Genomic DNA, 56,910 nt, shown 5'->3' on the forward strand with positions numbered 1-56,910 from the left:
AAGCGGGAGAAGTTATCTACGAGAGTACGAAATGAATACCAGCAGAGTTGTCGTCGCATACTTGGGTTTATTCGTTCTTGTCTGTGCTTTTATCTGGTTCGGAGTGGCGTTATATGTGGCAAATAAAAAAATTGAAATTCTTTTGCGCCTTTTTCCGAACAGCCTTGGAGTCAAAACGCTGTCTGCGCTGAGATACGGAGGGGTTTGGGGGAAAATCATGTTGATCGGCGGAATAACCAGCTACGTCACATTTCCTTTTCTTTATTTGAAAAATGGGCAATTAAGCCGAAAAGATCTTCAAGCTATTCCCACCCCACTGAAGCGCAGACTGATAACTATGCAATGGGTTCTCGTATCACTTGTGTCCTTGATGTTTGCACTTTATGTAATTGATGAATCCGGTCTGTTGTATTAGCTGCCTGCTGACGTTCAATAATCCAGTCTGGAGCAAAGTTGGACATGATGTTAGCGCACCTTTTCTACGGCCCGCCCCACGGGAAACGTTTTTCACCAGACACAGGTGAGGATCATCGGAATGTCAAGAGCGCCGCTTAATCGTATTCGACGGCAATTCCCCAAACTGCTTGCGATAACTCTCGGCAAAACGCCCCAAATGCACAAAGCCATAATCCATCGCCACTTCAGTGACGTTGCGCACATTGCAAGTCGGGTCACTCAGGCAGGCGTTGATGCGTTCCAGGCGTTTCTGCCGGATGTAGTTTTTCGGCGTGGTGCCGGCGTTGCGCTCGAACAGGCTGTAGAGCGAACGCAGGCTCATTTGCGCCTGGCGCGCCAGCTCTTCGCTGCCAATGTCCTGCTTGAGATGACGGGCGATGTAATCGGCGATGACTTCGAACGTGGCCGTCTGTGAACCAAGGCTGATACGGCTGACATTGGTCTGCATCAGGCTGAGCATCTTGCTGACGATGATCTGCGCGTAGTGCTCCTGCACCTTGGGCATCGGATCGCGGGCCTCGGCTTCCTGACAGATCATCGCCAGCAGGCCGACAAACCCTTCCAGCGCGTTGAGCTGGTAACGGTTCTCCAGGAACCGTACGCCCTGCCCCGGATAGCGCCAGCGCTGCTCGTTGCAGACCGATTCAAGCAACGACGTCGGGACTTTGAGGATGAATTTTTCGCAATCGTCGGAGTACGTCAGGTCCACCGGATCGTCGGGATTGATCAGCAGCAATTCACCGGGGGCGAAGTAATGTTCCTGTCCGTGGCCGCGCCACAGGCAGTTGCCACGCAGCAGCACTTGCAGGTGATAGACGTTTTCCAGCGCGCCGGAGGTGACGCGAACTGCAGCGCCATAACTGATGCGGCACAGGTCGAGGCTGGCGAATTTTCGGTGATTGAGACTGGCCAGCGGACGCCCGGCCCGAGGCATCACGATGCAATGATTACCGACATGCTGATTGACGTAGCCGGACACCGCATACGGGTCGGCATGGTCGAATACGGCGCTGCGCTGACTCAACAGTTGCGCTTGCATGATCGGGGCACTCTCGTTGTTGTAATGGGCTACGTCCAACTGCCCCTGTAGGAGCGAGCCTGCTCCTACAGGGGGTTGCGGTGGTCAGTCTTCCAGGGCGCGAACCCGTTCGTGACGCTGCTGCTCTTCTGGCTGGGCTGTCGACTGCAAGGTGAAATCGAAGTCGATCTCGGCAAAACGTCCAGTCACGCCATAAGCCTTCGCACGCGCCTGATCTTCGCTGAAAGTGATCCGGGCGATCAACTCGTCACGGGTGGCGTAGGCAAAGTCGTCGTGCAGGTACTGATCGCCGTCGAGGTTGATCTGGGTGGTCAGGTGACGATGATCCGCTGCCGAGATGAAGAAGTGGATGTGCGCCGGACGCTGGCCATGACGGCCCAGTTGATCGAGCAGTTGCTGGGTCGGACCGTCCGGTGGGCAACCGTAGCCCGACGGCACGATGCTGCGGAAGCGGTAGCGGCCTTCGGCGTCGGTAACGATGCGGCGACGCAGGTTGAACTCCGATTGCGTGGTATCGAAGTACGAGTAAGTGCCACCGGTGTTGGCGTGCCAGACGTCCACCACCGCACCGGCCAGCGGTTCACCGGCGGTGTTGAACACGCGGCCCTGCATGAACAGGGTCACACCCGGATCAACGCCATCATCCAGACGCGCTTCTCCCTGGGACAATGGCGCACCCGCCACGTACAGCGGGCCTTCGATGGTCCGCGGCGTGCCGCCGGATTTGCCGGCCTGCTCGTCTTCCGCGTCCATCAGCAGGTCCAGGTAATGTTCCAGGCCGAGCCCGGCCACCACGAGGCCGGCTTCCTGACGCGCACCCAGCACGTTGAGGTAGTTGACGGCTTTCCAGAACTCTTCAGGGGTCACGGCGAGGTCTTCGATGATGTTCACCGAGTCGCGCAGGATGCGATAGATCAGCGCCTTGACCCGCGGGTTGCCGCCGTCGTTCAGCAGGCCGCTGGCCTCTTCGAGAAATTTCTGGGCACTGGCAGTGTGGGAAATCTTGACGTTCATTTTGCTGGGTTCCTCATCTTGTAATTATTGGCGTAGCGCGCTGGGCAGGCTGGGCTCAGCGGTCATCGTCACGAATGGAAGAAGGATGCCGGCACATCGCGTCGATATCGATGGCCATGTACGGAAACAACGGCAATTGCATCAGCAGGTCATGCAGTTCCTGGACGCTGTCGACGTCGAACACGCTGTAATTGGCGTAGTGCCCGGCGATGCGCCACAGATGGCGCCATTTGCCTTGCTCTTGCAGGCGCTGGGCCAGGGCTTTTTCGTCGGCCTTGAGCTTGCTGGCCGTTTCCGGGTTCATGTCGACCGGCAGGTTCACGGTCATTTTTACGTGGAACAGCATATCGCTCTCCTCAGGCTAAATGGACGGCAGTAGAAGTCTTGTCGCGACGGAAGAACGCCAGGCGCTCTTCGTCGAGGCTCAGGCCCAGGCCGGGGGTTTTCGGCACGTGCAGTTCGAAATCGCGATACTCCAGCGGTTCGCTGAGAATGTCTTCGGTGAGCAGCAACGGGCCGAACAGCTCGGTGTCCCATGCCAGTTTGTTCAAGGTGATGAACGCCTGGGCCGCCGCCATGGTGCCAATGCCACCTTCGAGCATGGTGCCACCGTACAAACCAATCCCGGCCGCTTCGGCGATCGAGGCCGTTCGCAATACGGCGCGCGGGCCGCCGTTCTTGGCGATCTTCAGGGCAAACACTGAAGCCGCGCCTTCGCGGGCCAAGTTGAACGCGTCTTCCACGCACTCGATGGATTCATCGGCCATGATCGGCGCCGGACTCGTCATGTTCAGGCGCACCATGCCCATGCGGTTGTTGCGCGAAATCGGCTGTTCGATCAGGTCGATACCGTTGCTGCCGAGGATCCGGCAGGCACGCAATGCAACCGCTTCGTCCCAGGCCTGATTGACATCGACCCGCACACTGGCACGATCGCCCAGGGCTTTCTTGATCGCAATGACGTGGGCCAGGTCGCGGTTGACTTCGCCGGCGCCGATTTTCAGTTTGAAGATGCGGTGACGGCGCAGGTCGAGCATTTTTTCCGCTTCGGCGATGTCCTTTTCGGTGTCGCCGCTGGCCAGGGTCCAGGCCACCGACAGCGCGTCGCGAACCCGGCCGCCGAGCAGTTCGCTGACCGGCAGGCCGAGGCGCTTGCCCTGGGCGTCGAGCAAGGCGGTTTCGATACCTGATTTGGCGAAGGTGTTGCCGCGGAGGCTGCGCTCCAGGCGCAACATCGCCGCGTTCACATTGGCGCTGTCCTGGCCGAGCAGCAGCGGCGCGAAGTGACGGTCGATGTTGGTCTTGATGCTGTCCGGGCTTTCGCCGCCGTAGGCCAGGCCACCGATGGTGGTGGATTCGCCGATACCTTCGATGCCGTCGGCGCAGCGCACACGAATGATCACCAGGGTCTGGTTCTGCATGGTGTGCATCGCCAGCTTGTGCGGGCGGATGGTCGGCAAATCGACGATGATCGTCTCGATCGATTCAATGGCTGTTGCAAGCATGTCGATACCCGTCAGGTTCTTAAAGTTCTGCAACCGATTCTGGTACGGCTTTTTTAAGGAAGCCAATATAGAATTGGTCTGACTTGATACCTTAAAGGTATGCAATTGTTTTGTTCGCGGAGGCTCCATGGAATTACGTCACCTGCGGTATTTTCAGGTGCTGGCTCAAACCCTCAACTTCACCCGCGCCGCGGAGCTGCTGCACATCGCCCAGCCGCCGCTGAGCCGGCAGATTCAGCAGTTGGAGGACGAACTCGGGGTGTTGCTGCTGGAGCGCGGTCGGCCGCTGAAGCTGACGGATGCCGGACGGTTTTTCCATGAGCACTCCACTGCGCTGCTCGAGCAATTGAGCAAGGTCTGCGACAACACGCGGCGGATCGGACTGGGTGAAAAGACCTGGCTAGGGATCGGTTTTGCGCCCTCGACCCTGTATGGCGTGCTGCCCGAACTGATTCGGCGTTTGCGCAGTGGCGAGCCGCTGGAGCTGGAACTGGGGCTTTCGGAATTGACCACGCTGCAACAAGTCCAGGCGCTCAAGGCCGGGCGGATCGATATCGGCTTCGGCCGGATTCGCATCGACGACCCGGCGATCATCCAGACCGTGTTGACCGAGGACCGCTTGGTCGCCGCCCTGCCCGCTGGCCATCCTCTGTTAGGCGCGCCGATCAGCCTGCGCGATCTGGCCAAAGAACCCTTCGTGCTCTACCCCGGCAACCCGCGGCCCAGTTATGCCGATCATGTGATTGCCTTGTTCGAGTCCTCTGGTGTGAGCATCCATGTAGCGCAATGGACCAACGAACTGCAAACCGCCATCGGCCTGGTGGGCGCGGGTATTGGCGTAACCCTGGTGCCGGCCTCGGTGCAGCTGCTGCACCGCGATGACATTGGTTTCACCCCGCTGCTGGAGGACAACGCGACCTCGCCGATCATTCTCAGCCGTCGCGTGGGCGATGTGTCGCCCGGGTTGAATCATTGTTTGCGGATGATCGATGAGTTGTTGCCGCGGGACTAACCGGCAAACGCCCGGCGCCCGGCGCGCATTTCCGTGCGCAGCTCGCCGATCAGGTTGGAGATGGCGCGCACGCTGGTCAGTTGTGCCGGGGAAACGCCGGTGAGCAACAGGTCGATCCGGCCGGTGGCACGCTCGAAGACCTTGATCCGCAGCGACCCGTCGGGGTTCACCGTGCAGGCGCAGGACAAAGGTTGAAAACCGGACTCCACAATGCGGCAAAGTTCTGGAACTGAAACCATGAAGGACGCCTCCGTCGCGGCTGATCGGATTCAACGGTTCAGAATAGCTGCGCTTTTTCGGTTCTGTGCCACCGACCACCGATAAAAAGCGTGATCCAGCGCTCATTTTTGATGGGCTTTAATGCGCGTCGCCATCCCAGATCCAGTTCCAGATCCCCGGCAGCTTCACCGGTTGTGAGCTGTCTCGCACCGTACGAGCCAACGCCGCCCGTTGCAACGCGGCCTGATCGTCATAAAACGGCTTCTGCGCGGTTGTCAAACCTGTCGCCTGCGCACTGTCCAGGAGAATTTGCAGGTACTCCCGGGCGTGCCGGGCGGTGTAGCGGTTGAGGTCGTGGAAAGTCACCACCACCGGGATCACCCCGTCCACAGTCGGCAATTCGCCCAACGCAATGCGCTCTCGCACTTCCGACAACTGCCGCAGCATATTTGCCCGACGCCGCGGGCTGCCGTTGAAGCCCCAGATCTTGCCGTCGTTGGCGCTCAGGTCGGTCAGCAACACGTGCAGGCCGTGCTGTTGGTAGGCGGCGAACACCCGTTTGTCGTAATTCCAGAATGGCGGCCGCACCAGGGTCGGCGGCGTGCCGGTGATCGCGGCGATGTCCGCAATGCCCTTGTTCAGCGATTGCTCCAGCGCCTCCGGGCTCAGGGAGCGATGATTGGTGTGCCAGTGCGTGGCCGTGTGGAAACCCAGGACCTGCCCGTCGGCGTGCTCGCGGCGCATGACCTCACGGCCGATGTCGCTGTCCCCCGCCCGTGGCGCGCCGGTCTGCACGAAGAACACCGCTTTGAGGTTCGGTTGCACCGGGTTGCTCGCCAGGCTATCGAGCACGGTCATCGTTGGATTCCAGAAACTCGAGGCGCTGGGGCCGTCATCGAACGTCAGCAGAAAACGGATCGGTGCCTGCGCGCGCAGCCGCTGTTCAGTCTGCTGCGTCAGGTCGATGGGAGCGGCGATGCAACCCGCCAGCCCGACGGCAATAGCAAGTGTGCAGAAAACCTTGAACAGCTGTTTCATGGTGTGCCCCGGGCCAGACCGTTAAGCCCGCACAAAGGTGCGGGCGCGGGTTGGATCAGGGTACACAGTTTTGGTTCCGGTGCTGCGCCGGTTACTCGGCAAAAGCCTGCTGGAACGAGTTATCGATGATCGGCGCAGTCGCCAGCTCTGTCGGCAGCGCCTTGACCTTGAACAGAAAGTCCGCGGTGCTCTGCAGATCCTTGGCCGCCTGCGCGTCCACCGGGCCGACGGTCATGTGCGCCTGACGCAGCCAGTGGCGCGAGACGTTCTGGTCCAGGTTGGCCTTCTTCGCCCACAGATCGGCGTATTCGTCGGTGTTATTGTCGACCCAGGCGCGGGCCTTTTTCAGGCGCACCAGGAAGTCGGCAATGGCTTCACGCTTGCTGTCGATCGAAGGTGTCGACGCGGCGATGGCGCTGAGACCGGGCATCAGGTTTTTCGCGGTAAGGATCGGCCGCGCGCCGGAAAACAGGATCTGCTGGGAAATGTACGGTTCCCAGACCGGGAAGGCATCGATGCTGCCCTGTGGCAGCGCGGCGGCGGCATCGATCGGCATCAGTTTGATGAAGTCGACGTAATTCTCCGGCAGGTCGGCTTTTTCCAGGGCGCGCAAGGTCAGTTGCTGACTCCAGGCACCGGGCCAGTAGGCGACTTTCTTGCCCTTGAGGTCGGCGATGGTTTTGACCGGCGAGTCCTTGGGCACCAGCAAGGCGATGGTGTCCGGGTTCTGCCGGGAGACCCCGATCAGCTTCACCGGCGCCTGCTTGGCGGCGAGAAACAGAAAGCCCGAATCGCCAAGAAAGCCCAGGTCCAGCGCGCCGGTATTCAGCGCTTCAGCCAGCGGCGCAGCGGCCTGGAAGTGCTTCCAGTCTACGGTATAGGGTGCCCCTTGCAGCACACCCGAGGCCTCCACCGAGGCACGCACGTTGTAGTAATTCTGGTCGCCGACATGCAGGACTACAGGTTCGGCGGCGTAGGCCAATGGCGCGGCAAACAGTGCGCTGGTCAATAGACTGCGGACAAATCGGGACAGGTTCATCGGGGCTCCTCGAGAGTGAATGGCATAGACCATAACGCTCTTACAGGACGCTTTTTAAATTCTATTTATGCATAAGCTCATGACGGTCAGCCCGCACTGTTCGCTCAGCAACAGTGGTCGGTCAGAGTGTCTGCCAGGCAACACTTCCGGCGCATCCAGACCCGCGCGAACGCCTGATAAACCCACGAAATCGCTGATATGGCACAGAGCCTGCAATATTCCTTTTATGCAGGAACATTCCATAAAAAATGATTTTTAAGACATAAGTCTATCAACGCCTTGCCGGAGCCGATCCCATGAAGTCCACCGTCCGTTTTCCCGCCGTCAGGTATCTGCTGAGCGCCTGCGCCCTGGCCTTGAGCCTGCAACCCTTGGCGCAGGCCGCTGAAACGCCGCCGGCTGAAGTGCACCTCGACTACGCCTATTACTCGCCGGTCAGCCTGGTGCTCAAGCACTTCGGTTTTCTGGAGAAGGCCCTGCCCCAGACCAAAGTCAGCTGGGTGTTGAGCCAGGGCAGCAACCGCTCGCTGGAATACCTCAACAGCGGCGGCGTCGACTTCGCATCCTCTGCCAGCCTCGCCGCCGTGCTCAGCCGCGCCAATGGCAGCCCGATCAAATCGGTCTACGTCTACAGCCGCGCCGAATGGACCGCGCTGGTGGTGCGCAAGGACTCGCCCTACCAGACCGTCGCTGACCTGAAAGGCAAAAAGATCGCCGCCACCAAAGGCACCGACCCGTACCTGTTTACCTTGCGCAGCCTGCAGAAAGCCGGCCTGAGCAAGGACGACGTGGAACTGGTGCATCTGCAACATCCCGATGGCCGCACGGCGCTGGAAAAAGGTGACGTCGACGCCTGGGCCGGTCTCGATCCGCACATGGCCGCGAGCCAGGTTCAGGCCGGCTCGCGCCTGCTGTATCGCAACACCGATTTCAACAGCTATGGCGTGGTCAGCGTCACCGACACCTATGCCAAAGAGCATCCGCAAGCCATCGAGACCGTGCTGAAGGCCTACGAACAGGCCCGCGAGTGGGCGGTGAAAAACCCCGATGAACTGGCGCAACTGCTTGCCACCGAATCCGGCCTGCCGCTGGAAGTGGCCAAGCTGCAACTGTCGCGCACAGACCTGAGCAGCCCGCAATTGACGGCCAAGGATGTGATTGCGTCGAAGGCGGCCGCGCCGATCCTGGTCTCGGAGGAGTTGGTCAAACGGGGCGTGAACGTCGATCAAGTGATCGATCAGTTGATCGACACCGGCTTCAAGGAAACCGTGGCCCGTCAATAAAAGCGAACCTTGAGACCCTCATGACCAGCAAAAGCAAACACCTGCCCCTCGAACTGCCGGCGCCCCGGCGCGCCACGTTTTCGCTCAGCGACGCCTGGCGTCTGCGCCTCAAGGGCCTGGCCCTGCCGGTGCTGATCCTGCTGGTGCTGGAATTCGTCGTACGGGTCGGTTGGCTGCCGTCCTACCAGATGCCGGCTCCCAGTGAAATTGCCCTGACCCTGCGCGACCTCGCCGAAGGCGCGCTGTGGAAGCACATCAGCGCCAGTCTGTTGCGGGTGCTGCTCGGTTTCGCCATCGGCGCCAGCCTAGCCCTGGTATTTGCCGCCTGGGTCGGTTTGAGCCGCGAAGCCGAAGCCTGGCTGGAACCGACGTTTGCCGGCCTACGTTCGATCCCGAGCCTGGCCTGGGTGCCGCTGTTGCTGCTGTGGCTGGGCATCGACGAAACCTCGAAAATCGTCCTGATCGCCATCGGCGCCTTCTTTCCGGTGTACCTCAATGGCGTCTCGGCGATCCGCGACATCGACCGCAAACTGGTGGAAGTCGGGCAGATGTATGGCTTCAGTCGCTTGCGCCTGGTGCGGCGGATTTTGCTGCCAGCCGCCCTGCCCGGCCTGTTCACCGGACTGCGCAGCGGCATGAGCCTGGCGTGGATGTTTCTGGTGGCAGCGGAGCTGATCGCAGCAACCAAGGGCCTGGGTTACCTGCTCAGTGACGGGCGCGAAACATCGCGTCCAGACATCGTGCTCGCGGCGATTATCGTGCTGGCGCTGCTGGGCAAACTCAGCGACGGCATCCTGGCCGGCCTGGAGAAACGCTTCCTGGCCTGGCGCGACACCTTCAACGGCCAACGGGCGGAGGATTGAGCCATGACCGGACACCTGCTGGATATTCACGTCGAGCGCAAAACCTTCGCCACCACTACCGTGCTGCAGAATATCCACCTGCAATTGCAGCCAAGGGAAACCGTCAGCCTGCTGGGGCCAAGCGGTTGCGGCAAGAGCACGTTATTGCGGATCGTCGCCGGACTGGAGAAGGATTTTCAGGGTGAGCTCGACAGCCGCGCCGGGGAAATCGCCTTCGTGTTCCAGGAACCGCGGCTGATGCCGTGGCTGACCGTGGAGCAAAACATCGGCTTCAGTGCCGACAGTCGTTACGACAAGGCCTGGGTAACGCAACTGATCGATGAAGTCGGCCTGAGTGGTTTCGCCGATGCCTTGCCCAAAGCGCTGTCCGGCGGTATGGCGCAACGGGTCGCGATTGCGCGTGGTCTTTATTCGCGGCCCGCTGTGCTGCTACTCGACGAACCCTTCAGCGCCGTGGACGCCTTCACCCGGATGAAACTGCAGGACTTGCTGCTACAACTGGCGGAACGTCACGCCATTGCTCTGTTGCTGGTGACCCACGACGTCGATGAAGCGCTGTACCTCAGTGACCGGGTATTGGTCATGGACAATCGCCCCAGCAGCATTCGTCAGGAACTGGCCGTGCAACTGGCGCATCCCCGCGACCGTCGCGACCCGCTGCTGGCGCAATTGAAAGCGTTGTCGTTGACCGAGTTGCAGCGGGCGCATGTGATCTGACCGCCCGCCTGTATTGCTGCAAACTTCACGACTAGCAGAACTGGCTTGCCGGCGATGGCGTCCGCAAAGACGCCACCCTTATCAATTCCAACAAAAATACCGTCGTATTTCACACCTGCCGCTCTAGCTTAATAACTGCAACGTTACAGGCACTGTTTCACCCAAGAAACACTTGGCGAAACATGGCGTTTTGATGCGTCAACCGCTTGTCTGACAATTTGATCGTCATACATACATTTAGAATAACTACAGCTAGCATGCGCGCCGCATTTCCATGGCGCCGCCCAGTTGACCAAAGAGTCAATAACTAAGGAAATCCCTACTACTACAAGCCTTGCAGAGAACTCAATGCGCGACGATTTTGCAATTGATCAAGTCGTTGGTCTGGAGTGTGTTTATCTTTCGACGACAGAACACTATCGGCTGGACTGTTTTATCGAACAATACATAAAAACGCGGAATCTTCGATCAATTCCGGGAATCGACGGCATCCTGCGTGCAGCCCTCAAACACTATCCGGGCAAACATCCGGTGATGGTCAACGAGTTGAATGCCTGGATCGACAAGACGCTCGGCTATCGGGCGTCGCACCCCGATGTATTACAGCTGGACGACGCTTGAAACGCAAAGCCCCGCTATATGCCTCACCCTGTAAGAGCGAGCTTGCTCGCGATGAACGTTAACGGTAACGCGGGTTTCCTGAAGAAACGCGGCGTTCTGGCGTCCATCGCGAGCAAGCTCGCTCCTACAGGGGGATGCGTGTAGCGGGGCTTTGTTGTGTTCAGGGTTTCAACGGAAATTCCTGGTCACGATCTGACAGTTCCTTGCCGTCGTCGGGGCGCTTCCAGGTCGGCGACGAACGCTTCTGCCGCTCGATCTCTTCTTCCGTCGGTTCATCCTCGTCGTCATCCAGATCCGGACGCTGTGGGTCAGTTGCCATGCTCACCTCTCTTCCTAAGGGATCAGTCATCAGCTTTAAGCGTAGAACAGTTTCGACCGCCCGGCTCAGAGCCACCAACGCAGTAAAAAGAAAAACCCCATGCTCAACAACATACTGAGCAATGTGTTGCGGGTGTACAGCACCAGGCCCACCGCCACCAGCGAACTGATCAGGTACGGATTGTCCCAGTGCAGGTTCAGCTGTTTGTCCGGCATGAACACGATCGGTCCGCAAATCGCCGTGAGCATGCCCGGCACGGCGAAACCGAGAAACTGCCGGGCATTGCTGCTCAGCCGCAGCGGCAGGCGCGGTTCGAGAAACACATAGCGGTTGAGGAACACCAGGATCCCCATACCGATAATCACTGCCCAGACCATCATATGCGTCCACCGTAGAATTTGTTGCAGACGAAACCCGCGCTCATGCCCGCCAACCCTGACAGCACCAGCGCCGAGCCCCATTGCCAGTAACTGAACAACACCGAACAGAACAGCGACACCGCCACGCACACCACCGTCGGCACGTTGCGCACCACCGGGGTGATCAGGGCGATGAACGTCGCTGCGATGGAGAAGTCCAGCCCCAGGTGCTCCAACCCCGGAATGCTGGTGCCCAGCACGATACCGGCCAGGGTGAAGAGGTTCCAGGCGATGTAGAACGTCAGGCCCACACCCAGCGCGTACCAGCGGTTGAACTGCTGCTTGTCATGCTGGCTGGTCAGGGCAAACAACTCGTCGGTGAGCAAAAATCCCAACCCCACGCGCCAGCGACCCGGCAGCGGCGAAATCACTGAACGCATGCTCATCCCGTACAGCAGGTGCTGGGACGTCAGCAGCAAGGTGGTCAGCAGAATGGAAAAGATCCCGGCCCCGCCCTTGAGCATGCCGATCGCCACCAGTTGCGCCGCACCGGCAAACACGATGCTCGACAAGCCCTGGCCTTGCAGCGGCGTGAGATTGGCTTCGATGGCCATGGAACCGGCGAGCAACCCCCACGGCGCGGTCGCCAGGGACAACGGCATGATCGCCGCGGCACCGCGAAGAAACGCGCTGCGCGGCAAAAGTGAATTGGACATAACGCTCTACAACCTGGGAAAGACCTCCGACTGTGCCAGCAGTAGCCGCCGATGGCTTGAACAATCTTGCGCACTGTAGCGAAGGCGTTCCTTTCATCGGCTTCCCGCTTGATTCGCCGCCGTGGTAGCAACATGATGGCGCTGCATTTTTCCCAGCGAGATCCAGTCCGTCATGAGCGCAACCGACACCGACAGCGACGTCTACAAAACCCTGCTTGAATCGACCAAGGCCATACCGTGGCGGATCGACTGGAAGAGCATGACTTTCAGCTACATCGGTCCGCAGATCGAAGGCCTGCTGGGCTGGAAGCAGGACAGCTGGGTATCGGTCAATGACTGGGTCGAGCGCATGCACCCGGACGATCGCGACTACGTCGTTGAATTCTGCGTTTCGCAATCCCGCGCCGGGGTGGATCACGAGGCGGACTACCGCGCGCTGACCCACACCGGCGACTACGTGTGGATTCGCGACGTGGTGCATGTGGTGCGCAGGGACGGTGAAGTGGAGGCGCTGGTGGGCTTCATGTTCGACATCAGCGAGCGCAAGAAAACCGAAGAACACCTGATTCGCCTGCAGAAGCAACTTGAGGAATATTCCTTCCAGGACGGCCTGACCGGCATCGCCAACCGACGCATGTTCGACACGGTTCTGGAACGCGAATGGGGCAATGCCCAGCGCACCGGGCTGCCGCTGTCGCTGATCATCATGGATATCGATTATTTCAAGCAGTACAACGACCATTACGGGCATATCAAGGGCGACGAATGCTTGCGCCAGGTGGCCCAAACCCTGTCGCAGGCCGCTAACCGGCCACGGGATTTCATTGCGCGGATCGGCGGCGAAGAGTTCATCTGGCTGTTACCGGAAAGCGACGCCGAATCGGCGCGACGGGTGGCGAACAAATGCCTGCACCTGATTCGCCAACAGCACATCGACCATGGGTTTTCCGCGGTTTCGCCGCTGTTGAGCCTGAGCCTGGGCGTCGGCACCACCACGGCAGCGTTGCAGGCAACCGCGATGGAGTTCGTCGAGCAGGTCGACAAGTTGCTGTACAAGGCCAAGCGCAACGGCAGGATGCGCGCCGAGTTCGCGGATTTTCGTGGTTAATCGCTTGCCCGCGTAACATGGAGCGAGTCGCATCACAGTCATGGAGTCGACATGCTTTACCGAATCGCCGCCGACGGGTTGGTGCTGTTCCACCTGTTGTTCATTCTGTTCGTGCTGTTCGGCGGGCTGCTGGTGCTCAAATGGCGCTGGCTGATCTGGTTCCACTTGCCGGCCGCGGCATGGGGGGTTGCGGTGGAGGTGTTCCACCTGACCTGCCCGTTGACCCAATGGGAAAACCTCATGCGCCAGGCCGCCGGGCAAACCGGGTATGGCGGCGGGTTCATTGAGCATTACGTCTGGCCAGTGATTTACCCGGCAGGGCTGACGCCCGCGATTCAGCTGGGATTGGGCAGCGTGGTGCTGGCAATCAACGCTATGGTCTATGTTCGATTGATGAAAAACCTGTAGGAGCCTGCTTGCTGGCGATTTGTCCTTGAGTCCGGTGCTCGCGGTGCCGACCATGCGCGCGAAAATCCTCGCCCAGTGCGACGGCCTGGGCGTGGGCTGGCTGCCCCGGCACCGGGTCGGCTCTTTGCTGAAAAACGCCACGTTGGTGGAAAACCCATGGCCTACCCACGGGAGCCGAACATTCTCTACGCCGGTTGGCGCGGCGATCACGACGGCCGCGCCCTGGGCTGGTGGCTGGAAAAACTCAAGCAATCGTACCTGGCGACCAAACTGGTCCAGGGCAGCGACCGGTTCGCCTGAACCGCCACGCTCAGTTGGCAATCACGCTCATGTTCCGCCCACTGGCCTTGGCCACATACAGCGCCTTGTCCGCCGCGCCGATCAAGTCGTCGGCCTGGGCTTGCGAGGCCGGATCGTACGCCGCGACGCCCAGGCTGACCGTCACCACGCCGTCGGCGCCTTCGGCGTGATGAATACCCGCCTGCTGCACCGCACGACGGATTTTTTCCGCCACCAGGAACGCCCCGACGTAATCCGTCCCGGGCAATACCACCGCAAATTCCTCACCACCGTAGCGCGCCGCCAGGTCTCCGGGGCGCTTGATGTTTTCCGTGATGATCGCGCTGATCTTGCGCAAACACTCGTCCCCCGCCACGTGGCCGTATTGATCGTTGAACAGTTTGAAGTGATCGACATCGAGCATCAGCAACGCGAGGCCGCTCTGGCTGCGGCGGGCGCGGCCCATTTCCGAGTGGATGAACAGATCGAACTGGCGCCGATTGGACAGCCCCGTGAGCGCGTCTTCCAAGGCCAGCAATTTCAGGCTGTGATTGACCTCGATGAGTTCGTCCCGGGCATCCAGCAGTTCACGCTGAATGCGGTTCTGTTGCTTCATCAGACCGATGAGGCGATAGCCCAGCACACCCAGAAACCCCAGCAACAATGCAACGATCCCGGCACTGAGCAGGGATTGATCGCGCCAGCCTTTGAGAACTTCATGCTTGTCGAGCGCGGCGAAGATAATCAATGGATAACCGTCGACCCGACGAAATCCCACCACCCGCTCGACACCATCCATGACCGACTTGACCGTTGCCGTTCCAGAACTGCCCGTGGGCAGCAACTGTGTGAACAACGGGCCACCGGCGACGCTGGTGCCGATCTCCGTTTCATTGAACGGCCGCCGCACGACGATGGTGGCGTTGTCGGCGATCAGGTTGATCACCCCGTTGCGGCCCATGTCGATGCTGTCGTACAGGGACAGGAAATGATTGAGATAGATCGTCGCCAGCGCCACGCCGGCAAAACTGCCGTCGGCATGATTGATCCGGCGGGACACGGTCATGATCCATTCGCCGCTGGAACGGCTTTTGATCGACGGACCAATGTGCGGCCCACGGTCGGGGTGATCGCGATGAAAGATAAAATATTCACGGTCGTCGTTATTGGCGTCCGGCACGGCGGCACCGTTCGAATTGGCAACCCAGCGTCCCGTTTGGTCGTAAACGAACAGGCCGTGTAACTGGCTCAGCTCATTGCGCTGAGCCCTGAGCAGGCGTTCCAGGTGAGGCAACTGCGCGGGCTCGAATCCATCGTTTTCGAGGCGCTCCACCAGCGTAAACAGCAGCGTGTCGGCCTGCTTGATTGTCGCCTGCGCTTGCGAAGACAAGGTCTGCGCAAGGTTGGACATTGCCACTTCCTTGTCATGCAGATGGTACTGGCGCGAGCTCCACGCTTCCCAGATCACGATGGCGATCATCGACAAACATACCGCGACGAGCAGCACCACCACCGAACGCACCTTGAGACCTGACCCGACGGGCGCGCCGGTCAATGGCGAGCCTCGGCGAAAATGTTCGATTCGGTCTTTGACGTACGGATGTCCCATGACGCTCCCTGAATCTGGATGAGTGGCGATTGATCCTGCTCGCCTTTTTATGATCATTGCACCGCCGGTTACGCTGGCGTCTGCTTGACCGCTTCAAGCCACGCCGGGTTGAGTCGCGTCTGTTCAGTCTCGAGGCCCAGCGCTTCCATCCGCGCCTTGTGCAGATCCATCTCCCGTATCAATTGGCTGTGATCGCTGGAGTTGCCGTCCAGCTGGTGCATCTGGTGCAACCCCAGATGATAGAAGCGCAGCAGCTTCATGGCGTCGGGATCGTCCTTTTCCACCGCCGCCGTCACCTGGTGCATGACGTTGGTGACGCTCATCAGGCTGCGCTTGAGCTGCCAGCCGTAGACCGCGGACGCCATCCAGGCCTGGGTCCAGAATGTGCCGCGCATCAGCGCTGCCATCAACAGCACCGCGACGAATACGCCGCCGACGTTGAAGCGTAGATTGTCGCCCCCCGGCTCGCCGAACATCGCCACCGCCGCCGTCGATAACACCATCGCCAGGGCCAGGAAAATCAGGGCGATGATGATCGTGCTGCGACGGGTCTGGCTTCGATAGCGTTCAGGGTTCTGCGGCTGGATTTCGAACATCGCGACGGGTTTCCTCGGGGGCTGGGGCAAAAAGGCTGCGGGGCATTATCGCCTCTGCGGCGGATTTAGCTATGCTGGGGCTCCTTTTCATCTTTTCATCGTCAAAGGGGAACATGGCGATACAGCGCAGTTCGTGCCATCTTCTTTTGTGGATACATACTATTCGGATGTCATGCGTCCTCGGCGGGTGACATCGTTTTAAGGATCATTGAATGTCTCAACGACAAGTAATCAACGCCTCGGTCAGCCCGAAAGGCAGCCTGGAAACCCTCTCTCAACGTGAAGTGCAGCAACTGAGCGAAGCCGGATCCGGCAGCACCTACACCCTCTTCCGCCAGTGCGCCTTGGCCATCCTCAACACCGGCGCCCATGTCGATAACGCCAAGACCATCCTCGAAGCCTACAAGGACTTCGAAATCCGCATCCATCAACAGGACCGTGGTGTGCGCCTGGAACTGCTGAACGCCCCGGCCGACGCCTTCGTCGACGGCGAAATGATCGCCAGCACCCGGGAAATGCTGTTCAGCGCCCTGCGTGACATCGTCTACACCGAAAACGAACTCGACGCCCAGCGCATCGACCTCAGCACTTCGCAGGGCATCAGCGACTACGTGTTCCACCTGCTGCGCAACGCCCGCACCCTGCGTCCCGGCGTCGAACCGAAGATCGTGGTGTGCTGGGGTGGCCACTCGATCAACACCGAAGAATACAAATACACCAAGAAAGTCGGCCACGAACTGGGCCTGCGCAGCCTCGACATCTGCACCGGTTGCGGTCCCGGCGTAATGAAAGGCCCGATGAAAGGCGCAACCATCGCGCATGCCAAGCAACGCATTCACGGCGGCCGCTACCTCGGCCTGACCGAACCCGGCATCATCGCCGCCGAAGCGCCGAACCCGATCGTCAACGAACTGGTGATCCTGCCGGACATCGAAAAACGTCTGGAAGCGTTTGTGCGCGTGGGCCACGGCATCATCATTTTCCCCGGCGGCGCGGGCACGGCCGAAGAGTTCCTGTACCTGCTCGGCATCCTGATGCACCCGGACAACGAAGGCCTGCCCTTCCCGGTCATCCTCACCGGGCCGAAGCATGCCGCGCCGTATCTGGAGCAACTGGATGCGTTTGTCGGCGCCACCCTCGGTGACGCGGCGAAGCAGCACTACGAGATCATCATCGATGACCCGGCGCAGGTCGCGCGGCAGATGACCGTTGGTCTCAAAGCGGTGAAACAGTTCCGCCGCGAACGCAACGACGCCTTCCATTTCAACTGGCTGTTGAAGATCGACGAAGGCTTCCAGCGTCCGTTCGACCCGACCCACGAGAACATGGCCAACCTGAAGCTGAGCCGCAGCCTGCCTCCCCACGAACTGGCGGCCAACCTGCGTCGCGCGTTCTCCGGCATTGTCGCCGGCAACGTCAAGGACAAGGGAATCCGCCTGATCGAAGAACACGGGCCGTATCAGATCCGCGGCGATGCAGCGGTGATGCAGCCGCTGGATCAGCTGCTCAAGGCCTTCGTCGCCCAGCACCGGATGAAACTGCCGGGCGGCGCGGCGTATGTGCCGTGTTATCGGGTGGTTGCGTAACAAAGAGCCGCCGCCCCTGTGGGAGCGAGCCTGCTCGCGATGAGGCCGGCACATCCAACACTGTGGTTGCCTGCCAGTCCGCCATCGCTGGCAGGCCAGCTCCCACAGTTGATCGAGGGTGTCCACCACCTCTGTGTTCACCGAAAAACCACTGTGGGAGCGGGCTTGCTCGCGAAGAGGCCGGTCCATTCAACATCGTCGTTGCCTGCCAGGCCGCCTTCGCGAGCAAGCCCGCTCCCACAGGTTAAGGGGGCGCAAGGTGTCTCGGGGGGCGCTCGATACCGTGACGAAAAAAACTGTCTTGTATGCCCCTGTATCAAACCCGAAGGCAGATTACAGTGGAATATAAAGGCCGGCAGGCAGCGGGAAGCGGCTTTCTGGAATGCGCAACGTGCGGACAACAAGAGGGTTGAGCGATGGAACATGTGAACCACATCCTGATCGTTGACGACGATCGCGAGATCCGCGAGCTGGTCGGCAACTACCTGAAGAAGAATGGCCTGCGCACCACGGTGGTGGCCGATGGCCGGCAGATGCGCAGCTTTCTCGAAGCCAACCAGGTGGACCTGATAGTGCTGGACATCATGATGCCCGGCGATGACGGCCTGCTGCTGTGTCGAGAATTGCGCTCGGGCAAGCATAAAGCCACGCCGATCCTGATGCTCACCGCGCGCAATGATGAAACCGACCGCATCCTCGGCCTGGAAATGGGCGCCGACGATTACCTGACCAAACCCTTCGCCGCCCGCGAACTGCTGGCGCGGATCAACGCGGTGTTGCGCCGCACCCGGATGCTGCCGCCCAACCTGTTGATCACCGAAAGTGGCCGTCTGCTCGGTTTCGGCCGCTGGCGCCTGGACACGACCGCCCGTCACCTGCTGGACAAAGATGGCACCATGGTCGCCCTCAGCGGTGCTGAATACCGCCTGTTGCGGGTGTTCCTCGATCATCCGCAGCGGGTGCTCAGCCGTGACCAGTTGCTGAACCTCACCCAGGGCCGCGACGCCGACCTGTTCGACCGCTCCATCGATTTACTGGTCAGTCGCCTGCGTCAGCGCCTGATGGATGACTCCCGGGAATCGACCTACATCAAGACCGTGCGCAGCGAAGGCTACGTGTTTTCCTATCCCGTGGAATTGCTTGGCGCCGAGTCATGAATATCTGTCCCCCATCGTTTTTGTATGCCTTTGTATAAAGACCCAAGGCTGATACACAGACGCCGATTTCGCGGCGTTCAAGCACACACAAGCGATACACCCGAGCGTTTAACTGTGTTCACCGGATAGCAGCCGCTACCGCCCCCCACTAAACGTACGGAGAATCAACCATGTTCAATTTCTCGAAAGTCTCGTCCCTGGCACTCGGTCTGGCACTGGTCGGCGGTCTCGGTCTGTCGAACCTGGCTTCGGCCAACACCGCGTCCCACACTCAGGAGAAGCAGCTGTTCGTGGAAAATGGTTCGGATCATCCGCAACAGAATCGCGTCGCTGAAGGTGGCGCGGACCGTCTGCAGGAACTGCGCGAACGTGTAGCGTTGGTCGCCCCGGGCGACGCGGTGCGCGGCGGGGTGATTGTCGCGGACAACCGCGCAGAGTTCGGTTCGAAATATCAGCGGTACTGATCGCAGCGCAGACCACCTGCCGTCCTGATAAAGGATCAACACCCTCGATATCGACTATGCCTCAGGGTGTTTTTTCATCGTGAAGCCCCGGCACTACAGTGGACCCATCTTCTCCCCACTCTTCTGGAGCTACATCATGAAAAGCATTATTGGTCTGGGTTTTGCCCTTTCGGTTCTTGGCGCTACGTCGGCTATCGCTGCACCTCATGCCAGTCCACAAATGGTCGCGGCGGCGGCAAAAGTCAGCCAGCCGGCTACCCTGAATGTGAACACGGTGGGTGTTGATCACAAAGATGTTCAGGCGAGCAAGCTGTACGTAGCTGACAACCGCCCTGAGTTTGGTTCGAAATATCAGCGTTATTGATTGGCCGGTTTGTGCGGCTGCTTAAACGGGAACCCCGGAAAGATTTGATCTCTCCGGGGTTTCTTTGTTTTTGGATGAGCGCTCGAACTCAATCCCGGAACTGCGCCGGCTGCTGATTCAGCGACCCGGCCTAGTCGCGTGCTTGATGTTATAGGACCGCCATCAAGAAACCGATCGCGCAGGCTAGACCCTCCATTAGCGAATGCGCTCTATCCAGATGCTTTCACGACATGACCCGCCATCGGGGGCCGACTGCAGTGCGCTAAAAAATAAACCATATGATTCACTTGACTGAATAATGATTCAAGTGAATCATTCGCTCAACGCTTCATCCCCAAATCGCTGCCGCACAGGCACCCGAGGACAAGAACAATGAGCGATTTCAAGCTGACCTATTCCACGATGTTCAACCCGCCTCTGCAGGTGCATGAGCAGTTCGAGCGCGCATTGGCCGCGCTCAAGCACGACCTCGGCCGTGACTATGGGTTATTCATCGACGGCAAGCAGGTGTTCAGCCCGCAGAAGATCGAAAAACGCAGCCCGATCGACCAGTACTGGTTGCTGGGACGCTTTCATATGGCCCGGAAAGAAGATGTCGACGCCGCCATGAACGCCGCCCGCAAAGCGTTTCCGGCCTGGCGTGCCACCCCCTGGCAAGTCCGTATCGACCTGCTGCGCAAAGTGGCGCGACTGATTGAAGACCGGGTGTACCGGATCGCCGCCGCTGTCAGCCTCGAAACCGGTAAGAACCGCATGGAAGCCTTGGGCGAAGTCCAGGAAACCGCGGTGTTTTTCGACCATTACTGTGACTTGATGGAGCAGAATCAGGGCTTCGATCACACCCTGCCAAACGACCCGCTGGAGGACTTCACCAGCACCAATCGCAGTGTGCTCAAGCCCCACGGCGTGTGGGCCGTGATTGCGCCTTACAACTTCCCGTTCGCCCTCGCCGGCGGCCCCGCCAGCGCCGCTTTGGTAACCGGCAACACCGTCGTGCTGAAAGGTGCCAGCGAGACCCCGTGGTCCGGTATTTTGCTTGCCGAGTGCATCCGCGATGCAGGCATTCCCGACGGTGTCTTCAACTACGTCAACGGCAGCGGCAGCGTGGCCGGCCAAGCCTTGATCGAGCATCGACATACCGCCGGCATCACCTTCACTGGCTCCTATGACGTGGGCATGCACATCGCCCGGGCTCAGCTCGACAAAGCCTATCCACTGCCTTGCATCGCCGAGATGGGCGGCAAGAATGCGGTCATTGTCAGCCGTCACGGCGACCTCGAACGCGCGGCGCTGGGCATCATTCGTTCGGCATTCGGCATGCAGGGCCAGAAGTGTTCGGCGCTGTCGCGCATCTACGTCGAAGAAGCGGTTGCGGATCGGTTGATCGCGCTGCTCACCGAGAAGATTCACGCCATCCGCATTGGCGATCCTGCGGTGCCCGAGAACTGGATGGGCCCGGTGTCGACCCGCAAGGCCTACGACGATTTCGCCGCCTACAGCGAGCAACTGCAGCAACACGGCGCGCGGGTGATCACCGGTGGCGAACAGCTCAAGAGCGAATCCTACGTCGCCGGTTTCTATTGCACGCCAACCCTGGCCGAGGCGCCGCTCGATCATCCGCTGTGGAAAGTGGAAATGTTCCTGCCGATCGTGATGATCGCTCGGGTAAAAAACCTCGAGGAAGCCCTGGGACTGGCGAACGACAGCCAATACGGATTGACTGCCGGCTTCTACGGCAACGACCCGGAAACCGACTGGTTCTTCGACAACATCGAGGCCGGCGTCACGTACGCCAATCGCCCGCAAGGCGCCACGACCGGCGCCTGGCCCGGCTATCAGCCGTTCGGTGGCTGGAAAGGCTCGGGCAACACCGGCAAGGCCATCGCTTCGTACTACTACTTGCCCCAGTACCTGCGCGAACAGTCCCAGACCCGCGTCGAGTAAACCCCTTTCAACCGTACTCACCGAGGAAAATGCACGTGCAAAACACTAACAACAAGCATCTGCTTACCGCTCTGCCCGGGCCGAAATCCCTGGCCATGATCGAGCGCGACAGCGCCGTGGTCTCTCCGTCCTACCCGCGCGACTACCCGTTCGTGATGAGTCATGGCCGAGGCGCCGAAGTCTGGGACGTGGATGGCAATCGCTTCATCGATTTCGCCGCCGGGATCGCGGTGTGCTCGACCGGTCACAGCCATCCGAAAGTGGTGACCGCGGTGAAGAACGCCGCCGACAAGTTCCTGCATATCTCTTCCGATTACTGGCATGAAGAACAGGTACGCCTGGCTGAAACCATCAATCGTTTGTCGCCGTTCGGCGAACCGGCCATGACCTTCTTCTGCAACTCCGGCACCGAAGCGGTCGAAGGCGCGATCAAGCTCGCTCGTTACGTCACCGGGCGTTCGCGCTTCATCGGTTTCATCGGCGGGTTCCATGGCCGGACCATGGGTTCGCTGTCTTTTACCGCCAGCAAGTACACGCAACAGGCCGGGTTCTTTCCAAGCATGCCGGGGGTCACGCATATCCCTTACCCGAACAATTACCGGCCGCTGCTGGCGGGTGAAGATCAGGGCGCGGCAGTCCTCGATTATCTGGAAAACGTGTTGTTCCAAAGCAACGTTCCGGCCAATGAAGTCGCGGCGATTCTGCTGGAACCGATCCAGGGCGAAGGCGGCTATCTGGTACCGCCCGATGGCTTTCTCGCAGGCCTGCGCGCGCTGTGCGATCGCCACGGCATCCTGCTGATTGCCGATGAGGTGCAATCCGGCACCGGGCGCACCGGCAAGATGTTCGCCTGCGAGCATTGGGGCCTGAAGCCCGACATCGTCACCCTCGCCAAAGGCCTCGGCTCCGGGTTGCCGATCGGCCTGGTCACGGCGAAGAAAACCATCATGCAACAGTGGAAACGCGGCGCTCACGGCAACACCTACGGCGGCAACCCGCTGTGCTGTGCCGCCGCTTCGGCGACGCTGGAACTGGTCGAAGGCGGCTACATGGAAAATGCCGCGCAGATGGGCGAGTACCTGATGGGTCGCCTCGCTGAACTGCAAGGGCGCTACCCGGACCTGATCGGTCAGGTGCGCGGCAAAGGCCTGATGATCGGCATCGAGCTGGTCACCGATCGCATCAACCGCAAACCGGCGAAGGCCATCGCTGATCGGTTGCTGCACACCGCTTACCGCAAAGGCTTGCTGCTGCTGACCTGTGGTGTCAGCACCCTGCGCCTGATGCCGCCGTTGATGATCGACAAAACCCTGTGCGACGAAGCCATCGCGCTGCTGGACGCCGCACTCGACGAAACCCTGAACGCCTGATCAACCCCGAGGAAGCAGACATGAAGAAGTTGCACGGTGTATTGGCTGTGGTATTGAGCCTGGCGGCCCTGACCGCCCAAGCCAAGGACTGGAAGGACATTCGCCTGGCGACTGAAGGCGCCTACAGTCCTTTCAATGAGATCGGCCCGGATGGCAAACCGAGGGGGTTCGATATCGATATCGCCAACGCCCTCTGCGAGCAAATGAAGGCCCGCTGCACTTGGGCCATTCAGGATTGGGACGGGATGATCCCGGCGTTGCTGGCCAATAAGTTCGACGCGATTGTCGCCTCCATGACCATCACCCCGGAACGCCAGCAAAAAATCGGTTTCACCAAGAAGTATTACACCTCCTGGGTGCAACTGATCGCCAAGGCCGGCGCCCCTTATGACGCCGCCCGACCTTCGACCCTCAAGGGCATCCGCATTGGCGTGCAACGGGAAACCACTCACGAGAAATTCGCCAATGCAGTGCTCGCTCAAGGCGGCGCCGAGATCGTCAGTTATCCGTCGCTGGAAGAGGCTTACATGGACCTGAAAAACGGCCGCCTGGACGCCACGCTGCAAGACACCATCCCCGGTGTCGAAGGCTTCCTGAAGAAACCGGATGGCCAGGGTTTCGCGCTGGCCGGGCAACAGCTCAACGACCCGCGGTACTTCGGTGACGGTCAGGGCATTGGGCTGCGCAAGGAAGACGACGATCTGCGCCTGGCCATGGATAAGGCGCTCGGCGAAATCATCGCCAACGGCAAGTACGAAACGCTGCGCAAGAAGTACTTTGACGTGCCGATTCTCTGAGGGCGGAACCAGCCCCTGTAGGAGCAAGCTTGCTCGCGAAGGGCGTGAACGATAACGCGTCATACCAGATGCCCAGCGGCGCTTATGGTTTATTCGCGAGCAGGCTCGCTCCCACAGTTATGAGTTCGCATACGCCACCCCCGTTAGCCTGAATAACAAGAACAACGCGGCTGCCCAGGCAGCCGGAGGGTTTTGCCGTGTCTCGTGATCCCCGTTTCGACATCCTTTTCGAGCCCTTGAAGATCGGCCCGGTCACCGCGAAGAATCGCTTCTTCCAGGTGCCTCATTGCAACGGCATGGGCTGGACTCAACCGCGCGGCCTCGCCGAACTGCGCCGAATCAAAGCCGAAGGCGGTTGGGGCGTGATCTGTACCGAAGAAGTGGAAATCCACCCGAGCAGCGATTGCTCGCCTTTTCACGAAGGTCGCCTGTGGAGCGATCTCGACATCCCGGCGCTGGCTCTGATGGCCGAAGCGGTGCATGAATACGGCGCGCTGGCCGGCATCGAAATCATGCACCACGGTCCGTCGTGTGCCAATTACGACAGCCGGGAGATCCCCATTGGCCCGTCCCATCGGCCGATCACCTATAACGCACCGGTCCAGGCGCGGGCCATGAGCAAAAGCGACATCCGCGAACTGCGCCAGTGGCATCGTCAGGCCGCCTTGCGCGCCAGACGCGCCGAGTTCGACATCGTCTACGTGTACGCCTCCCATGACCTCGGTTTGCCCATGCATTTTCTGCAACGGCGCAAGAGCGACCGTGGCGACGAGTACGGCGGCAGCCTGGAGAATCGCGTGCGCCTGCTGCGCGAGCTGATCGAAGACACCAAGGACGCCGTCGGGGATCGTTGCGCCGTCGCCGTGCGCCTCGGCGTCGAGGAGTTGCTCGGTCCGGACGGCATCGTCAGCGCCGACGAAGGCCGCGACATCATCGCCATGCTCGCCGAGCTGCCCGACCTGTGGGACGTCAACGTCAGCAGTTGGGCCAACGACAGCGTGACCTCGCGCTTCAAAAAAGAGGGTTATCAGGAAGAGCACACGGCGTTCGTCAAATCCCTGACCCGTAAGCCGGTGGTCGGCGTCGGGCGCTTCACGTCCCCCGACACCATGGTCAGCCAGATCCGACGTGGTGTGATGGATTTCATCGGCGCGGCACGGCCGTCGATTGCCGACCCGTTCCTGCCGAACAAGATCAACGAAGGCCGTACCGATGACATTCGCGAATGCATCGGCTGCAATATATGCGTGTCCAGCGACTATTCCAGCTCCAACCTGCGTTGCACGCAGAACCCGACCATGGGCGAGGAATGGCGCCGCGGCTGGCATCCAGAAAAGATTCCCGCCCGCGGTTCGGCCAAGACCTTACTGGTGGTCGGCGCCGGCCCGGCGGGGTTGGAAGCCGCACTGGCCGCGGCCAGACGCGGTTACGAGGTGCACCTGGCCGAAGCCGGCAGCGAATTGGGCGGTCGCGTCCTGCGCGAATCCGCCCTGCCCGGTCTGGTCGAATGGGGCCGGGTTCGCGAATGGCGCATCAGCCAGTTGTTGCCGATGAACAACGTCAACATCTACCGCGAGAGCCCGCTTGGCGCTGGGGACATCCTCGAATTCGGTGCCGGGCATGTCGCGATTGCCACCGGCTCCCACTGGCGTCGCGACGGCGTCGGACGCGCCAATGGCTGGGCGATTCCGGGGTTCGATTCGCCCCAGGTGTTCACCCCCGACGACCTGATGGCGGGACAGGTGCCCGAAAGTCCCATAGTGATTTTCGATGATGATCACTACTACATGGGCAACGTGCTGGCCGAACGCTGCGTCGCACTGGGCCTGAAAGTGACGTTGGTCACCCCTGCCCTGCAAGTCGCCAGCTGGTCGGGCAATACCCTGGAATCGACCAGCATTCTCAAGCGCCTTATGACGCTGGAGGTCGACCTGGTACGCCATCACAACATCATCCGCTTCGAAAACGGCACCGTGCACCTGCGCTGCGAAATCACCGGCCACAGTCGCGAGCTGGAATGTCGCTCGCTGATCAACGTCACCGCCCGCCTGCCCGACGATGCGCTGCATCAAGCGTTGCTGGGACATGGCGAAGCGCTGAGCGAAGCCGGCATCAGCACGGTCAGCCTGGTCGGCGACAGTCTGGCCCCCGGCACGATCGCCGCCGCGGTGTATCAGGGCCACAAGTTCGCCCGCTACCTCGACAGCAACCTGGCACCGCACGACTACACGCGGGAATTGCCGTTGATTGCCATGTCGGCGCCCCTCTTCGAACAGTGAGAACACGATCATGCTTTATGGATATGCGGACAGCATCCTGGTGGGTGCGCTGGTCACGGTCAAAGTCGGCGTGTGCTCATTCGCCGTCGCCCTGGCGTTCGGCTTGCTGGTGGCCAACGGCAAGCTGTCGCGGCATCGCTGGCTGGCCTGGCTTTCAACCGGGTTCACTTCGGTCATGCGCAGCGCGCCGGACTTTGTCTGGCTGCTGTTTCTCTATTACGGCGGGCAGACCGCGTTGAATTTGCTCGGCCAGCGCATGGGGTTTCAGGCCATCGATATCGATGCCTTTGCCGCCAGCGTGATCATCCTCGGGGTGATCTATTCGGCGTACCTGGCCGAGACCTTTCGAGGCGCCTTCCTCGCGGTCGACAAAGGCCAGGCGGAATCGGCGCAGGCCTTCGGCTTCAACAAGCTGCAAGTGCAGATGCACATTGTCGTGCCGCAGATGATGCGCTTTGCCCTCCCCGGCATCAGCAACAACTGGCTGGTGATGCTCAAGGCCACCGCTATCACCTCGATGGTCAGTCTCAACGAGCTGATCTTCCTCTCGCGCTCGGCGGGCAAGGCCACCGGGCACGGTCTGGAGCTGCTGATCGTCGCCGCCCTCATCTACCTGCTGCTGAGCACCGTCTCGGTGGTCGCACTCAGGTTTATCGCCGCGCACTACGCCGCCGGCAGCAAGGAGATCACCTTATGAACTGGAATGTCGTGTTCGATAACCTGGCACTGTTCCTATGGGGCGACGGCACCCGCACAACGGGCCTGCTGCTGACGGTCGAGTTGTTCATCACTTCGCTCGGGCTCGGCTTGGTGATGGCGATTCCGTTGTCGTTGCTGCGGGTGTCGAGCAACCCGTTGCTGCGCACACCGGTCTGGCTGTTCACCTACCTGTTCAGGGGTACGCCGTTGCTGGTGCAGATCTACATCATCTATTTCGGTCTCGCCGAGATCGGCTGTATTCGCACCAGTTGGGCCTGGACGTACCTGCGCGAGGCCTACATCTGCGCTTGGCTGGCGATTGGCTTGAACACCGCGGCCTACACCATCGAAATCCTCGCCGGCTGCATCCAGAAAACCTTTCACGGTGAAATCGAAGCCGCCCGGGCCATGGGCATGAGCCGCTGGACGCAGATGCGCCACATCATCCTGCCGGGTGCGATGCGGCGGGCGATTCCGGCCTACAGCAACGAAGTGGTGCTGACCCTGCATTGCACCGCGCTGGCGTCGAGCATTACTTTGCTCGATCTCGCCGGTGTCGGCCGCTCGATCAGCATGCGCTATGCCTCGCCCTACGAGGCCTACATCGCCGCGCTGCTGCTCTACGCCGTGTTTACCGCCTTGCTGTTTCTGCTGTTTCGCCTCGCCGAAGGCAAATGGCTGGCGTACCTGCGCCCACGCTCAACCCATCCATGACAAGACAGCCAAGCATGGCTGCAGAGGTGAACGACATGTCCAAACTCCAGGTCAACGACCTGCACAAAAGCTACGGCCAGCACGAAGTGCTCAAGGGTGTTTCGCTGACCGCCAATGCCGGTGATGTGATCACGCTGATCGGCTCCAGCGGCTCGGGCAAAAGCACGTTCCTGCGCTGCCTGAACCTGCTGGAACAACCACAATCCGGCGAGATCATCTGGGACGGTACGCCCATCGCCATGAAGCGCGCCCGGGACGGCAGCCTGCAAGCCAAGGACGCGCGACAGCTGCAACGCCTGCGTACCCAGCTGTCGATGGTGTTCCAGAGTTTCAATCTGTGGGCGCACCTCAGCGTTCTGGAAAACGTCATCGCCGCGCCCATGCGTGTGCAGAAGCTCAGTCGGGCCGAAGCCACGGAAAAAGCCCTGCACTACTTGAACAAGGTGCAGATGGACCCGGCCCGGTTTGCCAACAGTTACCCGTCGCAGCTGTCCGGCGGCCAGCAGCAACGCGTCGCCATCGCCCGGGCGCTGGCCGTCGAGCCGGAGATGATCCTGCTCGACGAGCCGACGTCCGCCCTGGACCCGGAACTGGTCGGCGAGGTGCTGACGGTGATTCAGAACCTGGCCAGCGAAGGCCGCACCATGATCATGGTCACCCATGAAATGAGCTTTGCCCGCGAGGTATCCAGCCAGGTGATTTTCCTGCACCAGGGCCGAATCGAGGAGCAAGGCGAGCCGGCGCAGTTGTTCCGTTCGCCCCGCAGCGAACGGCTCAAGGCGTTTCTGGGGACATCGCTGCGCAACCCGGAAGCCTTGGTCACGCCCGCAGATAAACCATTTGTTTCACTAACATAAAAAATTTACCAATCGAGACAGCTCGCGTTTCATCTGCCTGACGGGTGACGCCAAGGAAGTGTCCGCATGACTCATATTTTTCACCGCAACCCCGCTGTGACCCTGCCCCTCGCCGTGCGCGGCGAAGGCTGCTACCTGATCGATGCCAACGGCCGCCGCTACTTCGACGGCTCAGGTGGCGCGGCCGTGTCGTGCCTGGGCCACGCACACCCTGCCGTTATCGCGGCCATGAAGCGGCAGCTGGACACGCTGGAATATGCGCACACCAGTTTTTTCAGCAGCGAACCGGCCGAACAACTGGCCAGCCTGTTGGCCGATCACAGCCCTTCAACCCTGGGCCACGTGTATTTCCTGTCCGGCGGTTCGGAGGCGATGGAAACCGCCTTGAAAATGGCCCGCCAGTATCACGTGGAAAACGGCCAGCCCCAGCGCCATCACTTCGTATCCCGGCGTCAGAGCTATCACGGCAATACCCTCGGGGCCTTGGCGATTGGCGGCAACCTGCCGCGACGCAAGCTGTATGAACCGCTGCTGATGAAGACCACCCAGGTCTCGCCGTGCTTTGCGTTTCGCTACCGCCACGCGGCTGAAAGCGACGCCTCGTATGTCGAGCGCCTGGGGCTGGAACTGGAACAGACCTTTCTTGAATTGGGCCCCGAGACCGTTGCGGCGTTTGTCGCCGAAACGGTGGTGGGCGCGACCTCCGGTGCGGTGGCCCCGGTACCGGGTTATCTGGCACGGATGCGGGACATCTGTGATCGCCATGGCGTGTTGCTGATTCTCGATGAAGTGATGTGCGGCATCGGTCGAACCGGCAGTTATCACGCCTTCGAACAGGAAGGCGTAGTGCCTGATCTATTGATTCTGGCCAAGGGCCTGGGCGGCGGTTACCAACCTATCGGCGCGGTCATGGCCAGCGACCGGGTGGTCCATACCATCAGCGCCGGCAGTGGCAGTTTCCAGCACGGCCACACTTACGTTGGCCACCCGATCGCCTGCGCCGCCGCACTGGCGGTGCAACAGGAAATCATGGAACACGACCTTTGCTCCACGGTGCGCAGCAGCGGTGAATTGCTGGGCGGCCTGCTCAACGAGCGCTTCGGCCATCACCCCCATGTCGCTGATGTACGCGGCCGCGGCCTGTTCTGGGCCATCGAACTGGTGCAGGACCGCGACGACAACCAGCCCTTCGCGGCAGACCTGCGCCTGCACGCAAAAATCAAACAGGCCGCCCAGGCCCACGGCCTGCTGTGTTACCCCGGCGGCGGCACCATCGACGGTGTCAGCGGCGACCACGTGCTGCTCGCCCCACCCTATATCAGCAGTCCCGAACAACTGGCTTTCGCCGTCGACACGCTCGCCGTGGCGCTGGATGAAAGTCTCGCCGGTCAATGACAACAACAAAGAGGCAAAACCCGATGAATCACCGCTATCTGAATGCTGCACTCATGGCATGCGCCGCCACCTTGCTCAGTCAAGCCACGTTCGCCGCCGAGCCACAACGTGCAAGAGACCTGGGCATTCCCTTTGAAGGGACGCCGGGAAAACTCAACGCCATCACCGACGTCGCCGGTGTCGAAGTCGGCCAGGTCACCCTCAACAGTGGCGAGGGCAAACTGGTACCCGGCAAGGGCCCGATGCACACCGGTGTGACCATGGTGATACCCCGCGGCAAGGCCTCGGTGAAGGCCGTGAACGGCGGCTTCTTCAACCTCAACGGCAATGGCGAAATGACCGGGCAATCCTACTTGCAGGATTTCGGACTGGTGTACGGGCCGATAGGCCTCTCCAACACCAACGCCATCGGCCCGGTCTACGCCGGTATCACCGAATGGTCGGCCAAGACCTTCGGCAATGCCATCTGGCCCGTCGTCGCGGAAACCTGGGACGGGCGCCTCAACGACATTGAAGGCCTGCACGTTAAGCAGGAGCATGCGATCAAGGCCATCGAAACGGCGAAAGGCGGCGCGGTGCAGGAAGGCAACGTCGGCGGCGGCACCGGCATGGTGTGCTTCGGCTTCAAAGGCGGGATCGGTACGTCATCGCGGGTGGTCGAGGTCGATGGCAAGTCCTACACCGTGGGGGTGCTGGTGCAATGCAACACCGGTCAACGCGACGTGTTGCGGGTAGCAGGCGCGCCGGTCGGGCAGGAGCTGGCGCAAAAATGGCTGGGCTGCTTCCAGCCGGGTGTCGCGGCGACCGACAAGACTCCGCATTGCCAGAAGAGCGGAGATGGCGGCGCGCCGAGCAAGGACCAGGGTTCGATCATCATCGTCGTGGCCACCGATGCACCGTTGCTGGCGACCCAGTTGAACCGCATCGCCAAACGCGCATCGATGGGCCTGGCGCGGATGGGCTCGTTTGCCGGTAATGGTTCGGGGGACATCATCGTGTCGTTCTCGACCGGTGAGGCGATCAACGATGTCGAAGAAGAAAACCCGGTGACCGTGACCCAGTTCCCGAACGACAAGATCGACCCGGTGTTCAATGCCACTGTACAAGCCACGGAAGAAGCCATCACCAACGCACTGGTCGCCGCACGGGACATGACCGGCACCGACGGCTACACCTCGTATGCCCTGCCCCACGGTGAACTCATCAACATTCTGAAAAAGTACAACCGCCTACAACCAGCCCCAGAATTGTAAACCCAACCCTGTAGGAGCCGGCTCGCTGGCAACGGCGGTCAGCCGTCGATAAACGCGCTGCCTGACACACCGCCATCGCCGGCAGACCGGCTCCTGCAAGGGATCGTGTTCACAACCCGATCTGTGGAATCACTCGACGTAAACACTGAACTCCTTGAGCTGCGCTTCGCTGTTGGCAATTTGCTGAAGGCTGTCTTCGCTGCCATTGGCAACCAGCAACGCCGCCAACGTCTGGGACACCGCCAGCGCCGGTACGACGGAGGGAAACAACGACGGCGTGGCGTTGCGCACCACGATCAACACATCGGACGGGGCCGCAACCGGTGACACCGGACTGTCGGTGATGGCAATCACCTTGGCCCCGCGTTCACTGCAAAACTTCACTGCGCGCAACGCATCCTGGGCATACGGGTGATAACTGAACACCACCAGCGCATCTTCCGCGCCGATGCGTCGCAGCTCATCGGCGAACGCCCCACCGATGCCGCTCAGCAACGTGGTGTTGTTGAGAAACATCCCGCAGACATAACTGAAATAGTAGGCCGCCGGAAACAGACTGCGCAGGCCGACGACATAGATATGCCTGGCACCGGTCAACAGACCATGGGCCGCGAGGATCTGCTCATAACGTTCAGGGCTGAAGGTATCTTCCAGGTTGCTCTGCTCAGCGCTCAGCATCTCGCTTATCAGGCCGGTGTTCTGGTCACCGTTGGAACGCCGACGCAGCGCATCGGCCCGCTGGGTGAACATCGAGTCGCGCTCGGTCAGCCAGTGGCGGAAACAATCGCGCAACTCCTCGTAGCCACCAAACCCCAACTGACGGGCCAGACGCAACATCGACGCCGGCTGCAACTTGGCCATGCCCGCCACCGTGCGCATGGACTGCAAGGCCACCTCATTGGGGTGATCGAGAATGAAACGGGCGGCGCGCTGAAGCGTTGGCGTCAGCGAATGAAAGGTTTCTTCAATGAGCTTGTCGAGTTGATGCTTATCCATAGATTCCTACACCCTGGTGTGGCGCAAATCCTAACATGCCTCCCTGCAACGGTACGCCGCAAATCCTTGTAGCAGCCGGTTGGCAGCGTGAGCATTGCTAAAAGATTATGCCTATCAGCCCTCAATACTCGGCCTATTAGCTGACTTCCAGACTGGGGTCTACGCTTACCCGAGCGTCGGCGCCATAAGCCGGCCGTTACACGCTGATAAGGAGACAGGAATGAGTCCGAATCGTGACCAAGCCTGCCAAGGGCCACCGTGCTGGAACTCGATAGCCGCTGTTTATACCCCCGTGCGGTCATAACAATCTGTTGATCGAACTGCTGGCCCAGCAGCCTGTGTCATGGATTTTGCTCGTCGCTATTCAACGCCCGTCCCGGGCCGATAGCCGGATGATCACGACCAAAGGTAGCTCGCACATGGCAAATGAATCGAAATGCCCGTTCAATCACGCCGCTGGCGGTGGCACGACGAACCGCGATTGGTGGCCGAACCAACTGAATCTGAAGATCCTGCACCAGCACTCGTCCCTCTCTGACCCCATGGACGATGGCTTCAACTACGCCGAAGCCTTCAAACAACTGGACTTCGCGGCGGTCAAGCGCGATTTGACGGCGCTGATGACCGACTCGCAAGACTGGTGGCCGGCCGACTTCGGCCACTACGGGCCGTTGTTCGTGCGCATGGCCTGGCACGCGGCGGGCACCTACCGCACTGGCGACGGGCGTGGTGGCGCCGGTTCCGGGCAACAGCGATTTGCCCCGCTCAACAGTTGGCCGGACAACGTCAGCCTGGACAAGGCGCGCCGGCTGCTGTGGCCGGTCAAACAGAAATATGGACGCAATCTGTCCTGGGCCGACCTGATCGTCCTGACCGGCAACGTCGCCCTGGAATCCATGGGCTTCAAGACCTTCGGCTTTTCCGGCGGGCGTGCCGATGTCTGGGAACCGGACGAGGACGTTTACTGGGGTTCCGAGAACAAATGGCTGGGCGGCGATACCCGTTACGACAAAGGGCAAAAAGACGTGCAGACACCCGGCGATGTTCCATTGGTAGCCGAGCCGGGCCGAAATGAAGACAGCCGCACCGAACACGGGCGCAATCTTGAGAACCCGCTGGCCGCCGTGCAAATGGGCCTGATCTACGTCAACCCCGAAGGCCCGGAAGGCGAGCCGGATCCGGTCAAATCCGCCCTGGACATCCGCGAAACCTTTGGCCGCATGGCCATGAACGACGAAGAAACCGTAGCGCTGATCGCTGGCGGCCACGCCTTCGGTAAAACCCACGGCGCCGGGCCGGCCGACAATGTTGGCGCGGAACCGGAAGCGGCCGGCCTGGAACAACAGGGCCTCGGCTGGAAAAACAGTTTCGGCACCGGCAAAGGTCCGGACACCATCACCAGCGGCCTGGAAGTGACCTGGACCACCACGCCTACCCGCTGGAGCAACAACTTCCTGGAAAACCTGTTCGGCTTCGAATGGGAGCTGACGAAAAGCCCGGCTGGCGCGCATCAATGGACGCCGAAAAACGGTGCCGGTGCCGGGATCATTCCGGATGCTCATGACCCGTCCAAACGACGCAACCCGACCATGCTGACCTCCGACCTGGCGCTGCGTTTCGATCCGATCTATGAACCGATTTCCCGGCGTTTCCTGGAGAACCCGGATCAGCTGAGCGACGCTTTCGCCCGTGCCTGGTACAAACTGATTCACCGCGATATGGGCCCGCTGTCGCGCTACCTTGGTCCGGAACTGCCCAGCGAAGAATTGCTCTGGCAGGATCCGCTGCCAAAAGTCGACCATGAATTGGTCAACGACAGCGACATCGCCGCGCTCAAAAGCAAAATCCTCGCCTCGGGGCTGAGTGTCTCGCAGCTGGTTTCCACGGCGTGGGCGGGGGCTTCGACCTTCCGTGGTTCCGACAAACGCGGCGGTGCCAACGGCGGTCGTCTGCGCCTGGAACCGCAGAAATCCTGGCAGGCCAACCAGCCGGACCAACTGGGCAACGTGCTGGCGAAACTCGAGGGCATTCAGCGCGAGTTCAGCAGCGGCGGCAAGAAAATCTCCCTGGCAGACCTGATCGTGCTGGCCGGCAGTGCCGGTGTCGAGCAGGCGGCAAAAAATGCGGGGCATAGCGTGACGGTGCCGTTCACACCGGGCCGGGTAGATGCCTCGCAGGCACAAACCGATGTGGAATCCTTTGGTTTCCTCGAGCCCATCGCTGATGGTTTCCGCAACTACACCAAAGCGCGCTACACCGTGCCGGCGGAGCATCTGCTGATCGACAAGGCGCAATTGCTGACCCTCACTGCGCCAGAAATGACCGCGCTGATTGGCGGCCTGCGCGTGTTGAACACCAATGTCGGACAGACGAAGCATGGCGTGTTCACGACGCAGACGGAGGCGTTGACCAACGACTTCTTCAAAAACCTGCTGGACATGGGCGTGGAATGGAAACCCACCTCGGACACCAACGAAGAGTTCGAAGCCCGGGATCGCAAAACCGGCCAGGTGAAATGGACCGGTACGCGGGTCGACCTGGTGTTCGGCTCACATGCGCAGTTGCGCGCGCTGGCCGAGGTGTATGCGAGCAGCGATTCGAAGGAAAAGTTTGTGAAAGACTTCGTCGCGGCCTGGACCAAAGTGATGAACCTGGATCGCTTTGACCTGAAGTAACCTTGCAGCAAAAGCACAACGCCTCCCGAGTGGAGGCGTTGTGGTTTTTGCAAGCCGGTCGATCACGTCGGAGGAATCGTGGCCAAAACACCGATCAGAATGGTCAATACCAGAAATCCACCCAGAAAAAGGGACATCTTGGCCATGGAGCCTCCTACAGAATGAGTATGCGGAGCAGCGCTTGAAGCGACTGCCAACCGTAACGTCATTGTGCGGCGCAAGCCCTGTGCATGACAGACGCAGATCCGACGGAAAAATACGGATCAGATGAAAAAACAGCGCCTCAACGCGTTAACCGAAAACCATGTCCAATCAACCCCACCAACACCTCCCCCGCCTCACTCAATGCCCCCGGCGCGCGAACCAGCCGCAACTCATGCAGAGGCAACTGCGGAAACCCGTCAGTCAACGTCAGCACACGCATGCCTGAACGCACCTGCGCACGATCGACAATGCCAATGGCCAACCCCGCCTCAATGGCCGTTTCCAGCGCCGTGACCCCGGCACTCATGATCACTGCCCGCCATCGCCGCCCTTGTCGGGACAGCGCATCGACTGCCACGCTGCGGTACGGGCAGCCTTTACCATGCAGAGCCAGCGGAACCGGTTTGGCAGGGTCCGACGTGTAATCATGAGCCGCCACCCACACCGGCTGAGTAAGACCAAACGTTCTTACGCAATGTGGATCCGCCGGCGCCCCCTCAACCGGCTCCACCAACAGCGCTAAATCCAGCTGCCCCCGCTGCAGCCGGCTATGCAAACGCCCGCTGGAGCCGGTTTCCACCTCCAGCTCGATATGCGGAAAATCCGCCGCCAGGTGCGGCAACGTACACCCCAGCACCGCCCCGGCGTACTCCTCGGAAATGCCCAACCTGATCCGCCCACTGGCCACCGGCGTGGTAAATCCCGCCAGCAGACGATCATGCAGCAAGAGCAGCTCGGCACTCTGCAGCGCAAAGCGCCGGCCCAGCGGCGTCAGGTTGACCGTCTGGTTATCCCGCTCCAACAAACGCCCACCCGCCAGCGCTTCCAGGCGACGCACATGCAGGCTGACCGCCGACGGACTTTTGTTCAAAAAACTGGAGGCCGCGAGAAACTGCCCGAAGCGCACAACGGCGTGGAAAGTCCGCAACAGTTCTATATCGAGCGCCTCGGCCATGATCCATAAATCCTGCACCACTGGTGCTGATCGTATCGTTTGATTGCATCACGCTTTCCTTCATACCATCGAACCCAGCCCATTGTCAGGTGACATTCGATGAACGTCGCACACACCCGCTTCTCGCTGATCGGCAGTGGCTTGCTGTTGATGGCGATGGTTGTCAGCTGGAGCTCCGGTTTCATCGGCTACCGCTATGTGGCCGATCAGGGCAGCGTTTACCTGGCCACCCTGTGGCGTTTCATTCTCGCCGCCGCCGTGCTGCTGCCCTTCGCCTGGACAGGCATGCGCCAATTGCGCCGCCGCGATGTGCTGCATCAAGGCCTGCTCGGGTTATTCGCGATCGGTGGTTACATCGGGCCCATCGCCGCGTCCATTCAGCTGGGTATTGCGCCGGGCACGGCGTCGCTGATCGCCAATCTGTTGCCCTTGACCATCGTCGTCATGGCCGCGACCGTACCGGGACAACGCACTCGCGGCTGGCAGTGGCTGGGCCTGGTGGTGTGCCTGATCGGCATGCTCGTGGCCAGCGGTGCCAGCGTTGAATGGGCCGCCGCCGACCTCTGGGTCTATGCCCTGCCCCTGCTGGCCGTGCTTTCGTTGGCGGCCGCCACCCTCTACGAAAAAGCCGCGCCGGGCGCATCAGTCTCGGCCCTGACCGCGTTGTTCATTCAGGTCTGCGCCGTGATCCCGGTGTTTGCCGTACTCGCCGGCCTCGAAGGTGAAATGCGCCCCACCGCCAGTGCTGGTTTTGCCGGGGGCGTTGTCTGGCTGGTGCTCTTCGCGACACTCGGTGGCTACGGCTTCTATTGGCTGTGCCTGCAACGCTTCAGTATTCAGCGCATCAGTGGCGCGCTGTTTCTGACACCACCGGTGACGATGATCTGGGCCTGGCTGCAGTTTGGTGATCCGTTGACCCTCAATGCCATGGTCGGCGTCGGCCTGACCCTGCTGGGATTGCCTTTGCTGGGCATGCGCGCTCGTGAGGACGTACCCGCCAACGCGGTCATTCAGCCAGATCGTTGCCCCTGACGGCGGGACTGGCAGCACGCAGAAACCGACCGGCCGGCAATCCTTTCGAACCTTTCAAAACCGGCATCCGTCCCAGCTTTATCATCTTCGATAAATGCTCCAGGAGCGGCCGATGCTCATTCATCCAAAAGCGCATTTTCAGCCCTACACTCACGCGAGCGGCGGTTGGGGATCGGCGAAATCGGTGATGAAAATCCTTTGGCGAGAGCAGGCTTTTACCAAGGCCCCCGGCGCCCTGCTGAAGCAGAACAAACCCGACGGGTTCGCCTGTGTCAGTTGCGCCTGGGCCAAGCCCGGACACCCGCATGCGCTGGAGTTTTGCGAAAACGGCGCAAAGGCCACCGCGTGGGAACTGACGTCGAAGAAGACTGACCCGGCCTTCTTCGCCGCACACACGCTGACTGAGTTGCGGCAATGGCCAGACCATGCGCTGGAACAGCACGGCCGCCTGACCCATCCCCTGCGTTATGACCCGGCCAGTGACCACTACAGGGAAACCACCTGGGAAGAGGCTTATCAAGAGATCGGTGCGCAGCTGCGGCTGATGACGCCCGACAGCGTGGTGTTTTACGCCTCGGGACGGGCCTCGCTGGAGACCTCGTTCATGTATCAGTTGTTCGCCCGCGCCTACGGTACGAACAACCTGCCCGACAGCTCGAACATGTGCCACGAAAGCACTTCGGTCGGTTTGCAGGAAAGCATCGGCGTACCGGTCGGCACGGTGACGCTGGCGGATTTCGATCACACCGATTGCCTGTTTTTCTTCGGCCAGAACGTCGGCAGTAACAGCCCCCGCATGCTTCATCAATTGCAGGACGTGCGCAAACGCAACGTGCCGATCATCACTTTCAACCCTCTGCACGAAAGGGGGCTGGAGCGCTTCGTCAATCCGCAGTCGCCTACGGAAATGCTCACGCCCGAGTCCACCACCATCAGCACCCAATATCACCAGGTGGCCATCGGCGGGGACACGGCGGCAGCGATCGGCATCGCCAAGGCCTTGCTGGAAATGGACGATCAGGCGCGCAAGGACGGCGCCAGGCCGCTGCTCGATGATGAGTTCATCGCCCGCCACACCGAAGGTTTCGAGGCGTTCGCCACGGCCGTGCGCGGCTATCACTGGCAGCACATCGAGCGAAAATCCGCCCTGACCCGCGGCGCACTTGAAGCGGCCGCCACCGTGTATGCCCACAGCCACAAGGTGATGATGATTTATGGCATGGGCCTGACCCAGCATCGGCACGGCGTCGAGAACGTGCAAATGCTGGTGAACCTGCTGCTGATGCGCGGCAATATCGGCAAACCGGGGGCGGGTATTTGTCCGGTGCGCGGCCACTCCAACGTCCAGGGCCAGCGCACCGTGGGCATTACCGAAGACCCGAAGAAAGTCCCGGCCGAACTCATCGAGCAGCAGTTCGGCTTCAAGGTGCCGCCACAGATGGGCCTGTGTACCGTAGACGCCTGCGAAGGCATTCTCGCCGGCCGCGTTCGCGGTTTCATTGGCCTGGGCGGCAACTTTCTGCGGGCCGTTCCGGACACTTCGCGCATGGAGCCGGCCTGGACCGCGCTGCAGCTGAATGTGCAGATCGCGACCAAGCTCAATCGCACCCATTTGCTGCCGGCCCGGAACATGTGGCTGTTACCGTGCCTGGGGCGCATCGAAATCGACCGGCAGAACGGCGTCGCGCAAACCTACACCACCGAGGACAGCACCGGTTGCATCCACGGCTGGCACGGCAGCGCCGAACCGGTCGGCCCACAGGTGCGTGCCGAAGCCAGCATTGTCGCCGGCCTGGCGCTGGCCACCCTGCCCGCCAGCCATGGGATCGACTGGCAGGCCTGGTGCGATGACTACGCGAAAGTCAGGACCGCCATCGGCGCGATTTACCCGGAGATTTTCCACGACATGGAAACCCGCATGGCCGAACCCGGTGGCTTTCATCGGCCCATCGCCGCGGCGCGCCGAGAATGGTTGACCGACACCGGCAAGGCTCAATTCATCACGCCACGCTCGCTCAACGAAGACGATGACGTCAACCCCGGCGGTGCTCCGCGCGACGTACTGCAATTGATGACGCTGCGCAGCAACGATCAGTTCAACACCACGATCTACGGCTATGACGATCGCTTTCGCGGCGTCAGCGGCACGCGTGAAGTCATTTTCATGCACTGCAACGACATCGTGCGCCTGGGCTTCGAGGTCGGCGAGCGGGTGCTGCTCACCACAGCCGTCGAGCCCGAGGTCAAACGTCAGGTCGGGCCGTTCGAGATCATTGCCTACGACATCCCCGAGGGTTGTGCGGCGGCGTACTACCCGGAATGCAATCCGCTGGTGCCGCTCTGGCACCACGCCGAACGCAGCAAGGTGCCGGCAGCCAAATCCGTTCCGGTGCGGTTGAGCGCGCCTTAGCGAGTCGCTGATTCGCCGAGGATGAACACCATCATCACCAGCAACCAGCACAGGTACAGCCAGCCAAACAACCGCACCCAGCCGCGATGGCGATAGAGGCCCAGGTAAAACACCAACAGCAACAGAAACTGGCCAGCGGCGGCGAGCATGATCAGGCTGTCGTGCCGCGGCCAGAACAGCGCGACCAGCACTTCCACGGCCAGCAACACCAGCAGGCCGGCATAGACTTGCAACGCCTTCAACGGGCTCATGTCAGCGTCCCACCAGGTAGAGCGTCGGAAACAACAGCACCCAGATCCCGTCCACCAGGTGCCAGTACAACGTGACCATTTCCAGGCGCGTGCTGGCCTGATGGCCTTGCAGCCGGTCGCGGGCAAACCCCACGTAGAGCCAAAGCCCCAACCCGACGGCGATCAGCACGTGCACGCCGTGCAACGCCGTGGCGATGAAATACAGGTTCATGAACAAGCGCGCGGACGGCAGGTGCAGCGGTGAATCCACGGCGAAACCGGGCAGCAGTCCTTCGCGATATTCCAGCGTGTATTCAAGGCCTTTGCAGGCCAGAAACAGCGCAGCCAGCAGCGTCGCGCCGATCAGGCAGTGACGCAGACGCCGCCGACTCCCCAGCTCGTTGGCGGTCAGCGCCAGGGTCATCAGCAAACTGCTGGTCAACAGAAGGAAGGTGTTGACTGTCGCCAACCCGAAGTGCAAACCGGCCACGGCTTCGGCGACGCCGTCGGGGTGCTGCAACCGGTAGAACCACGCCACCATGATCAGACTACCGAACATCATCGCCTCGCCGGCGAGGAACAGCCACATGCCCAGTCGCGCCGCTTCACGCTGTTGCGCCCAGGCCACGAACGGTTCAGCCGGCCGGTCCTCAGAGCGGATCACGACGTGCCTCCGGGGAGTAATCGTAGGCCTCGAAATCCACGGTCACCGGGGCTTCGAAATTGTGCACCGGCGGCGGCGATGGCACGCGCCATTCCAGCCCGGCCGCCTCCCAGGGGTTCATCGGCGCCCGTTCGCCCCAGCGCAGGGAACCGAGCAGATAGAAAAACGGCAAGACGTAGGCCAGCGCCAGAATCGAAGCCCCGGCGGAAGACAGCACATTGAGGAATTGCAGGTCCGGGTCATAGCTGTGGTAACGCCGGGGCATGCCCAGGTAGCCGAGCAGAAACTGCGGAAAGAACGTCAGGTTGAAGCCGCAGAAAATCAGCACCGCGGTGATTTTCCCCCACAACTGCGAATACAGGCGCCCGGTGATTTTCGGCCACCAGAAATGCAGCGCGCCGAAATACCCGGCCACCGCCGCACCGACCATGATGTAGTGGAAATGCGCGACCACGAAGTAGGTGTCATGAGCATGCAGATCGGCCGCCAGCAGCGCCAGGAACAACCCGGTCACCCCGCCGATGATGAACAGCCCGATAAAGGTCAGGGCAAAGAGGAATGGCGCGTGCAGCGTCAGGTCGCTCTTGTACAGCGTCGCGCTCCAGTTGTAGGCCTTGATCGCCGAAGGGATCGACACCAGGAAGCTCAACAGCGAAAACACCAGGCTGGCGTACATCGACTGCCCGGCGACAAACATGTGATGGCCCCAGACCAGGAAACCGATCACCGCAATCGCCACGCTCGACCAGGCGACAAAGCGATAGCCGAAGATGCGCTTGTGCCCGGCCGCGGTGATCAGCTCGCTGACCACCCCCATCGCCGGCAGGATCATGATGTACACCGCCGGATGGCTATAGAACCAGAACAGGTGCTGGAACAGCAGCGGATCGCCGCCCAGGCGCGGGTCGAACACGCCGATGTTGAACAGGTGCTCGGCAGCGACCAGCAACAAGGTGATCGCCAGCACCGGCGTGGCCAGCACCAGAATGATCGAGGTCGCGTACATCGACCAGATGAACAGCGGCAGGCGCATCCAGGTCATGCCCGGCGCACGCAACGTGTGCACGGTGGCGATGATGTTGATGCCGGTGAAGATCGAGGAGAACCCGGCGATGAACACGCCGCAGATCACTGCCACCACGTGACCGTTGCTGAACATCGTCGACAGCGGCGTGTAGAAGGTCCAGCCGGTGTCGACCCCGCCAAGCAGCAGCGCCAGCAAGGTGAACAACCCGCCTCCCAGCAGCAGGTACCAGCTGAACAGGTTCAGGCGCGGGAACGCCATGTCCGGGGCGCCGATCATGATCGGCACCAGGAAATTGCCGAACACGCTGGGGATCGACGGGATCAGGAAGAACCAGACCATGATCACCCCGTGCAAGGTGAACGCACGGTTGTAGCCGTCGGCGGTCAGCAGGTCGCCGTTGGGCGTCACCAGTTCGATGCGGATCAGGCTTGCCGCCAGCCCGCCGACGAAGAAAAAGAAAGTCACGGTGATCATGTACAGCACGGCGATGCGCTTGTGGTCGCGGGTCAGGAACCACGACAGCAGGCCTTGCCGGTGCAAATAGCTGGGTGAGCTCATTTCGGATCCCCGGAGGCGGTGGCGGGCAATGAACGCAGGTAAGCCACCAGGCGTTGCACGGCTTCTTCGTCCAGCAGATTGCTGTAGGTCGGCATGATCGGCAGGTAGCCGTCCACCAACTGTTTTTGAGGCAGCAGGATGCTGTCGCGCAGGTAGGCGTCGTCGGCCACCACCTGGCTGCCATCGCTCAGGCGCACCGAGCGGTTGAACACCCCCGCCAGGGGCGGCGCGCTCGGGGAATCATGGCAACTGCCGCAGCCGTACTGGCGGTACAAGTCCTGGCCCTGGCTGATCAGGTCGGCGGCGCTGCCGTTGTCCTGCAGCCATTGCTCGTAGTCGCCAGGGTCGAGCACCACCAGCCGGGCGAGCATCGCGGCATGGTCGGTGCCACAGTATTCGGCGCAGTACACCTGATAGGTGCCGCTGTGCTCGGCCTGGAACCAGAGCATGCTGTAGCGCCCCGGCAGCACGTCCTGCTTGATGCGCAGGCTGGGGAAAAACAGGCTGTGGATCACGTCCTCGGAAATCATCGTCAGCTTCACCGGGCGCCGCGCCGGGACGTGCAAGGTGTTGATCTCGCGCTGCCCGCCCTGATGCTGGAATTTCCACATCCATTGGCGCGCGGTGACTTGCACTTCCAGGGCATCGGCCGGTGGTGTACGGGCGAAAAAGAACAGCCGCGCCGAGAACAGGAAGATCACCAGCGAGCCAATGAACGGCAGAATAATCCACGCCAGTTCGATCGGCAGGTTGCTCTGCGGCCGATGATCGCGATCGGCCTTCTTCCCGCGCCGATAACGCCAGATGAATATCCACAGCGCCACGAACACCGGCACCACGAACAACGCCATCATTCCGGTGAAACCGATCACCAGCCAATCGACCGACACCGCGTAATCCGACGCCTGCTCGGGCCACAAATGCAGGAAGCGCTCGTTCATGACAGCCTCCGGCGTTCGCGACGCAGCGCCAGCAGGATGAACAGGCCCAGCGCCAGCACGGTCGCGACGCCGGCCACTTGCAGCAACAGGATGATTCGGCTGTTGTAGGTGCCGCTCTGCGGATCGTAGTGATAACACAGCAACAGCAACTGCTCCTTGAACGCACCCAACTTGCCCTGCCCGGCTTCAGTCAACGCCAGGCGCAGATCGGCGGCCTGATAGCCAAGGCCGTAGAGCCAGCGCGACAGACGCCCGTCGCCGGTCACCACGGCGACGGCGGAGCTGTGGGCGTATTGCTGCTGGTGTTCGTCATAGCGGTAGCCAAACCCGATCGAAGCGGCCAAGGCCTGACTGGCCGCCGCATCGCCGGTGAGCAAATGCAGGCCCGGCTCGTTTGTCAGCGCCGGCCAGTGCTGGCCGAGTTTGGCCAGCTCCTCGCGAGCAGCCGTGGCGTCTTCCCGCGGATCGAAACTGAAGGCGATCACCTGAAAATCGCGGCCGATCCGGTAAGGCTGATTGGCCAGTTGGCTGAACAGCGTCGAAAGCGCCGCGCCACAGACATTCGGGCAGCGGTAATACAACGGCACCAGGAGCGTGGGCTGGCCATTCAACAGGTTGCCCAACCGAACCGGTTGGTCGTGCTGATCGATAAACCGCGTGTCCAGCGCCAGAGGCTCGCCGACCCGGGCCGGGTCGATGCCGGCGGCGCTGAACGGGTCGAACGTCTGCGCGACACTCTGCTGCATCGTCAGCAGCCACAACAGCGCCAGCACCCGCTTGCCCCGTTCAAGGTTCATGAGGCGGGTCCCCGGGCGTTGGCCAGCCCTGCTCCAGCATGATCGTTCGCGCCTGCTCCAGTGGCAGGTGCACGATGCGCCGTTCGCGGTCGACCCAGCCAAAGCTGTCGAGATGAATGCGTTCGGCGGCGAGCTGCCGTTCACCGTCCTGGCGGGGTTGGGATTGCAGGCGCGGGGCCGGTGGCAGTAGCGGTTCTCGCTCCAGAGCACTCAACGACGGTTGTTGCGACGCCGCACGCTGCTGATATCCATCAAGCAGCCAGGCCACGCCGCTCAGGCACAGCACAATGGCTGTCAGCAGCAACGCCAGCAAACCGGCGACTTTGCGACTGTCGACCCGATTGGGCTCATAACCGTGCGGCTCTTCAGGTTTCATGGCGCCTCCTTTGCCATTGCCAACGCCACCAGGTCCACAGGCCGAGGCCGTAAACGCCCTGACAGAGCAGCGCCACGACACCCGCCGCGAGGGAAAACTCAGGAAACACCGCTGGCAAACCGAGCCAGATCGACTCCAGCGTCCCCAGCAACAGAATAGCCACACAACCCCAGACCAGCACCCGAGGTCGACCACCCCACGGCGAAGCCAGTGCCAGCAGGCAAGCCAACTGCCCCGCCACCAGCACCGCGCTGACCACGCCCCACGCGCCCACTTCGCGCACGCGATACCACTGGCTTTCGTGCTCAAGGTTCACCGACCAGATGATCAGGTACTGCATGAAGTGTACGTACGCCCAGAAGGCCAGCGCGCTGACCAGCAATCCGCGCAACACCTGACACTGTGGCGCGGGCAGCGGCACGAGGTTCCAGCACAGCACGCAAAGACCGGCGAAGGCCAGGCCCTCGAGCAGGTGTCGCGCCGTCAACAGCAAACCGAAGATGCTGGAGGCAAACCCCGACTGCAACGACATCAACCAGTCGACCGCCGCGAGGCTGGCGGCCAGTGCGTAAAGGATCAGCCCCGGCCCACAGCGCCGCGGCGCCCAACGTTGCAGAATCAGGGCAATGCCGGCGTACAACACGGTGCGCAGCACAAAGAACCACGGCGACAACCACACCCCGCGAAACCCGGAACCCTCGACCGCGAACCACGGATACAGCCACGCCAGGGTGAATAACACCGGCAGCAGCATGGGCAATAACCACACCGCGGCGCTGGCCCCCAATCGACTGCCCGGTGCCAGCAGCATGTGCCAGCGGCCCTTGATCAAGGGCGTGAGCAGCGCCAACAACAAACCGCCGAAGACGATGTTGCTGCCGTTGACCGCGGCAGCCAATGCGCCGGCGCCGACCCACGCCGGTTGCCAGAACCCGAGCAGCACGAGGACGCTGGCGCTAATGGCGAAGACTGCAGTCGGGCGGTTCATGGAGCGCCCTCGTCGAACGCCTGTCGCACGGACTCAGGCAAACGGTCCAACGGCGCGTGCTGACTCAGTTGCAACACGCGCACATAGGCGACGATGGCCCAGCGCTCGGCCGGCGGAATGCGCGACGCGTAGCCGTACATCAAGCCTTTGCCCTGGGCGATCAGCTCCATCAGTTGCGCGTCGGACGCATCGAGCAAACGCGCTTCGGTCAAGGGTGGCGGTGCCGGAAAACCACGACCGACCACCAGACCATCGCCCCGTCCGCTCAGGCCATGACACGGCGTGCAGAATGTCTGATAACCCGCCTCGCCGCGATCGAGCAACGCCTCGGTCATCGGCGGACGCTGTCGCACCAGCGCTTCGCGCGCCAGCTGCCCGCGGGCGACGGTGCCATCGGGAGGCTGACGACTGCTCAAGCCGTTGGCGAACAGGGCGCCGGGGCGTTGTTCCTGAACCTTGGCCTGGCGCGACATGTCATCACAACCGCTGCACAGCACGGCGACGAGCAATGCCCAGAGCCAGGCGTTCATCGCTGCACCGCGTGCACGTTAATCGCCCGTTCGGCCAGCCAGGCGCGGGTGACTTGTTCGTCGAACAATGGGTCGCCAGCATCGATGAACAGAAAGAAGCCATCGTCGCTCGCCCGTTCAAACGCCTGCGCGCCAAACAGCGGGTGATGCAGACGCGGCAAGCGACTGCCGATCAGCAGCATCAGGACCGCTGCCACCGCCGCCCCGACAATGCCGAACAGAAACGTCACCACCATCAGCGACGGCACGGCAATCAACGGTCGCCCGCCGACGTTCAGCGGGTAACTCAGCACCGAGCCGATTTGCATCAGCAGCGCCAACGCGATGCCGAGCAGCGCCCCGACGCACGCGATGCGCGGCACTCTCGACGCCTTGGGGTTGCACAGCGGCAGCAGCGCTTCCAGGGGAAACGGAGCAAACGCATCAAGGCGCCGGTAACCCAGGGCCCAGGCCTGCAGGCTGGCCTCAACCAGTGGTTGCGGCGCATCGAACTCTGCCAGCAAGCCCAGGGAGTCAGGCATCGCCACGTTCCTTGTGCAGCGCCTGCTTGACCTCGAACGCCGAGACCATCGGCAGGTAGCGCAGAAACAGGCTGTAGGGCACCAGGAATACGCCGAAGCTGCCGATGAACAGCGTCCAGTCCCATAGCGTCGGGGTGTAACCGCCCCACGCCGAGACCAGGAAATCCCGGGTTTGCGGCACGATCAACAACATGAACCGCTCGGCCCACATGCCCACCAGCACCGTAACGGCCACCGCCGCCAACGTCGCCGGCCGCTGGCGCACCGGCCGCCACCACAAGGCCTGGAGCACGCCGACGTTGCAGATGACGGCCAGCCAGAAACTCCAGGCATGCGGTCCGGCCAGGCGCGTCATCAAGACGTCGATCTCATGGGCATCGCCGCTGTAGAACGGCATGAACAGGTCAGCCAGATAACCGTAGGCCGTCATCAAACCGGTGGCCAGCAACAGGCGCCCGAGCATGTCCAGGTGTCGCAGGGTAATCAGCGCTTCGATACGCAGCAGCCAGCGCACGCCAATGGCGAGCACCGCCACCAGGGCAAAACCGGAGAACACCGCCCCGGCCACGAAGTACGGCGGGAACAGCGTCGAGTGCCAGCCGCTTTGCGGGCCCATGGTCAGCAGAAAGGAATAGCCGCTGGACACCGCGAACACCAAGGGAATCGCCAGCATCGCCAACACTCGCGTGGTCTGTCGCCACAGCGCCCAGTGCCGCTGCGAACCGCGCCAACCCAGCGCCATCAAGCCATACAGGCGTTGCGCGAGCACGCCGTGGGCACGGTCGCGCGCGGTGGCAAAATCGGGGATCGCGCCCACCAGCAGAAACAGCACCGACACGCTGAGGTACGACAGGATCGCGAACATGTCCCACGCGGTCGGGCTCTTGAACTGCGGCCACAGGCCCATTTCATTCGGGTACGGCATGGTCCAGTAGAACAGCCATGGCCGCCCCAGGTGCAGGATCGGATACAACGCGGCGCAGATCACCGCCATCAGGGTCATCAGTTCCGCCAGGCGATTGAGGCTGTGGCGCCAAGGTCGGTCGATCAACCAGAGCAGCGCCGAGATGAAGGTTCCGGCGTGACCGATGCCCAGCCACCAGATGTAGTTGAGAATGCCGAAGCCCCAGTGCACCGGCTGATTGTTGCCCCACATGCCCACACCGTTGGCCAGCAGCACCGTGGCGGAGGCGAGGTACATCAGCAATAAAGCGAGGCCGAGGCCGAACAACCAGCGCCAGGCCATCCGGCGCGGGAACTGCTGCAAGGGACCGAACACTTGCCGTGATACCTGCGGGTCGCTCAGGTCCCGCGGCAGGAAATGCTCGGTGTCGTGCAACAGGGGTTCAGGCTTCATCGCCGCCCTCCCCATCCTCGATCCGCGCCAGATAGCTGGTGCGTGGCCGCGTGCCCAGGGCCTCGAGCAGACGGTAATGGCGTGGATCACGGCGGCCGTTGCTGACGGCGCTGGCAGGGTCGGCGATGTCGCCGAAGCGGATGGCCTGACTCGGGCAGGTCTGCTGGCAGGCGGTGACCACGGTGCTGGCGTCGAACTCCCCGCCTCGTTGCTTGCTGTCGATCCGCGCAGCGCTGATGCGTTGCGTGCAATAGGTGCACTTTTCCATCACTCCGCGCGAGCGGACGGTCACCTCGGGGTTGCGTTGCGCCTGGATCGAGGGGGCGGCGTTGGCGCTCCAGTCCAGCCAATTGAAGCGCCGCACCTTGTACGGGCAGTACGACGCACAGGTGCGGGTGCCGATGCAGCGGTTGTAGACCATCTGGTTCAAACCATCGCGGCTATGCACGGTGGCATTCACCGGGCAACCGGTTTCACAGGGCGCCTGTTCACAATGCATGCACGGCAAGGGTTGAAAGCGCGAGCGCGGCGCGTCCAGGGAACCCTGGTAATAATGGTCGATGCGCAGCCAGTGCATGCTGCGCCCGTTGGCGACCTGTTCGGCACCAACCACGGCGATGTTGTTTTCCGCCTGGCACGCCGTGACGCAGGCATTGCAGCCGGTGCACAGGTCGAGGTCGATGACCATGCCCCATTGCGGGCCACTGTCGGCGGCTGCGCTATAAAGCGACACCGGAATCTGCTCTGCCGGAATCTGCGGTCGATCCCGCGGCACCACGCGAATCGGCGGGGTTTCGTCGTCCGGCAAGACGTGATGAACCTGAGTAGACGCCAGGGTATGGCGATCTGCGTTGGAGCGCACCGAAGCACTGACCGACGAGGTCTGGAGCGACCGCACCGCGTAGCCCAAGCCGTTGCCGACCCGCCCGGCGTGACTGCGCCCATAACCGGCGTACAAGGCGATCACCTCATCGGCCTGCCCCGGTTCGATCCACGCCGCGCCGCGCAACAACTGGCCCGGCAGCGCCACGTCGACGCCGTCGCCATTGCCCACGCCGATTCGCTCCGCCAAGCGTGGCGACAGCCCGACCACGTTGCTCCAGGTCAGGCTGCTGATGGGTTTGGGCAGTTCTTGCAGCCAGCCCAGATTGGCGAAACGCCCGTCCCAGACGCAAGGGTCCGGGCGCACGACGGCTTCCAGGCCTTCGGAGTCCGGCAGGTTCAACACCACCGGCGGCGCAGCCGGGACATCGACGGCTTTGGCACTGGGTTCGATCCAGCCATCAGCCAGCGCTTGGCGCCACTGCTCTTGCTCAATGTGGGCCCATGTGCTGCGCACGTGACTCAAGGCATCGCTGTCGGCGGACGTCAGCCACAACTCGATGAGCTGATGCACGGTGCGGGTCGAGTACATCGGCTCGATCAATGGCTGGACAATGCAGGCGCTACCGTCCGCCGCCCGCGCGTCAGTCCAGCCGTCCAGCGCATGGTTAAGGGGCACATGCCAATGGCAGTGCGCGGCGCTTTCGTCGTAATAAAGCCCGGCGTGCAGGCAGAACGGCACCTTCTGCATCAAGCCTTCCAGACCCAACTCGGGTGCCGATGTGGGTATCGGATTGCAGTCGAGCAGGATCAGTTGGCTGACCTCGCCCGTGGCCAATTGCTGACTCAGCTGTTCCAGCGGCGCCCAGAATTGCCCGCGCTCGTAGCCCAGCAAGGTGGGCACCTGCCACTCCAGGGTTTGGCCGTGCGCGCGCAATCGCTGATTGAGGCGCATCACCTGGGCCTGCACATCCGCCGCCGCTTGTGGGCCAACGCAGATCAGGCTGCGGCCGGGATGGGCCTTGAGCGCTGCGGCAGCGGCCTCGACCCAGTTGAGTTGGCGCGTACTTAGGCGCGGCTGGTCGGCGACGTTTTCGCCCAATGCCCGACTCAGCGCCAGCGTCAGGTCGGGCAGTCGCGACGGCGCTATCGCCAGTCGGCGCGTCGCGGCGGCACCGGTCAGGGTTGGAATACTCTCGGCGACAAACGACAACGCCGCGCCCTGCCCTTGCACCGCTTGCCGCCGACGTTCGGCCCAACCCCGTTGCAACGGCGTTTGTCGCGGGCCGCTGCCCAGCGGATCATCCTCCAGGCAGACCAGAACCTCGGCATTCTGCAGATGGCGCCGGGCCTGCAACGGCAGGCCGAACACCCGCTCACTGGTGCGCAAGGTTTCGGTTTCGGCGAAGGGTTCGGCGTGATAAAAGTGCGCCTCGGGCCAGCGGCGGCGCAGCGCCTCGAACTGCCGCGCCAGGGTCGGCGAACTGCTGGCGCCGCAGACGATGTGCAGGCCTTTGCCATGGACGGCGTCCAGCATCAGCCGTTGCCGGGCCAGCGCGCCGCTCACTTCGTCCCAACTGGTTTCCCGGCCCTTGAAGCGCGGTGCCTGGGAGCGGTCCGGATCGTAGAGTTGCAGGATCGCCGCTTGGGTGAAGGCGTCGCACGTGCCGCCGGACATCGGGTGCTCGGGGTTGCCCTCGAGTTTGATCGGCCTGCCCGCCAGCGTCTTGCCAAGCACCGGTTGGGCGATGCCGCAAAAGGGGATGGCGGTGGCGTACCAGCTCGCAACGCCTGGGGTCAGTTGCGGCGCCTGGCGGACCGTCGGCACCGCGTGTTCAGGGGTTTTGCCGCAGGCCGCGAGACCGGCCATGGCCAGGGACGCCGCCATCAGTTGCAGAAACCGCCGGCGATCCAGCAGGGGCGCGGCGCCGGGGAATTCCGCTTCGATCAACGCCTGCGCCTCGGGCGTCGCGGCCAATGCTTCCAGCCCGCGCCAGTAAGCCGCGCCATTGAGCCCGGCGAGGTGCTCACGCAGCGCGGCGAAGTCCATGCCGGAGGCGCTCATCGATGGCAGGTCCCGCAGTCGGTCAAGCCTTGCGGATCGATGTGCCGCTCTTTCATCAGGCGTGCACCGAGCACCCGTCGATCCTCGTCGGTGTGCCATTGCTGCGCGGTGACTTGCCCGACCGGACGCAGGTGCGGTGCCGGATCGCGATGACAAGCCAGGCATTGCCCCATGTTCAGCGGTTCGGCCTTGAACAGCAGTTGCATGCGGTCCACCGCGCCGTGGCATTCGCTGCAGCCGACGCCGGCGTTCACATGCACGCCGTGATCGAAGTACACGTAATCCGGCAGCTCGACCACGCGCTGCCAATGCAATGGCTGTTGCTCGCGCAGGCTTTTGCGCAACGGCTCGAGCACGTCGGCGTTCTTCCAGATTTGCGAGTGGCAGGTCATGCAGGTTTCGGTGGGCGGCAGGCTGGCCATCGCCGAGGATTCCACCGAGCTGTGGCAGTAGCGACAATCGATCTTCAGCTCGCCGGCGTGGTGCGCATGGCTGAACGGCAGCGGCTGCTCGACCACCCAGTTACGGCCGGTTCGATAATCGGAGCGGTCCAGGGCCAACACCACGAGCAAGCCTCCCGCCAGGCCGACGAACAGCATCAGCAGCCCCAGGCGCAGCCAGGTATCGGCCGAGCGGCTGAAGATCTGCGCCATCGCCGGATTCCAGAATTCAGGTTCTTAAGGCTATGGCTACGTTTGCGCCCAGGAGTTCTGATTTTTTAGCGATTTAATCCGGGCAGGCGCTACAACTTGCAGGAGCCGGCTTGCTGGCGATGGTCGTTAACGATAAGGCGTGCTGCCTGGATCAACGCGGCGCACTTGCGTCCATCGCCAGCAAGCTGGCTCCTACAGGGTTTGGCGTTTCTTCCGGGATTGCGTGACGGGGCCTATTTTTTGCTGCGGGGCAGTACCGCCCCCAGCACTTGCTTGGCTGTTTGCACGATCACTCCGGCTTCGTCCGGGTCGCCCTTGAGCAAGGTCGTGGCGAATTTTTTTGCCTGTTCGAGCTTGATGTGCGGCGGCAGTGGCGGGACGTTGGGGTCGGTCTTGAACTCGATCAGCACCGGCACGTCCGACGCCAGGGCCTTGTCCCAGGCCGCGGCGACGTCCTCTTCGCGATCGACGAAAATCCCCTTGAGTCCGATCGACAGGGCGAACAGGTGATACGGGACGTCAGGAATGTTCTGCGAGGCTTCAAACTTGGGATCGCCCTCCATCACCCGCTGTTCCCAGGTCACCTGATTGAGGTCTTCGTTGTTGAACACCGCGCAAATCCATTTCGGGCTGTCCCACTGCCGCCAGTATTTGGCGACGGTGATCAGCTCGGCCATGTTGTTCATTTGCATCGCCCCGTCGCCCACCAAGGCAATCACGGTACGTTGCGGGTAGGCGAATTTTGCTGCAATCGCATACGGCACAGCGGCGCCCATGGAGGCCAGTCCGCCGGAGAGCGAACACTTCATGCCCCGGCGGATTTTCAGGTCGCGGGCGTACCAGTTGGCGCAGGAGCCCGAGTCGCTGGTGACGATCGCCAGCTCCGGCAACCGTGGCGACAGCTCATAAACCACCCGCTGCGGGTTGATCGGGTCGGCCTTCACCAACGCGCGCCTGGCCAGGGTTTTGTCCCAGGCGCTGTGCCAGCCTTCGACCTTCTTGCGCCATTTGCGTGAGGTCTTTGGCACCAACAACGGGGCCAGCGCCGCGAGTGTGTCAGCGGCGTCACCCACCAGGTTGACCTCCATGGGATAGCGCAGGCTGAGCATGTCCGGCTGCAGATCGATCTGCACCCCGCGCGCCTGTCCTTCCTTGGGCAGGAATTCGGAATAAGGGAAACCGGAACCGATCATCAGCAACGTGTCGCATTCCATCATCAGCTTGTAGCTCGGCTCGGTGCCCAGCAGGCCGATGCTGCCGGTGACCCACGGCAGATCGTCCGGCAATGCGGCCTTGCCCAACAGCGCCTTGGCCACGCCGGCGCCGAGCTTTTCCGCCACGGCAATCACCTCATCGGTGGCGTTCAAGGCACCGGCGCCGATCAGGATGGCGACTTTCTCACCGGCGTTCAGTACCTCGGCGGCGCGTTGCAGATCGGCGTCGTAGGGCACGACCTTCGGCTTGCTGTAACCGACCCCAGAATGCACCGTGCCGTGCGCCCTGCCCGGTTCCTCGTAGGGAGCCTCCTGCAAGTCGTTGGGCAGGATCAAAGCGGTGACCCGCCGTTCGCCGATGGCCGTGCGCACCGCCCGGTCGATCAGGTGCCGGACCTGCGCCGGCACCGAAGCCTGTTGCACGAACGCCCCGGCGACATCCTTGAACATCGACAGCAGATCCAGTTCCTGCTGATAGTGCCCGCCGAGCGCCGCGCGCGCCTGCTGACCGACAATCGCCAACACCGGCATGTGATCCATCCGCGCGTCATACAGGCCAGTGATCAGGTGCGAAGCCCCCGGGCCGGAAGTCGCGATGCACACGCCCAGCTCGCCGGTGAATTTGGCGTGGGCCGAGGCCATGAACGCAGCCATTTCCTCGTGCCGCGCCTGAATGAATTCAATCTTGCCCTGGGCGCGGCTCAGGGCGCCAAAGACACCGTTGATGCCGTCCCCCGGATAGCCAAAAATCCGCGTGACGCCCCATTGGCTGAGTCGCTCAACCAGAAAATCACCTACTGTCGTTGTCATGTCGATCCTCGCCTGTCACCGATCCGTCGAGCATTCCCGGGCGCATCCGTGTCGCACGAGAGGTGTAAGGGTCTGGACAGCCGGGGTGACGTTGAAGTTTCGATTGATTGGATTGAATGACGGGAGCGCCGTGCTTTCAGGCCCTCCCGCTTGCGCCTAGATCATCGGCGAGCTGCTGACCACGCGCAGCGCCAAGCCTTCATAGGCGTCCAGGGTAATGGTGAATTCGCCCTCGGGCGTGAGATCGCCTTCGACCCGTTCGTTGATGATGTCGACCACAGGCCCTGGCGCGATGTTGGGCAGGTGCAGGGTTTCGGTGATCGGCGTCGCGCCGAAGTTCAGCGCGGTGATTTGCGTGCCTTTGCCGGCCGGCAGTTCGTGAACCATGATCAGCAAGCCCGGATGCTCGACATCCGGCACCAGGATCTGGCGACTAGCGGCAATGTCGTAGGAGCGGCGCACCGCGAGGATTCGCTTCAGTTGCGAGGCAAACGAGTCATGGTCTTTCAGTTGGTGGGTGAGGCTGCCGTACAGGGTTTTCGGACGCGGCATCTGGCCTTCCGAGTATTCCGCCTCCGGGTTGAGGTCCACCAGATCGTAGGCGCCGCGATGAATCCAGCGTGTATCGCCATCGACCATCAAATGCGCGACTTGCTCGGCCGGCAGCGGCAGTGCGCCCACCAGGTCCCAGCCCGACAACGCTAACACGCCCGGCTGCATCGCGTTGTACATCACCAACAGCAAATGGATCTGGCGTATCTGCGCGATATCCGCCGGGCTGATCGCATCGAGGTCGCGGATCCCCAACGCGGCGGTGATGATGCTCACGGTGGTGCAGGACACGCCATTGGTGACGAACTTGAGGTTGTAAGGCGCGTGCTCGCCGGCCAGGCGTTCGTACATCTGCTCGCGAATGTGCTCGCGCAAAATGTTGCCGGGGAATGTCTGCCCTTGATAAAGGAAGGTGTCATGGGCGTGCAGGGTCCAGAAATGCACGAGTTCGAGGGTCAGCTCGTCATGGTTCTGCAATGCATGGATCAGCGAACCCGGATCGATGCCGAGGCTGTGCATCTGGCGCAGCATCAATCGGAGAAATTCGGTATCGCCCATCAACAACGCGTGCTGGTAGGCCGGCCGGGTGATGAAATCGTACGAGAGATCGGCGCCGCCGTGGGACATGGCGGCGATATCGTCAACGGTCAGGTTCAGTTCCTGAAAGCTGAAACCACCCGCCTTGCGAATCGCCCCGGCGAGCAACTGGTTACCGGTGATCGATAGCGGATGGCTTTCCGACCAGGCCGTGCCGTCGAGCTTGCGCTCGACGCCGAGAAAGCCATTGGCGTCGAGACGGAGGATTTTCGCGCCCATGACGTCGATGGCATGCAGTGCGTCGCCGATGATCATCTGCTGCGCGGCAAAAGTCGGGTCCAGCCAGTTCAGCGACGGCTGCCCTTCCTTGAAGTAATGCAGGTAGACCCAGCGCCGCGGTTTGCCGTCGACCCCGATGACGATGGGTGTCGCACTCCAGTCGGTTTCCTTGACCCCGGGTTCGAAGAAGATCACCCGCTGCAACTGACCGACGATGTAATGCTTGTCGCGCAGCGCGTCGACCTGCAGCGGGCTGAGGTTCTGCGCGTCGCGACCTTCGAGTACATCGGGCAGGAGCGGCCAGTCCTCCTCGCGGATTTCCACCATGTGGTAGAGCCCCGGATAGTCTTCATAGGCCATCTCGGCCAGGCGGAAGTCCGCGCCTTTGCCGGTGTGCGAAGGGATCACGTCGTCGATGATCACCGCGTTGTGCGCGGCGGCCATGCGCACCAAGGCCTGCAACTGGGCTTCGGTGCCCAGTTGCGGATCGATGTCGAAACTGATGCGGTCGAAATTGCCGTCGATGGTCGGCGTGTGTCGGGTGCCCGAGAGGCCGCCCGAACGTTTCAGCGGGCCGTTGTGAATGCCCTGGATACCGATTCTCGACAGGGCCTGCCACAGGGTCTCGTCGCCCAGGGCTTCCAGCACCGTGCCATTCTCGCGAGTGACAATCGACGCCGGGTACGCGGTGAACCACACCGACGCCAGGGCCGAGGCGTCACGGGGACGGGTATGCGCGTAGGGTTGCTGCCACAGGCGACCTTGCCCGGAGTAAAGCTTGGCCCGTTGCCGGGCTGCGTGCAGCATCGATTGTTCGACCAGCCAGTCCACGTGGTTTTTCTCAGCTGCCGTCATGGAAACAATCACCTCTCGTATGAAAAATGGCGTCCGCCCTTCTGCATCAAAGGCACCGCTCGTTTTCATATGAGGCCCTGACGGGGCATTCGTTGCATCGTGCTGCGTTGTCACGGGTCTACTCGGACACCGCGACCTGATTGCGCCCACGGGCCTTGGCGCGATACAGCGCTTTGTCGGCGTTGTTCATCAGGCTGTGCAGATCGTTATCCCCGGCATTCATCGACGCGACGCCGACGCTGGCCGAAATGCGGTTCACCGGCCCGGTCATCAGGCCGGCGATCGACTGGATGAGGGCTTCGGCAATGTTCTGTGCGACCTCGATCGAGGTGTCCGGCAACAGCACGGCGAACTCCTCGCCTCCCAGGCGGCCATGAACATCGTTTTCGCGGAACGAACGGCTGATGACCATCCCCATCTGCCGCAGCACCTGATCGCCGACCTGATGGCCGTAGGTGTCATTGATGTGCTTGAAGTGATCCATGTCCAGCATCACCGCGCACAGGGGCAAGCGGTTGTGCTTGCAGTGGCTGTACAGCTGTTGCGCCTGCTGGAAAAACGCCCGGCGGTTCTTCAGGCCGGTGAGCTCATCGGTCTGCGCGGCATGCGTGGACAGGCGGTGCGCATGCTCCATTTCACGCGTTAACCGAAAAGCGGTTTCCAGCGCGTCGGCCACACTGCGGGTCGCACTGAACGCGAAGGAGGCAAACACCAGCGCCGCCACCCCCATGCCCAGCTGCAGGGTCGACGGTTGAAACAGCAGCCAGATCGTACAAGGGAACAGGACGAGGGAAATGGAAGCCATCGTCATGTAGCGATAAGCCGAATAGCAAGACACCGCACTGACCGACATGCCGACGCAAAAGAGCATGACCAGGGCCTGGGCCAGCAGGTCATGGGCGGGAACGACCACGAGCGCACCGACGCCCCAGATCCCGGCGGACAGTACGAGCGTGACCCAATACGTGCGCTCCCAGCGTTGCGGGGTGCGTTCGCTGTCCGGGCTACGGAAATAGGCGATAAACATCGAGATGCGCAACAACGACGACGCTGCCAGCGCGGCTATCCACCAGGTGATCACCGTGTGATCGAAACGCTCCCAGCACAGCCAGCACAACATCAACACCGCAAGAAAGCTGCCGACTACCGCTGAAACCGACTGCCGGAACAACTGGTGCAATCGGTCGGTGCGCACCAGTTTTACAATGACGTCTTGCTGTTCGTACCGCAATCCAGGGCCATCCATTCGAACCGCCTGATAGGGATCCTGCGCGAGGGCTCTATTCTGGCACCTTGCTACTACCGCTCACAACCGAATCCCGATTGCCCGCCGCCCTCCTGCTTTTTGTCGCCTTCCGACCAGAAACCCGTTTCGGGCACTTGCATCACCGGTATTATGGTATACCATCATACGCACAGACATCCTTCAGCCCATACGGAGCAGCTCATGAGTTTCGAAATCCGCAAGATCGTCAGCTATGTCGAAGAAACGTTCATCGAAGGCGGCAAAGCCGGCGATACGCCAGTGACCATGGTCGGCCTGGCCGTTGTCATGAAGAACCCGTGGCTGGGTCGTGGCTTCGTCGAAGACCTGAAACCGGAAATCCGCGCCAACTGCTCTGACCTCGGTGCGCTGATGGTCGAGCGCCTGGTCGGCATCATCGGCGGTGCCGACAAGATCGAGGCCTACGGCAAGGCGGCGGTGGTCGGCGCCGATGGCGAGATCGAGCACGCTTCGGCGGTCATCCACACCCTGCGCTTCGGCAACCATTACCGCGAAGCG

Annotated in this window: 55 protein-coding genes and 1 pseudogene (2 of these 56 cut by a window edge); 27 read left to right on the forward strand and 29 right to left on the reverse strand. The window is 61.7% G+C overall.

Annotation, left to right across the window (positions count from 1 at the left end):
- Positions 1-35 carry the end of a hypothetical protein gene (locus tag NTD84_RS18030; protein WP_262168060.1) on the forward strand. It extends 1,423 nt beyond the left edge of the window, so only the last 35 of its 1,458 coding nucleotides appear in the window; the start codon falls outside the window, past its left edge; it ends in the stop codon at positions 33-35.
- Positions 32-415, forward strand: coding sequence for a hypothetical protein (locus NTD84_RS18035; RefSeq protein WP_262168062.1), 384 nt, complete (start codon positions 32-34; stop codon positions 413-415). The genes NTD84_RS18030 and NTD84_RS18035 overlap by 4 nt, the downstream gene beginning before the upstream one ends.
- 123 nt (positions 416-538) lie before the next feature.
- Here NTD84_RS18035 and NTD84_RS18040 read toward each other — a convergent pair whose 3' ends face one another.
- From NTD84_RS18040 to NTD84_RS18055, 4 genes are all read right to left on the reverse strand, one after another.
- Positions 539-1,498 carry an AraC family transcriptional regulator gene (locus NTD84_RS18040; RefSeq protein ID WP_315975569.1) on the reverse strand — a complete coding sequence of 320 codons (960 nt, stop codon included), beginning with the start codon at positions 1,496-1,498 and terminating at the stop codon, positions 539-541.
- A gap of 81 nt (positions 1,499-1,579) precedes the next feature.
- On the reverse strand, positions 1,580-2,509 hold the full coding sequence (gene catA, locus NTD84_RS18045) for a catechol 1,2-dioxygenase (protein ID WP_262168065.1): 930 nt from the start codon (positions 2,507-2,509) through the stop codon (positions 1,580-1,582).
- Positions 2,510-2,564: 55 nt separating this feature from the next.
- A complete protein-coding gene (catC, locus tag NTD84_RS18050; protein WP_262168067.1) occupies positions 2,565-2,855 on the reverse strand; it encodes a muconolactone Delta-isomerase in 291 nt (96 codons plus the stop codon).
- 10 nt (positions 2,856-2,865) lie between these two features.
- Complete coding sequence (locus NTD84_RS18055) at positions 2,866-4,014, reverse strand: muconate cycloisomerase family protein (RefSeq protein WP_262168068.1); 1,149 nt, start codon at positions 4,012-4,014, stop codon at positions 2,866-2,868.
- A 127-nt stretch (positions 4,015-4,141) separates the two neighbouring features.
- Between NTD84_RS18055 and NTD84_RS18060 the strand changes: the two genes are divergently transcribed.
- A complete protein-coding gene (locus tag NTD84_RS18060) occupies positions 4,142-5,026 on the forward strand; it encodes a LysR family transcriptional regulator (RefSeq protein ID WP_262168070.1) in 885 nt (294 codons plus the stop codon).
- On the opposite strand, the gene NTD84_RS18065 is transcribed toward NTD84_RS18060, so the two are convergent.
- From NTD84_RS18065 to NTD84_RS18075, 3 genes are all read right to left on the reverse strand, one after another.
- Positions 5,023-5,265: a DUF1652 domain-containing protein gene (locus NTD84_RS18065; protein WP_262168072.1), complete on the reverse strand. Its 243-nt coding sequence runs from the start codon at positions 5,263-5,265 to the stop codon at positions 5,023-5,025. The two genes, NTD84_RS18060 and NTD84_RS18065, sit on opposite strands and share 4 nt — an antisense overlap.
- Before the next feature lie 118 nt (positions 5,266-5,383).
- Entirely contained in the window at positions 5,384-6,283 is a 900-nt protein-coding gene (locus NTD84_RS18070) for a polysaccharide deacetylase family protein (RefSeq protein ID WP_262168073.1), read from the reverse strand.
- Between the two features lie 91 nt (positions 6,284-6,374).
- A complete protein-coding gene (locus NTD84_RS18075) occupies positions 6,375-7,322 on the reverse strand; it encodes an ABC transporter substrate-binding protein (protein ID WP_262168075.1) in 948 nt (315 codons plus the stop codon).
- A 296-nt stretch (positions 7,323-7,618) separates the two neighbouring features.
- Here NTD84_RS18075 and NTD84_RS18080 point away from each other — a divergent pair, with 296 nt between their 5' ends.
- From NTD84_RS18080 to NTD84_RS18095, 4 genes are all read left to right on the forward strand, one after another.
- Positions 7,619-8,605 carry an aliphatic sulfonate ABC transporter substrate-binding protein gene (locus NTD84_RS18080; RefSeq protein WP_262168077.1) on the forward strand — a complete coding sequence of 329 codons (987 nt, stop codon included), beginning with the start codon at positions 7,619-7,621 and terminating at the stop codon, positions 8,603-8,605.
- A 20-nt stretch (positions 8,606-8,625) separates the two neighbouring features.
- A complete protein-coding gene (locus NTD84_RS18085; protein ID WP_262168078.1) occupies positions 8,626-9,468 on the forward strand; it encodes an ABC transporter permease in 843 nt (280 codons plus the stop codon).
- A 3-nt stretch (positions 9,469-9,471) separates the two neighbouring features.
- Positions 9,472-10,185 (forward strand): ABC transporter ATP-binding protein, encoded by a 714-nt coding sequence (locus tag NTD84_RS18090; protein ID WP_262168079.1) that lies wholly within the window; start codon positions 9,472-9,474, stop codon positions 10,183-10,185.
- Between the two features lie 348 nt (positions 10,186-10,533).
- Positions 10,534-10,806 (forward strand): hypothetical protein, encoded by a 273-nt coding sequence (locus tag NTD84_RS18095; protein ID WP_262168081.1) that lies wholly within the window; start codon positions 10,534-10,536, stop codon positions 10,804-10,806.
- Between the two features lie 160 nt (positions 10,807-10,966).
- On the opposite strand, the gene NTD84_RS18100 is transcribed toward NTD84_RS18095, so the two are convergent.
- The 3 genes from NTD84_RS18100 to NTD84_RS18110 all read right to left on the reverse strand — a co-directional run bounded on the left by NTD84_RS18100 (position 10,967) and on the right by NTD84_RS18110 (position 12,200).
- Entirely contained in the window at positions 10,967-11,125 is a 159-nt protein-coding gene (locus NTD84_RS18100; RefSeq protein ID WP_262168083.1) for a hypothetical protein, read from the reverse strand.
- A gap of 65 nt (positions 11,126-11,190) precedes the next feature.
- Positions 11,191-11,502 carry an AzlD domain-containing protein gene (locus tag NTD84_RS18105; protein WP_262168198.1) on the reverse strand — a complete coding sequence of 104 codons (312 nt, stop codon included), beginning with the start codon at positions 11,500-11,502 and terminating at the stop codon, positions 11,191-11,193.
- On the reverse strand, positions 11,502-12,200 hold the full coding sequence (locus NTD84_RS18110; RefSeq protein WP_262168085.1) for an AzlC family ABC transporter permease: 699 nt from the start codon (positions 12,198-12,200) through the stop codon (positions 11,502-11,504). Before NTD84_RS18110 ends, NTD84_RS18105 begins: the two co-directional genes overlap by 1 nt.
- A 172-nt stretch (positions 12,201-12,372) precedes the next feature.
- On the opposite strand from NTD84_RS18110, the gene NTD84_RS18115 reads away from it, so the two are divergent.
- The 3 genes and pseudogenes from NTD84_RS18115 to NTD84_RS29915 form a co-directional block, all read left to right on the forward strand.
- Positions 12,373-13,308 (forward strand): diguanylate cyclase domain-containing protein, encoded by a 936-nt coding sequence (locus NTD84_RS18115; protein ID WP_262168088.1) that lies wholly within the window; start codon positions 12,373-12,375, stop codon positions 13,306-13,308.
- Between the two features lie 51 nt (positions 13,309-13,359).
- Positions 13,360-13,716 (forward strand): DUF2784 domain-containing protein, encoded by a 357-nt coding sequence (locus tag NTD84_RS18120; RefSeq protein WP_262168090.1) that lies wholly within the window; start codon positions 13,360-13,362, stop codon positions 13,714-13,716.
- Between the two features lie 31 nt (positions 13,717-13,747).
- Positions 13,748-14,016 (forward strand): annotated as a pseudogene (locus NTD84_RS29915) (LysR family transcriptional regulator); the annotation flags it as partial.
- Between the two features lie 10 nt (positions 14,017-14,026).
- Here the strand turns inward: NTD84_RS29915 and NTD84_RS18130 are convergent.
- Complete coding sequence (locus NTD84_RS18130; protein WP_262168093.1) at positions 14,027-15,604, reverse strand: sensor domain-containing diguanylate cyclase; 1,578 nt, start codon at positions 15,602-15,604, stop codon at positions 14,027-14,029.
- Positions 15,605-15,672: 68 nt separating this feature from the next.
- Positions 15,673-16,200, reverse strand: a complete 528-nt coding sequence (locus tag NTD84_RS18135; RefSeq protein WP_262168095.1) for a DUF3087 domain-containing protein — start codon at positions 16,198-16,200, stop codon at positions 15,673-15,675.
- Positions 16,201-16,412: 212 nt separating this feature from the next.
- On the opposite strand from NTD84_RS18135, the gene ppnN reads away from it, so the two are divergent.
- The 13 genes from ppnN to NTD84_RS18200 all read left to right on the forward strand — a co-directional run bounded on the left by ppnN (position 16,413) and on the right by NTD84_RS18200 (position 31,079).
- Positions 16,413-17,786, forward strand: a complete 1,374-nt coding sequence (ppnN, locus tag NTD84_RS18140) for a nucleotide 5'-monophosphate nucleosidase PpnN (RefSeq protein ID WP_262168098.1) — start codon at positions 16,413-16,415, stop codon at positions 17,784-17,786.
- 416 nt (positions 17,787-18,202) lie between these two features.
- Entirely contained in the window at positions 18,203-18,943 is a 741-nt protein-coding gene (locus tag NTD84_RS18145; RefSeq protein ID WP_262168100.1) for a response regulator, read from the forward strand.
- Between the two features lie 170 nt (positions 18,944-19,113).
- Positions 19,114-19,407: a phage infection protein gene (locus NTD84_RS18150; RefSeq protein ID WP_262168101.1), complete on the forward strand. Its 294-nt coding sequence runs from the start codon at positions 19,114-19,116 to the stop codon at positions 19,405-19,407.
- Between the two features lie 136 nt (positions 19,408-19,543).
- Entirely contained in the window at positions 19,544-19,771 is a 228-nt protein-coding gene (locus NTD84_RS18155) for a hypothetical protein (protein ID WP_262168103.1), read from the forward strand.
- A 372-nt stretch (positions 19,772-20,143) separates the two neighbouring features.
- On the forward strand, positions 20,144-21,715 hold the full coding sequence (locus NTD84_RS18160; protein WP_262168105.1) for an aldehyde dehydrogenase family protein: 1,572 nt from the start codon (positions 20,144-20,146) through the stop codon (positions 21,713-21,715).
- Between the two features lie 35 nt (positions 21,716-21,750).
- The gene (locus tag NTD84_RS18165; RefSeq protein ID WP_262168106.1) at positions 21,751-23,085 is read left to right on the forward strand and encodes an acetyl ornithine aminotransferase family protein; all 1,335 of its coding nucleotides are present in this window, start codon (positions 21,751-21,753) and stop codon (positions 23,083-23,085) included.
- A gap of 20 nt (positions 23,086-23,105) precedes the next feature.
- A complete protein-coding gene (locus NTD84_RS18170) occupies positions 23,106-23,882 on the forward strand; it encodes a lysine/arginine/ornithine ABC transporter substrate-binding protein (protein ID WP_262168109.1) in 777 nt (258 codons plus the stop codon).
- A gap of 197 nt (positions 23,883-24,079) precedes the next feature.
- The gene (locus NTD84_RS18175; RefSeq protein WP_262168111.1) at positions 24,080-26,161 is read left to right on the forward strand and encodes an FAD-dependent oxidoreductase; all 2,082 of its coding nucleotides are present in this window, start codon (positions 24,080-24,082) and stop codon (positions 26,159-26,161) included.
- 10 nt (positions 26,162-26,171) lie between these two features.
- On the forward strand, positions 26,172-26,858 hold the full coding sequence (locus tag NTD84_RS18180) for an ABC transporter permease (RefSeq protein ID WP_262168113.1): 687 nt from the start codon (positions 26,172-26,174) through the stop codon (positions 26,856-26,858).
- Positions 26,855-27,574 (forward strand): ABC transporter permease, encoded by a 720-nt coding sequence (locus tag NTD84_RS18185; RefSeq protein ID WP_262168115.1) that lies wholly within the window; start codon positions 26,855-26,857, stop codon positions 27,572-27,574. The genes NTD84_RS18180 and NTD84_RS18185 overlap by 4 nt, the downstream gene beginning before the upstream one ends.
- 35 nt (positions 27,575-27,609) lie before the next feature.
- On the forward strand, positions 27,610-28,431 hold the full coding sequence (locus NTD84_RS18190) for an ABC transporter ATP-binding protein (RefSeq protein ID WP_262168117.1): 822 nt from the start codon (positions 27,610-27,612) through the stop codon (positions 28,429-28,431).
- A gap of 66 nt (positions 28,432-28,497) precedes the next feature.
- Entirely contained in the window at positions 28,498-29,826 is a 1,329-nt protein-coding gene (locus tag NTD84_RS18195; RefSeq protein WP_262168119.1) for an aspartate aminotransferase family protein, read from the forward strand.
- Positions 29,827-29,849: 23 nt separating this feature from the next.
- Complete coding sequence (locus NTD84_RS18200; RefSeq protein WP_262168122.1) at positions 29,850-31,079, forward strand: P1 family peptidase; 1,230 nt, start codon at positions 29,850-29,852, stop codon at positions 31,077-31,079.
- A 129-nt stretch (positions 31,080-31,208) separates the two neighbouring features.
- Here the strand turns inward: NTD84_RS18200 and NTD84_RS18205 are convergent, their stop codons facing one another.
- Positions 31,209-32,075 (reverse strand): MurR/RpiR family transcriptional regulator, encoded by an 867-nt coding sequence (locus NTD84_RS18205; RefSeq protein WP_262168124.1) that lies wholly within the window; start codon positions 32,073-32,075, stop codon positions 31,209-31,211.
- Positions 32,076-32,494: 419 nt separating this feature from the next.
- On the opposite strand from NTD84_RS18205, the gene katG reads away from it, so the two are divergent.
- A complete protein-coding gene (gene katG, locus NTD84_RS18210; protein ID WP_262168126.1) occupies positions 32,495-34,750 on the forward strand; it encodes a catalase/peroxidase HPI in 2,256 nt (751 codons plus the stop codon).
- A 283-nt stretch (positions 34,751-35,033) separates the two neighbouring features.
- Here the strand turns inward: katG and NTD84_RS18215 are convergent, their stop codons facing one another.
- Positions 35,034-35,909 (reverse strand): LysR family transcriptional regulator, encoded by an 876-nt coding sequence (locus tag NTD84_RS18215; RefSeq protein ID WP_262168128.1) that lies wholly within the window; start codon positions 35,907-35,909, stop codon positions 35,034-35,036.
- A 99-nt stretch (positions 35,910-36,008) separates the two neighbouring features.
- Between NTD84_RS18215 and NTD84_RS18220 the strand changes: the two genes are divergently transcribed.
- Complete coding sequence (locus tag NTD84_RS18220; RefSeq protein WP_262168130.1) at positions 36,009-36,941, forward strand: DMT family transporter; 933 nt, start codon at positions 36,009-36,011, stop codon at positions 36,939-36,941.
- Between the two features lie 112 nt (positions 36,942-37,053).
- A complete protein-coding gene (locus NTD84_RS18225; RefSeq protein WP_262168133.1) occupies positions 37,054-39,351 on the forward strand; it encodes an FdhF/YdeP family oxidoreductase in 2,298 nt (765 codons plus the stop codon).
- Here the strand turns inward: NTD84_RS18225 and NTD84_RS18230 are convergent.
- From NTD84_RS18230 to NTD84_RS18300, 15 genes are all read right to left on the reverse strand, one after another.
- Entirely contained in the window at positions 39,348-39,602 is a 255-nt protein-coding gene (locus NTD84_RS18230; protein WP_262168134.1) for a hypothetical protein, read from the reverse strand. The two genes, NTD84_RS18225 and NTD84_RS18230, sit on opposite strands and share 4 nt — an antisense overlap.
- A 1-nt stretch (position 39,603) precedes the next feature.
- Entirely contained in the window at positions 39,604-40,245 is a 642-nt protein-coding gene (locus NTD84_RS18235) for a cytochrome c oxidase subunit 3 (RefSeq protein WP_262168135.1), read from the reverse strand.
- Positions 40,232-41,830, reverse strand: a complete 1,599-nt coding sequence (locus tag NTD84_RS18240; protein ID WP_262168137.1) for a cbb3-type cytochrome c oxidase subunit I — start codon at positions 41,828-41,830, stop codon at positions 40,232-40,234. Before NTD84_RS18240 ends, NTD84_RS18235 begins: the two co-directional genes overlap by 14 nt.
- On the reverse strand, positions 41,827-42,771 hold the full coding sequence (coxB, locus tag NTD84_RS18245) for a cytochrome c oxidase subunit II (protein ID WP_262168140.1): 945 nt from the start codon (positions 42,769-42,771) through the stop codon (positions 41,827-41,829). The genes NTD84_RS18240 and coxB overlap by 4 nt, the downstream gene beginning before the upstream one ends.
- Positions 42,768-43,568 carry an SCO family protein gene (locus tag NTD84_RS18250; protein WP_262168143.1) on the reverse strand — a complete coding sequence of 267 codons (801 nt, stop codon included), beginning with the start codon at positions 43,566-43,568 and terminating at the stop codon, positions 42,768-42,770. Before NTD84_RS18250 ends, coxB begins: the two co-directional genes overlap by 4 nt.
- Positions 43,558-43,944, reverse strand: coding sequence for a hypothetical protein (locus NTD84_RS18255; protein ID WP_262168146.1), 387 nt, complete (start codon positions 43,942-43,944; stop codon positions 43,558-43,560). Before NTD84_RS18255 ends, NTD84_RS18250 begins: the two co-directional genes overlap by 11 nt.
- Positions 43,934-44,932, reverse strand: coding sequence for a hypothetical protein (locus NTD84_RS18260; protein WP_262168149.1), 999 nt, complete (start codon positions 44,930-44,932; stop codon positions 43,934-43,936). Before NTD84_RS18260 ends, NTD84_RS18255 begins: the two co-directional genes overlap by 11 nt.
- Positions 44,929-45,462 (reverse strand): c-type cytochrome, encoded by a 534-nt coding sequence (locus NTD84_RS18265; RefSeq protein WP_262168151.1) that lies wholly within the window; start codon positions 45,460-45,462, stop codon positions 44,929-44,931. The genes NTD84_RS18260 and NTD84_RS18265 overlap by 4 nt, the downstream gene beginning before the upstream one ends.
- On the reverse strand, positions 45,459-45,983 hold the full coding sequence (locus tag NTD84_RS18270) for a DUF3341 domain-containing protein (protein ID WP_262168154.1): 525 nt from the start codon (positions 45,981-45,983) through the stop codon (positions 45,459-45,461). Before NTD84_RS18270 ends, NTD84_RS18265 begins: the two co-directional genes overlap by 4 nt.
- Positions 45,976-47,340 (reverse strand): NrfD/PsrC family molybdoenzyme membrane anchor subunit, encoded by a 1,365-nt coding sequence (nrfD, locus tag NTD84_RS18275; protein ID WP_262168156.1) that lies wholly within the window; start codon positions 47,338-47,340, stop codon positions 45,976-45,978. Before nrfD ends, NTD84_RS18270 begins: the two co-directional genes overlap by 8 nt.
- Positions 47,330-50,227 carry a TAT-variant-translocated molybdopterin oxidoreductase gene (locus NTD84_RS18280; RefSeq protein WP_262168159.1) on the reverse strand — a complete coding sequence of 966 codons (2,898 nt, stop codon included), beginning with the start codon at positions 50,225-50,227 and terminating at the stop codon, positions 47,330-47,332. Before NTD84_RS18280 ends, nrfD begins: the two co-directional genes overlap by 11 nt.
- Positions 50,224-50,880, reverse strand: a complete 657-nt coding sequence (locus tag NTD84_RS18285; RefSeq protein ID WP_262168161.1) for a cytochrome c3 family protein — start codon at positions 50,878-50,880, stop codon at positions 50,224-50,226. Before NTD84_RS18285 ends, NTD84_RS18280 begins: the two co-directional genes overlap by 4 nt.
- A gap of 233 nt (positions 50,881-51,113) precedes the next feature.
- Positions 51,114-52,904, reverse strand: a complete 1,791-nt coding sequence (locus NTD84_RS18290; protein WP_262168165.1) for a thiamine pyrophosphate-requiring protein — start codon at positions 52,902-52,904, stop codon at positions 51,114-51,116.
- A 156-nt stretch (positions 52,905-53,060) separates the two neighbouring features.
- Positions 53,061-55,127, reverse strand: a complete 2,067-nt coding sequence (gene treS / locus NTD84_RS18295; protein WP_262168168.1) for a maltose alpha-D-glucosyltransferase — start codon at positions 55,125-55,127, stop codon at positions 53,061-53,063.
- Between the two features lie 118 nt (positions 55,128-55,245).
- Complete coding sequence (locus NTD84_RS18300) at positions 55,246-56,373, reverse strand: sensor domain-containing diguanylate cyclase (protein WP_262168170.1); 1,128 nt, start codon at positions 56,371-56,373, stop codon at positions 55,246-55,248.
- A 201-nt stretch (positions 56,374-56,574) separates the two neighbouring features.
- Here NTD84_RS18300 and NTD84_RS18305 point away from each other — a divergent pair, with 201 nt between their 5' ends.
- Positions 56,575-56,910, forward strand: partial view of an amino acid synthesis family protein gene (locus NTD84_RS18305; RefSeq protein ID WP_262168173.1) — the 5' portion only. It continues 255 nt past the right edge of the window; only the first 336 of its 591 coding nucleotides appear in the window; it begins with the start codon at positions 56,575-56,577; its stop codon lies beyond the right edge, outside the window.

It is taken from the genome of Pseudomonas sp. 14P_8.1_Bac3, from assembly GCF_025466085.1.
In the GTDB taxonomy this organism is placed as follows: Bacteria; Pseudomonadota; Gammaproteobacteria; order Pseudomonadales; family Pseudomonadaceae; genus Aquipseudomonas.

Coding starts and splice junctions, on each gene's coding strand:
- NTD84_RS18255 (WP_262168146.1), bottom strand. CDS start 43,944: ATGAAACCTGAAGAGCCGCACGGTTATGAGCCCAATCGGGTCGACAGT.
- NTD84_RS18180 (WP_262168113.1), top strand. CDS start 26,172: ATGCTTTATGGATATGCGGACAGCATCCTGGTGGGTGCGCTGGTCACG.
- NTD84_RS18290 (WP_262168165.1), bottom strand. CDS start 52,904: ATGACAACGACAGTAGGTGATTTTCTGGTTGAGCGACTCAGCCAATGG.
- NTD84_RS18170 (WP_262168109.1), top strand. CDS start 23,106: ATGAAGAAGTTGCACGGTGTATTGGCTGTGGTATTGAGCCTGGCGGCC.
- NTD84_RS18085 (WP_262168078.1), top strand. CDS start 8,626: ATGACCAGCAAAAGCAAACACCTGCCCCTCGAACTGCCGGCGCCCCGG.
- NTD84_RS18220 (WP_262168130.1), top strand. CDS start 36,009: ATGAACGTCGCACACACCCGCTTCTCGCTGATCGGCAGTGGCTTGCTG.
- NTD84_RS18205 (WP_262168124.1), bottom strand. CDS start 32,075: ATGGATAAGCATCAACTCGACAAGCTCATTGAAGAAACCTTTCATTCG.
- NTD84_RS18035 (WP_262168062.1), top strand. CDS start 32: ATGAATACCAGCAGAGTTGTCGTCGCATACTTGGGTTTATTCGTTCTT.
- NTD84_RS18120 (WP_262168090.1), top strand. CDS start 13,360: ATGCTTTACCGAATCGCCGCCGACGGGTTGGTGCTGTTCCACCTGTTG.
- NTD84_RS18300 (WP_262168170.1), bottom strand. CDS start 56,373: ATGGATGGCCCTGGATTGCGGTACGAACAGCAAGACGTCATTGTAAAA.
- NTD84_RS18135 (WP_262168095.1), bottom strand. CDS start 16,200: ATGTTCGAAATCCAGCCGCAGAACCCTGAACGCTATCGAAGCCAGACC.
- NTD84_RS18095 (WP_262168081.1), top strand. CDS start 10,534: ATGCGCGACGATTTTGCAATTGATCAAGTCGTTGGTCTGGAGTGTGTT.
- NTD84_RS18195 (WP_262168119.1), top strand. CDS start 28,498: ATGACTCATATTTTTCACCGCAACCCCGCTGTGACCCTGCCCCTCGCC.
- NTD84_RS18155 (WP_262168103.1), top strand. CDS start 19,544: ATGAAAAGCATTATTGGTCTGGGTTTTGCCCTTTCGGTTCTTGGCGCT.
- NTD84_RS18270 (WP_262168154.1), bottom strand. CDS start 45,983: ATGCCTGACTCCCTGGGCTTGCTGGCAGAGTTCGATGCGCCGCAACCA.
- NTD84_RS18115 (WP_262168088.1), top strand. CDS start 12,373: ATGAGCGCAACCGACACCGACAGCGACGTCTACAAAACCCTGCTTGAA.
- NTD84_RS18250 (WP_262168143.1), bottom strand. CDS start 43,568: ATGAACCTTGAACGGGGCAAGCGGGTGCTGGCGCTGTTGTGGCTGCTG.
- NTD84_RS18105 (WP_262168198.1), bottom strand. CDS start 11,502: ATGGTCTGGGCAGTGATTATCGGTATGGGGATCCTGGTGTTCCTCAAC.
- NTD84_RS18285 (WP_262168161.1), bottom strand. CDS start 50,880: ATGGCGCAGATCTTCAGCCGCTCGGCCGATACCTGGCTGCGCCTGGGG.
- NTD84_RS18060 (WP_262168070.1), top strand. CDS start 4,142: ATGGAATTACGTCACCTGCGGTATTTTCAGGTGCTGGCTCAAACCCTC.
- NTD84_RS18075 (WP_262168075.1), bottom strand. CDS start 7,322: ATGAACCTGTCCCGATTTGTCCGCAGTCTATTGACCAGCGCACTGTTT.
- NTD84_RS18280 (WP_262168159.1), bottom strand. CDS start 50,227: ATGAGCGCCTCCGGCATGGACTTCGCCGCGCTGCGTGAGCACCTCGCC.
- NTD84_RS18200 (WP_262168122.1), top strand. CDS start 29,850: ATGAATCACCGCTATCTGAATGCTGCACTCATGGCATGCGCCGCCACC.
- NTD84_RS18065 (WP_262168072.1), bottom strand. CDS start 5,265: ATGGTTTCAGTTCCAGAACTTTGCCGCATTGTGGAGTCCGGTTTTCAA.
- NTD84_RS18100 (WP_262168083.1), bottom strand. CDS start 11,125: ATGGCAACTGACCCACAGCGTCCGGATCTGGATGACGACGAGGATGAA.
- catA (WP_262168065.1), bottom strand. CDS start 2,509: ATGAACGTCAAGATTTCCCACACTGCCAGTGCCCAGAAATTTCTCGAA.
- NTD84_RS18150 (WP_262168101.1), top strand. CDS start 19,114: ATGTTCAATTTCTCGAAAGTCTCGTCCCTGGCACTCGGTCTGGCACTG.
- NTD84_RS18080 (WP_262168077.1), top strand. CDS start 7,619: ATGAAGTCCACCGTCCGTTTTCCCGCCGTCAGGTATCTGCTGAGCGCC.
- NTD84_RS18260 (WP_262168149.1), bottom strand. CDS start 44,932: ATGAACCGCCCGACTGCAGTCTTCGCCATTAGCGCCAGCGTCCTCGTG.
- NTD84_RS18225 (WP_262168133.1), top strand. CDS start 37,054: ATGCTCATTCATCCAAAAGCGCATTTTCAGCCCTACACTCACGCGAGC.
- nrfD (WP_262168156.1), bottom strand. CDS start 47,340: ATGAAGCCTGAACCCCTGTTGCACGACACCGAGCATTTCCTGCCGCGG.
- NTD84_RS18110 (WP_262168085.1), bottom strand. CDS start 12,200: ATGTCCAATTCACTTTTGCCGCGCAGCGCGTTTCTTCGCGGTGCCGCG.
- NTD84_RS18185 (WP_262168115.1), top strand. CDS start 26,855: ATGAACTGGAATGTCGTGTTCGATAACCTGGCACTGTTCCTATGGGGC.
- NTD84_RS18160 (WP_262168105.1), top strand. CDS start 20,144: ATGAGCGATTTCAAGCTGACCTATTCCACGATGTTCAACCCGCCTCTG.
- NTD84_RS18265 (WP_262168151.1), bottom strand. CDS start 45,462: ATGAACGCCTGGCTCTGGGCATTGCTCGTCGCCGTGCTGTGCAGCGGT.
- coxB (WP_262168140.1), bottom strand. CDS start 42,771: ATGAACGAGCGCTTCCTGCATTTGTGGCCCGAGCAGGCGTCGGATTAC.
- ppnN (WP_262168098.1), top strand. CDS start 16,413: ATGTCTCAACGACAAGTAATCAACGCCTCGGTCAGCCCGAAAGGCAGC.
- NTD84_RS18130 (WP_262168093.1), bottom strand. CDS start 15,604: ATGGGACATCCGTACGTCAAAGACCGAATCGAACATTTTCGCCGAGGC.
- katG (WP_262168126.1), top strand. CDS start 32,495: ATGGCAAATGAATCGAAATGCCCGTTCAATCACGCCGCTGGCGGTGGC.
- treS (WP_262168168.1), bottom strand. CDS start 55,127: ATGACGGCAGCTGAGAAAAACCACGTGGACTGGCTGGTCGAACAATCG.
- NTD84_RS18145 (WP_262168100.1), top strand. CDS start 18,203: ATGGAACATGTGAACCACATCCTGATCGTTGACGACGATCGCGAGATC.
- catC (WP_262168067.1), bottom strand. CDS start 2,855: ATGCTGTTCCACGTAAAAATGACCGTGAACCTGCCGGTCGACATGAAC.
- NTD84_RS18190 (WP_262168117.1), top strand. CDS start 27,610: ATGTCCAAACTCCAGGTCAACGACCTGCACAAAAGCTACGGCCAGCAC.
- NTD84_RS18090 (WP_262168079.1), top strand. CDS start 9,472: ATGACCGGACACCTGCTGGATATTCACGTCGAGCGCAAAACCTTCGCC.
- NTD84_RS18240 (WP_262168137.1), bottom strand. CDS start 41,830: ATGAGCTCACCCAGCTATTTGCACCGGCAAGGCCTGCTGTCGTGGTTC.
- NTD84_RS18230 (WP_262168134.1), bottom strand. CDS start 39,602: ATGAGCCCGTTGAAGGCGTTGCAAGTCTATGCCGGCCTGCTGGTGTTG.
- NTD84_RS18055 (WP_262168068.1), bottom strand. CDS start 4,014: ATGCTTGCAACAGCCATTGAATCGATCGAGACGATCATCGTCGATTTG.
- NTD84_RS18215 (WP_262168128.1), bottom strand. CDS start 35,909: ATGGCCGAGGCGCTCGATATAGAACTGTTGCGGACTTTCCACGCCGTT.
- NTD84_RS18070 (WP_262168073.1), bottom strand. CDS start 6,283: ATGAAACAGCTGTTCAAGGTTTTCTGCACACTTGCTATTGCCGTCGGG.